This is a genomic window from Janthinobacterium sp. SUN026 (assembly GCF_030397625.1).
Taxonomy (GTDB): domain Bacteria; phylum Pseudomonadota; class Gammaproteobacteria; order Burkholderiales; family Burkholderiaceae_D; genus Janthinobacterium; species Janthinobacterium kumbetense.
Genome location: NZ_JAPQNU010000003.1, coordinates 625,792 through 683,462 on the forward strand (window position 1 = coordinate 625,792; position 57,671 = coordinate 683,462).

Below are 57,671 nucleotides of genomic sequence, written 5' to 3' on the forward strand. Positions count from 1 at the left end.
GATCGTTACACACGGAGAAAACAATGGACAATAAACTGACAGCGGGAACGGCGGCAGGCGCGCCAGCGGCCGCACCGCAAGCGAAAAGCTATGCCGGCTTTTTGAAGAACAATATGCGCGACTACGGCATGCTGCTCTCCCTGATCGTCATCATGGGCTTTTTCCAGTACATGACCGACGGCACCCTGATGCAGCCGCTGAACCTGACCAACCTGGTGCTGCAAAACAGCTACATCGTCATCATGGCACTGGGCATGCTGATGGTCATCGTGGCCGGCCATATCGATTTGTCCGTCGGCTCGGTGGTCGGCTTCGTCGGTGCGTTGGCGGCCGTCCTGATCGTCAACTACAACATGAACTTTGTCGCCGCCAGCATCATCTGCCTGCTGGCCGGCGCCGTCATCGGCGGCGCGCAAGGCTATTTTGTCGCCTTCTTCAAAATCCCCTCCTTCATCGTCACCCTGGCCGGCATGCTGGTATTCAAGGGCCTGACCCTGGCACTGCTGGCTGGCCAGTCGGTCGGCCCCTTCCCGGAAGGCTTCCAGATGCTCAGCTCGGGCTTCCTGCCCGACCCGTTCGGTGGCGAAAACCTGCGCGGCTTTTCCCTGCTGCTGGGCGTGATCGCCGCAGCGGCGCTGATCATCACCTCGCTGCGCAGCCGCGCCAAGCAACTGAAACACGGCATGGAAAACGAGCCGCGCGCCTTCTTCCTGCTGAAAAACGCCATCTTCGCCGCCGTGATGGTGTATTTCAGCTACCTGCTGGCGTCGTACCGCGGCTTTCCCAACGTGCTGGCCGTGATGTCGCTGCTCATCGTCGCCTACACCTTCATTACCAACCGCACCGTGCTGGGCCGCCGCGTGTATGCGGTGGGCGGCAATGAGAAGGCGGCGCGCCTGTCCGGCATCAAGACGGAACGGGTCAGCTTCTACACCTTCGTCAACATGGGCATGCTGGCCGCGCTGGCCGGTTTGATCTTCGCGGCGCGCCTGAACACGGCCACGCCGAAAGCGGGAACAGGTTTCGAGCTGGACGTGATCGCCGCCTGCTTCATCGGCGGCGCCTCGGCTTCGGGCGGCGTGGGCAAGGTGATGGGCGCCGTCATCGGCGCCTTCATCATGGGCGTGATGAACAACGGCATGTCCATCATGGGCATCGGGATCGACTACCAGCAGGTGATCAAGGGCCTGGTGCTGCTGGCGGCCGTGTTCATCGACGTCATCAACAAGAACAAGTAGACCGGTTCGAGCCTTAGGGGGCTCTGGCCGGCGTTCGCGCCGGCCTTTTTATTTAGCCGCCAGGCGCGCCGCGCGGTCCCCCCACCACGCCGCTTCCTCGAACACGGAAAAGCCCGACAAATCCGCATGCGCAAACAGAATTGCGCCATCGTGCTCGCGCAGCGCCTTCAAGCCCGCATTGCTGCGAAATCCTGGCAACGGTGCCGCCATGGCGTGGCCACGCACGGTGATGTCGACCCGCTCGACGCAGCTGGCAAAGTCGCGCCCATACGCCGTCTTCAAATCGACGCTGGCCAGCGCCAGCAATTGCTCGGGCGTGGCCATATCTAACCACTTGCGCGCTTCCTGCGGCGTGCGGTCGGACAGGGCCACATAGGCGCTGAAGACGGTTTTCTCGGGCGGGCGTACGCGGATGTCCTGGTGCGTGGCGACGACATAGCCGAGGCCCGGCTCCTGGTACACCACGTTGTCCCAGCACAGCGGCGCATGCGGCAATTCGTCGGGAAAGCGTTTCAGTAAAAAATTCGCCACCAGCCACGGCGCATACGCGGGCGTATCGCGTTTGAGGTCGAAGCCATAGCTGGCGATGTCGTTGACCACGCGCGCCGCCACATACAAGGGCATGGCGCAGATGGCCTTGCGCGCCTTGACCAGGTAGATGCGCGGCTGGCCGTCGACCAGTTCCAGGCACAGCGCCTCCACGCCCTGCTCCGTCGTCTGCACGGAAACCACCGTGCCTGCATGACGTTGGACACCCGACGCCTGCTCCATGGCCGTGGCGACCGGTTGCATGCCGCCCGGCCAGGTCAGCCAGGCGCCGTTGCCCGCATTGGCTGCCTGTCCCCAGCGGCTGCAGTAGTAATGCAGGCCGGCCCAGGCCGAGACCTGGTCGTAGCGCGTGCCGTAATCGTCGCGGCAGCAGTAATTCAAATACCAGTGCAGGGTGGGCGAGGTATAGCCTTCGCGCTCCATCCACTGCTTCAAGGTGATGGTGTCGAGCGCCTGCCAGGCCGGGTCTTGCGACGACTCCACGGTAGGGAAAACGAAGACGCGTTTGCCGTCGTTGCCATGCGCCTGGCGCAGGCGCCGCACCTCGGCAAAGAAGCGCTCGTGTTGCGCCAGTTCTTCGGCAGAAACGCCTTCGGTGGGAATGAAGCCATCCTGCCAGTGGCCGTTGAACAGCAGGCGCTCCTCGGGCGCGTGCAGGATGTAACGCTCGTCGTAAGTCGGCTTTTCCGCCATGGGGTCGCGCTGGATGATACCCAGGTCGAACAGGATCTCGCGCACATGGGTCGATTCGGGCGAAGGCAGCGGCAGATAGTGGCCGCCTGTCGGATAGGCCAGGTCGCCGAACTGCCCACCGGCCGCGTTGCCGTACGGCTGGGGACCATCGATCATGAGGAAGTCCTGGTGACCCAGTTTATTCAAGCGCCAGGCGGCTGTCAGGCCGGCGATACCGGAGCCGAGAATCGCCACGTCGGTGGTGACGGTTGCCGAGGGCGCCGGCAGCGCCGTGCGCTCGCGCAGCAGCTTGCGCAAATAATGCCCCTCGCTGCGGCCCGGATACAGCACCTTGGGCGTGATTTCCTGCCAGCGCAGATACGCGGCGATGCTGCCGATGCCAGCGGCGGCCGCTGCCGTGCCGCCGGCGGCCCACAGCATGAAGGAACGGCGCTGCATCAGCGGATCACCCGGTTCCAGTCCTGCTCGAATTCATGCACGAGCGACTGGGTATTCAGGCGATTCGGCGCCATGGGCAACGGCTGCATGTCGGGCGGGAAGATGAACATTTCGCGCGTGGTGTCCGCATTCAGGTAGCGCATGGGCAGGCGATAGCTGGTGGGCGGTTTGTAGTCGAGCTGGGGTGAAGCGAGGATAAATCCCCATTCGCCGAACGAGGGCACGTAGGCGTGATAGGGCCAGGTGCGCATGCCCACTTCGCGCAGGGTCGAATTGATGGTCCAGTAGGCGTGCGGCGCAAAGAACGGCGACGTCGATTGCACCACCATCAAGCCCTTGGCGGCCAGGTGTTTTTTCACCAGGTCGTAGAACGGCACCGAATACAGTTTTCCGAGCGCGAAGCTGGACGGATCGGGGAAATCGACGATTGCCGCGTCGAACATGTCGCCGTTGTTGCGCAGCCAGACGGCGGCATCGGCATTAACGACGGTAACCCGCTTGTCCGAGAACGAATTGTTGTTCAGCTTTGCCAGTTCCGGGCGCGTGGTAAACGCGGCCGTCATGGCGGGGTCGAGGTCGACCACGGTGACGTGTTCGATGTGGGGATAACGCAGAATTTCGCGCAGCGCCAGGCCGTCGCCGCCGCCCAGCACCAGCACGCGGCGCGCCCAGGGCAACGCTTCCAGCACGGGGTGCACCAGCGCTTCGTGATAGCGGTACTCGTCGCGCGAAGAAAACTGCAGGTTGCCGTTGATGTACAGCCGCGTATCGTCCTTCCAGCGCGTGATCACCAGGCGCTGGTAGGGCGTGGTGGTCGAGTACACGATCTGGTCGCCGAACAGGCCGTGCTCGCCCCAGGCCACCATGCGGTCCGACATGGCAAAGCCGGCCACCAGCACCAGCATCACGGCGCAAGCGCGCAGGAAGCGCCCCGTGAGGTTCTTCAGTTCCGCGCGGAACACCCAGATCGTCCACAGGCCCACGCCCACATTGAGCATGCCGAACAGGAAACCCGTGCGCACAAGTCCCAGGTACGGCGACAGCACCAGCGGAAACAGCAGGGAAACGGCCAGCGCGCCCAGGTAATCGAAGGTCAGCACGCGGCTGACCAGCTCAGAAAACTCCGTCTGGCGCGAGTTCAGGGCGCGCATCACCAGCGGCACTTCCATGCCGACCAGTGCGCCGATCAGGAACACCATCACATACAATAAGGTGCGAAATGGCGCGGCCATCCACGAAAAGGTCATGAACAGGATGGCGGCCGACAGGCCGCCGATCAAGCCCACGGCCAGTTCGATGTCGACGAAACGCGAGAGCACGTCGTCGTCGCGTACATATTTTGAAAAGTGAGCACCCACACCCATGGCGAACAAGTAGCAGCCAATGATGGTGGAAAACTGCAGGATGGAGTCGCCGAGCAGGTAGCTGGACATGGCTCCGGCGATCAGCTCATACGCAAGGCCGCAGGAGGCGACCACGAAGACGGACAAAATCAGAATCTTTTTGTTCATAGGGCTTTTTTTTGTTCTAATATGCGTTGACGTTATCAAATACTCATTGTGAGGAATGCCGTGCCCGCCATCCTAAACTATCTGATCCATCTTTTACTGGCCGCCGGGCTGTTGATTGTATTTTTTATCATCTACACGCGCGTCACGCCATATAACGAAGTGCTGCTGATCCGCCAGGGCAATCAGGCCGCGGCCCTGTCGCTGGGCGGCGCCATGCTGGGCTTTTCCGCCACTATCGCCTCGTCCCTGATGCACACGGCCGACTATCAGCAGTTCTTCGCCTGGGCCTTCGGCGCCATGGTGGTGCAATTGCTGGCGTACGTGGTCACCACGCGCCTGCTGCGCATGTCGAAAGACCAGATCGAATCGAACAACAGCGCCTTCGGCGGCCTGCTGGCCGCCATTTCCCTGTCGATCGGCACCATCAACGCCGCTTGCATTTCCTGACGTTTTACCTCATTCAAGGACCCCATCATGAGCCTCGGCAGCTTTATCAAGAAGCAGTTTATCGACGTACTGCAGTGGAACGAAGAGACGGAAGGCGTACTGGCCTGGCGTTTTCCCATGCAGGATTTCGAGATTCAGAACGGCGCCATCCTGAATGTGCGCGAATCGCAAGTGGCCGTCTTCGTCAATGAAGGCAAGATCGCCGACGTCTTCGGTCCCGGCACGCACAAGCTGACGACGCAAACCCTACCGCTGCTGACCAACCTGAAAAACTGGGACAAGCTGTTCGATTCGCCCTTCAAGTCGGACGTATATTACTTCAGCACCCGCGTGCAAACGGGCCGCAAATGGGGCACGCCGCAGCCGATCACCATCCGCGACAAGGATTTCGACATGATCCGCGTGCGCGCCTTCGGCATGTACTCGTACCGCATCGCCGACGCCCGCACCTTCTTCACCGAAATCAGCGGCACGCGCGAAGTGTATACGCGCGACGAAGTAGAAGATCAATTGCGCGGCATTCTGATGTCGAGCATGGCCAGCTCGCTGGGCGGCGCGAATGTCCCCTTCCTCGACATGGCGGCCAACCAGGCGCTGATGGCGCAGGAAGTCAAGGATGGCCTGGCGCAGGCGTTTTCCCGCTACGGCGTGGGCCTCGATGAATTCAACGTGGCCAGCATCAGCCTGCCCGAGGAATTGCAGGCGGCACTCGACGAACGCATCTCGGCCGGCATGAAAGGTGGCCTGGGCGCCGACAAGATGAGCGGCTACACGAAATTCCAGGTGGCCAATGCGATCCCGCTGGCGGCGCAAAACGAAGGCGGCATGGCCGGCATCGGCGCGGGACTGGGCGCCGGGCTGTCGATCGGCCAGGTGATGGCGCAAAGCATGGGCGGTGCGCTACAGCAGCCAGCACCTGCCCCGGCCGCACCGCCTGCGGCGCCACCGGCCCCCGCGGAAGAACCGATCGAGGCGCGCCTGGAAAAGCTCAAAGGCTTGCTCGACAAGGGACTCATCTCGCCGGCCGACTACGACGGCGCCAAGGCTGAACTGCTGAAAAAACTGATCGGCTAAGCGCGACTGCATGCAAACTGTTTCCTGTCCCAGCTGCGGTGCGGAAGTCCGCTTCCGCTCGCACGCTTCCGTGCTCGCCGTATGCGAGTACTGCCACAGCACCATCCTCAAGGACGCCGACTCGGTCAAGGATCTCGGCAAGATGTCAGCCGTCCTCGAGGATTACTCGCCGATCCAGGTCGGCACGGCCGGCGTGCACGATGGCGTGCACTTCACCGTCGTCGGGCGCATCCAGCAGCGCTACAGCGCCGGCACGTGGAACGAGTGGTATCTGCTGTTCGACGACGCCAGCACGGCGTGGCTGGGCGACTCGTCCGGCCTGTACACCCTGACGCGTGAACGCAAGACGCAGGATGCCCTGCCCGCCTTTGCCGAGCTGGCGCCCGGCAAACGCTACACGATCTGCGGCGAGCCGTACACGGCGGCCGAGATCCGCAGCGCCGAATGCATCGCCGGCCAGGGGGAGTTGCCGTTCAAGGTGGGCGCCGGCTGGCGCATCCAGGTGGCGGACTTCCGCAACTACGCCAGCTTTGTCACGCTCGACTACACGGATGGCCCGCAACCCATCGTCTACCAGGGCGTGGCCGTCACCCTGGACAGTTTGAAGTGCCAGCTGCTGCGCGACGACGATACCATCGCCAGGAGCGCTGGCAAGTACCGCGGCAAGCTCGATGCGCTCGACTGCCCGTCCTGCGGCAGCGGCATCCAATATGTGCCCGGCGCTGCAGCGCAGCTGGTGTGTCCCGCCTGCCATGCGCAACTCGACGCCAGCGGTCCGGAAGCGCAGGTGCTGGCCATCGGCAAGCAGGTGCACGACAACGCCGACCTCACCCTGGAGCTGGGCGCCAGCGCGAAGATCAGCAATGTGGATTTCAAGGTGATCGGCATGATGCGCCGCGCCGACGACGAAGGCAGCGAGTGGAACGAATACCTGCTGTATGGCGCGCGCGCCGGCTTCTTCTGGCTGGTGGAAACCGACGATGGCTGGTCGCGCTCGAACGTGCTGCCGAACTGGCCCAACTGGGCCTCATTGGACGCCGATACCTGCACGCTCGATGGCGCCACCTACCGCAAACTGTATGACTACGGCTCGCAGGTCGTGTATGCGGCGGGTGCCTTCAACTGGAAGGTGGCCATCGGCGACAGCACGCGCGTGTTTGAATTCGAGCAGGGACAGACCAAACTGGCGGCGGAGCTCACCGGCGAGGAAATGACCTGGTCGCGCTCCGCGCCCGTCGCCCATGACCAGATCGCCGCCTGGTTCGGCGCCGCCTTCCATGGCGGCGCCAACGTGCAGAATATCCAGCTCAGTCATCGCGGCATCGCCAAGGTCTTCATCGTCATCGTGCTGGTCTTGAATGCGATCCCCATGTTTGTCTCATTCTCCAGCACCCTGATGTGGAGTTTGCTGGGCTGCCTGGCGCTGTTCCTGCCGGCCGCTTTTCTCGACAAGAATGCAAAGAATCCCCCATGAGTAAATACGTGATCTACGCCCTGATGGTGACCTTCAGTGTTACCGCCGCCAACTGGGTGCGCATGTTCAAGGTGGCCGGCAGTAGCAGCGGCAGCAGCTGGAGTTCGCGCACGGGCAGCGGCGGCGGCAGCTATGGCGGCGGCTCCAGCGGCGGCAGCCACAAATAAGCATGGCTGCCACACCGCATCTGCCCTTGGGCACCCATTTGCTGGCCGATCTGTCGGGCATCGCGCCGGAACGCCTGCGCGATGGCGCCGCGCTCGAGCGCCTGCTGCGCGACGCTGCCGTCACGGCCGGTGCCCAGGTGCTGCACAGCCATTTCCACAGCTTTGGCGCCGGCCAGGGCGTCACGGGCGTGGTGCTGCTGGCCGAATCGCACATCTCCATCCACACCTGGCCGGAGTGCGGCTTTGCCGCCGTCGATATCTTCATGTGCGGCGCGGCCCGGCCGCAACTGGCGCTCGACGCCATCAAGGATGCGCTGCAGGCGGCGCACTGCCAGCTGCAATCGGTGCGGCGCGCGCCACCCGGGCATTCCTAGCGCCGCTGGTGGATCGCGGGGGGATCGCTTACACTGTCGGCTCATATCCCAACCGTGACTCCCATGCGCCGTTCCGCCCTCCTTGCCCTGCCCCTGCTGCTGCTGGTTTCAGCCTGCAACGACTACACGGCGCCCAGCCTGTACCAGGCCACCACGCCCGAGTGCAAGACGTGGACGGAGGGTTCACGCTTCGAGCTGCCGCGCGGTATCAGCGTGTATGCCACACCGCCTGTCACCCTGAAGGATGGCGGCACCGAGCTGGCGCTGATTTTTACTCTTCCCATCGGCACGCAAGCCAGCTTCACGCGCCTGTCCTTCCTGCTGGAAGAACCAAAACAGCAGCCCTTCGCCGAAGCCAAGGTGCTGACCATCTACCAGCGCGGCATGAACCGCAAGGCGGAAATCGTCGACGTCATCGAGCAGCTGCCCATCATGTTTTCCGCCGTCGGTTCGAGCGCCGAAACCCAGTGGCGCCTGCGCCTGCAACTGCCGCGCCAGCTGCCGCAGCGCTTTGATTTATCCATGCCCGACATGCTCGTCGCCGGCAAGCGCTACCCGGTGCGCACGTTTACGTACCGCTATTTCCCCGAGCGCAGCGCTTACGGCATGTGCAGCTAATGTTGACGGCGGCGCGCGCCGCTGGCACACTGGCGTTTTCCCTCACACAACAGGAGTAGACAACATGCGCCATTCGGATACTGCCGTGCTGTCGGCTGCCTGATCACGGTCTTTCCCCGCTAAGACTCTTAGCCCGCCATTGCCCATACGCGTGATCGCGTAGCCGACTTCCCTTTCTTTCGTGCCAGTCATAACGACTGGCGGTGCCTGCACGCGCAGGCTTCACGTCCGCACGCGGACGACAGAATTTGGAATCACGCTACCATGATCGCATTCGATTTTGCGCAACTACGCCTTATCGGGCTGCAGCAGGCCATCGCCGGCGCAGCCACCCAACTCGACTTATCGTCCCCTGCCGCACAACTGCTGCGCGTGAGCGCCGTCCACCGCGACAGCCTTCTCGTGCACGACGGCACCCGGGAACACCCGGCACAGGTCCTGCCGCGCCTGTTGCACGAGCTGCTGGCGCAAGACACCGTCCTCACGGTCGGCGACTGGGTCGCCGCCGAACACGATGCTCACGGCGCGCTGTGGATAACGGCGCACTTATCCCCAGTCACGCAAATCGCCCGGCGCGGCAATGACGGCCGGAGGCAAGTGCTCGCCAGCAATGTCGATACCGCCCTGCTGGTGATGGGACTGGACGGGGATTTCAACCCACGCCGGCTGGAACGCTATCTGGCCATCGTGCTGGCGGCCCAGGTCAGCCCCGTGGTGGTGCTGAGCAAGGCCGACGTGGCCGACGACGTGCCGGGCAAGCTGGCGCAGCTCAAACAGCGCCTGCCGTCCCACGTGCCCCTGTTTGCCATCGATACGCGCCATGCGTATGACGTGGCCATCCTGGAACCGTGGCTGGGTGCCGGCCAGACCCTGGTGCTGCTCGGTTCATCGGGCGCCGGCAAGTCCAGTCTGACCAATACCTTGTCTGCGGCGCAGCAGGCCACCAACGGCGTGCGCCATGGCGATGGGCGCGGACGGCATACGACGACGGCGCGCTCGCTGCACCTGTGCCCCAGCGGCGCCTGCATCATCGATACGCCGGGCTTGCGCAGCTGGCAGGCCGACGCCGATGCGCAGACCCTGGCGGCCACATTTGACGACATCGCGGCGCTCGCCTCGACATGCCAGTTCCGCGATTGCCAGCACGCCAGCGAACCAGGCTGCCAGGTGCGCGGCGCCGTCGATGCGGATCGGCTGCGCAATTATCACAAGCTGCTGCGCGACGCCCGGCGCGGCGAGGAGACGCCGCTCGAGCGCATCGCCGCGCGCGCCATGTGGAAGACGATCTTGAAGGCGGGGCAGGAAAGGAGCAGGCAGAAGCGCCAGGAATAGCCGTCAAAGCATAAAAAAAGGCAGCCCGAAGGCTGCCTTTCTTGTTGCTGGCTCGCTGATTACAGCTTGCGCAGCTTCTGGATCGCTGCCAGCTGCGCAATCGCGCTGGCCAGCTCGGCTTGCGCTTGCGCGTAGTCGATGCCCGAATCCTTGTTGTGGATATTTTCTTCCGCCAACTTCTTCGCTTCCAGCGCTTTCGCTTCGTCGAGGTCGTGACCGCGGATCGCGGTATCGGCCAGGACGGTCACGGTGTCCGGTTGCACTTCCAGCAGGCCGCCGGCAACGAAGACGAACTCTTCTTCAGCCTGGCCGACTACCTTGATGCGGACCGCGCCCGGACGGATGCGGGTAATCAAAGGCGTGTGGCGTGGGTAGATACCCAGCTCGCCCTGTTCACCCGGCAACGCGACGAATTCTGCTTCGCCTGAAAAAATCAGTTCTTCAGCGGAAACCACGTCAACGTGAATTGTGTGTGCCATGTGTGTCCTATCGGGTTGAAGAACCCCGCCTTCTAAGGGGCGGGGTTAGGCCCAGACTTAACTTAGTTAAGTTTCTTGGCTTTTTCGATTGCTTCTTCGATCGTGCCGACCATGTAGAACGCTTGTTCCGGCAGGTGATCGAGTTCGCCCGAAGCGATCATTTTGAAGCCCTTGATCGTGTCTTTGAGCGAAACGTATTTACCAGGCGCGCCGGTAAAGACTTCAGCGACGTGGAAAGGCTGCGACAGGAAACGCTGCATCTTACGTGCGCGGGCGACCAGCAGTTTGTCTTCCGGTGCCAGCTCGTCCATACCCAGAATCGCGATAATGTCGCGCAATTCCTTGTAGCGTTGCAGGGTCGTTTGCACGGCACGCGCGGTGTCGTAGTGCTCTTGACCAACGATCAACGGATCCAGCTGACGCGAGGTCGAATCCAGTGGGTCCACGGCTGGGTAGATACCCAGGGAAGCGATGTCACGCGACAGCGCAACGGTCGAATCCAAGTGAGCAAACGTGGTAGCAGGCGACGGATCGGTGTAATCATCGGCTGGAACGTAGACGGCCTGGATCGAGGTGATCGAACCGGTCTTGGTCGACGTGATACGCTCTTGCAGACGGCCCATTTCTTCCGCCAGGGTCGGTTGGTAACCCACAGCCGATGGCATACGGCCCAGCAGTGCCGATACTTCGGTACCGGCCAGCGTGAAGCGGTAGATGTTGTCGACGAAGAACAGAACGTCCTTGCCTTCATCACGGAACGATTCAGCGATCGTCAGGCCGGTCAGCGCAACGCGCAGACGGTTACCTGGCGGTTCATTCATCTGACCGTAGACCATCGCCACTTTGGAGTTCTCTGGGTTTTCCAGATCGACCACTTTCGCGTCAGCCATCTCGTGGTAGAAGTCGTTACCTTCACGGGTACGCTCACCAACGCCGGCAAACACGGACACGCCGCTGTGTGCCTTGGCGATGTTGTTAATCAGTTCCATCATGTTCACGGTCTTGCCTACGCCAGCGCCGCCGAACAGACCCACTTTACCGCCTTTTGCAAACGGGCACACCAGGTCGATCACCTTGATGCCGGTTTCCAGCAGTTCTTGCGATGGCGACAGTTCGTCGTATGCAGGAGCGGTGCGGTGGATCGACGCGATCTGCTCGTGCGACACAGGGCCGCATTCGTCGATCGGGTTGCCCAGCACGTCCATGATGCGACCCAGGGTTGCTTTACCGACTGGCACCATGATTGGTTTGCCGGTGTTCTGGATCATCATGCCGCGACGCAGGCCATCGGACGAGCCGAGTGCAATGGTACGGACAATGCCGTCGCCCAACTGCTGTTGTACTTCCAGGGTCAGTTCCGAGCCTGCCATCTTCAAGGCATCAAATACCTTAGGCATCGCGTTGCGGGGAAACTCAACGTCCACCACAGCGCCGATACACTGAACGATTTTGCCATCAGCCATGTTCGTTCCTTCAATATAGTTAAATTCGTTTAAACCGCAGCCGCACCGGCGACGATTTCGGAGAGTTCTTTGGTAATCGCAGCTTGACGGGTCTTGTTGTAGATCAGCTTCAATTCGCCGATCACACTACCCGCGTTGTCGCTTGCAGCTTTCATCGCGACCATCCGTGCCGATTGCTCGGACGCCAGATTCTCCGCGACTGCCTGGTACACCAGCGCTTCTACATAGCGCTCCAGCAATTCGTCGATCACGCTTTGCGCATCCGGCTCGTAGATGTAATCCCACGAGTGGGCACCCTTGTCGGCGACCATCTTGTCGGCCGTCAGGGGCAGCAATTGCTCCACGACTGGTTCCTGCTTCATCGTGTTGATGAATTTGGTGTAGCACAGGTACACTGCATCGATCTTGCCTGCCTGGAACTCTTCGAGCATGACCTTGACAGGTCCGATCAGTTTGTCCAGGTGGGGCGTATCACCGGTTTGAATGGCGTGCGCAATGATCTTGACGCCGATGCGATTCAAAAAACCCAAACCCTTGTTACCGATGGCAACTGCTTCAATCCGGTTGCCAGCTGCTTCCAGCTCGCGCGACTTCGACGTCACCTGGCGCAGGATATTGGTGTTCATGCCGCCGCACAGACCCTTGTCGGTCGTGACAACGATGAAACCCACTGCCTTCGCTTGCGTACCCTGGGCAGCTGCCAGGAACGGGTGCGTGTATTCCGGATTGGCGGTCGCCAGATTGGCGGCGATATTCCGAATCTTGTCACTGTAGGGACGGGCGGCCCGCATCCGGTCTTGCGCCTTGCGCATTTTGGACGCGGCGACCATTTCCATCGCCTTGGTGATCTTCTTCGTATTCTCTACGCTCTTGATCTTGCCTCGTATCTCTTTGCTTGATGCCATGAGTCCTTACTCCTTCTGCGCGTAGGGCGGCGCCTCACTCGAGGTGGGCGCCGCCTGGCCGCTTAATATGCGCCGGATTTCTTGAAATCAGCAATGGCCGCCGACAGAGTTGCTTCGCTGTCTTTGTCGAGTTGCTTGGTTTCTTCGATCTTGGCCAGCAGAGCAGCTTGCTTGGTCTTCATGTAAGCGTGGACACCAGCTTCGAACGACAGCACTTGCTTGACTGGCACGTCGTCCATGAAGCCTTTGTTCACCGAGAACAGCGATACGGCCATCAGCGAGATCGACAGTGGCGAGTATTGGGCTTGCTTGAGCAATTCCGTTACGCGCGCGCCGCGGTCCAGCTGCTTGCGGGTCGATTCATCCAGATCCGAAGCGAACTGCGCAAACGCGGCCAGTTCACGGTATTGCGCCAAGTCGGTACGGATACCGCCGGACAGGTTTTTGATGACCTTGGTCTGGGCGGCGCCACCGACGCGCGATACGGAAATACCGGCGTTAATTGCAGGACGGATACCGGCGTTGAACAGCGAGGTTTCCAGGAAGATCTGACCGTCGGTAATCGAAATCACGTTGGTTGGAACGAATGCGGACACGTCGCCAGCTTGCGTTTCAATGATCGGCAGTGCCGTCAGGGAACCGGTCTTGCCTTTGACGGCGCCGTCGGTGAACTTCTCGACGTAGTCGGCGTTCACGCGTGCTGCGCGTTCCAGCAGGCGGCTGTGCAGGTAGAACACGTCGCCTGGGTACGCTTCGCGACCTGGTGGACGGCGCAGCAGCAGCGAGATTTGACGGTATGCAACAGCTTGTTTGGACAGATCATCGTAAACGATCAGTGCATCTTCACCGCGGTCACGGAAGTATTCGCCCATGGCGCAACCGGAGTACGGCGAGATGTATTGCATGGCAGCCGATTCCGAAGCGGAAGCGGCGACAACGATGGTGTATTCCATCGCGCCGTGCTGTTCCAGCGAGCGCACGATGTTCTTGATCGACGAGGCTTTTTGGCCAATCGCGACGTAGATACACTTCATGCCCTGGCCTTTTTGATTGATGATCGCATCAATCGCCACAGCCGACTTGCCGGTTTGACGGTCGCCGATGATCAGTTCGCGCTGGCCGCGGCCAACTGGAACCATCGCATCGATCGACTTCAGGCCGGTTTGCATTGGTTGCGACACGGACTCGCGGGCGATCACGCCCGGGGCAATTTTTTCAATCGCGGCCGTCAGTTTGGTGTCGATGGCGCCTTTGCCGTCGATCGGCTGACCCAGCGCGTTGACAACGCGGCCGAGCAGCTCAGGACCGACTGGCACTTCCAGAATGCGGCCGGTGCATTTCACCGTGTCGCCTTCGGAGATGTGCTCGTAGGCACCCAGAATCACGGAACCGACGGAGTCGCGTTCCAGATTCATGGCCAGGCCAAACGTGTTGCCTGGGAATTCCAGCATCTCGCCTTGCATCACGTCCGACAAACCGTGGATGCGGCAGATACCGTCGGCGACGGAAATAACCGTGCCTTGATTACGCACTTCAGCGCCGCCGTCAAGACCTTGGATCCGGCTCTTGATCAACTCGCTGATTTCAGATGGGTTGAGTTGCATACTAACTCCTAAAAGTGTTTCTCTCAGCTTGCGCGAGGGGTAAGGGTCTGTCTAAGCTGGCCTGCCGAAGCGCGTGTCTTACGACACCAGTGCAGCGTGCAGTTGCTGCAGCTTGGCGCGCACCGAGGTGTCGAGCACTTGGTCGCCAACAACCACGCGCACGCCGCCGAGCAGCGATGGATCCACTGTGACGGCAGGGTTGAGCTTACGACTGAATTTCTTTTCCAGCGTTGCGACCAGCTCGGCCGTTTGGCCTTCGCTCAGATCGAAAGCGCTCGTGATCTCGGCGTCAGCCGCACCTTCCAGGCCATTTTTCAAGGCATGGAATTGCGCGCCGATTTCCGGCAGCAGGCTGATGCGGCCATTTTCGATCAACATCGTGACGAAGTTTTTCACTTCCTCATTGAGCGGCGATTTCAACAACGACAGGATGGTGGCGGCGACGTCGCTTTCCGAAACTTTCGGATTGCGCGCGTACGCCTGTACCTCGGGGTGGCTACCGATCTGTGCCAGTTCGGACACCAGTTCGGACCACGCCGCGAGGTTGCTTGACTCCTTACCAGCTTGGGCTACGCGGAACAAAGCTTCCGCGTAGGGACGGGCGACGGTTGCGAGTTCTGCCATGATTACAGCTCGACAGCAAGACGCTGCAACATTTCGGCGTGAGCCGTAGCGTTTACTTCACGCTTCAAGATCTGCTCGGCACCCTTGACAGCCAGGTCAGCCACCTGAGCGCGCAATTGTTCGCGTGCTTTCGACAGTTGCTGTTCGGCGTCCGACTGGGCTTGCGCAATGATACGCGCAGCTTCAGCTTGTGCATTTTGCTTGATCTCTTCAGCAACCAGCTGCGCGCGCTTTTCAGCGTCCGCAACGCGTTGCGACGCTTCTTCACGTGCACTGTTCAATGCCTCTTGCGCACGCTTTTCAGCGACTGCCATCGAAGCCTGACCTTGATCGGCCGCAGCCAATCCATCCGCGATTCGTTTGGCACGCTCATCCAGCGCGTTGTTCAGCGCTGGAAATACGAACTTCATCGAGAACCAGACCAACACCGCGAAGGTGATCATCTGGCCGATGAGCGACATATTGATGTCCATACCTTTGCTCCTAACTAAAAGTTTCTCCTAGGGTTGGAGCGAATTACTGAGCAACAGCCGTCAGAGCGGACAGGAACGGGTTAGCGAACGTGTACAGCAGAGCAACACCAACGCCGATCATCGAGATAGCATCCAGCAGACCAGCGATAACGAACAGTTTGGTTTGCAGTTGTGGCATCAGTTCTGGTTGACGTGCCGAAGCTTCCAGGAATTTGCCACCCAAGATAGCGAAGCCCAGAGCGGTGCCGATTGCGGCCAGGCCGATGATGATTGCTGCTGCCAGAACGGTCATGCTTTGTACTTGTGCGATCAGAGCTTGCATAAAATTCTCCTAAATTTAAAAACGAAAGATACTAAAAAAACAAAATATAAAGTTAATGATTAATGTTTCTCAACCGCAAGGCTCAGATACACAACCGTCAACGCCATAAACACAAAAGCTTGCAAAGTTACAATCAAGATATGGAAAATTGCCCATGGACCACCCAACGCCCACTGTGCCCACCAAGGCAACAACGCGATCAAGATGAAAATCAGTTCGCCGGCATACATATTGCCGAACAGTCGCAGCGACAGGGAGATCAGTTTTGCAACCAGCTCAACCATTTGCAGCAGGAAATTGACAGGTGCCAGGGCGATCGTGCCGATCAGGCCGCTCGCATGGAACGGTGCCGTGAACAGTTCCTTGATCCAGCCGCCCAGGCCCTTGGCCTTGATCGAGAAAGCGATCACGCACAGCACGACCGACAGCGACATGGCGAAGGTGTGGTTGACGTCGGCGGTCGGCACGGCGCGCAGTTTATGCACGCCAAACCAGCTCAGGATCTTCGGCAACAGGTCAACCGGCAGGAAGTCCATCGCGTTGAGCAACCAGACCCACACAAAAATAGTGATGGCCAGCGGCGCGATGACCTTGCTTTTCGCGTGGAAGGCCCCATTAATAGTGTCATTGACGATTTCCATGACCATTTCGACGAAGTTTTGCAACTTGCCAGGGACACCAGCCGTCGCGCGGCGCGACGCCATATAGAAAACAGCCAGGAAAACAAAGCCCAGAATGGCCGAAATCCAGAACGTATCCAGATTGATCATGCCGTCGGCACTTCTCAGGTGGGCCAGATGGTGACTGATGTATTCTGTGGCGTTGGCCGGGGCAGCATGGCCCGCTTCAATAGCGTGTTCTGTGGTCATAATGAATTTAGATTTGTCGTTTCAGAGCTCAACAGGCCCCAAAACCAATGATTAAACAGCGAGCAATGAAAACCAGTATGCTAAGGTTGCCACCGCGAAACCCAAGATCAGCCATAACCAGGCGGCCGACTGAAACAACACCAGTGCCAATATAAACAGCACCGCTGTGATAAATATTTTCACCACTTCTGCGCGCAAATGCGCCCGGAATGCCTTATTGGCGTCGCTAGAACCGCGAACCACCAACAGGGCATACACCAGGCTACCGATGACTGCGATAGCGCCGCCGTATGCGGCGGACCAGCCTCTGACATTGCCACCGAAAAACAGGGTGACCGTGGCAAAGCTGATAGCGATTGCTAGCTGCAATGCAACTACTTTGTAGACTGGCTTGGCAATACTTTGTTGTGAATCACTCAATTGCCAAGTTCCCAGAAAAATCTACACACGCAAAGACACGGGATTATAGTTGGCTTTGATCTATAGAGTCAAACGTTGCTGCACCGCAGCAGGGCAATTGCTGCGTGAAACTGACGCTTTACCGACTATTCGCCGCCTTTTGCACCACTATATGGCAAAGTCGCTTGTCTGGCCGCTTCCAGCCGTGTTATCAAGGAATCACGTGGTGCATCTGGAAAGCATGGCCGGATCGTCCACATCCGCATGGCCCCTGTCTTTGCAGCTTGCTATTTAACCACGCAAGCGGGTCAACAAACCATCGAGCACGTCAAGATCGGCAAAATCGATCACCAATTGGCCACGGCCTTTATTCCCCATCTTGAACACCACGGGCGTGGCCAGCGCATCGGACAACTCTTCTTCCAGGCGCGCGATGTCGCCGGACTTTTCCTTCTGCCGCGGCTCGACCGGGTTGGCCGCTTCCTCGACCGTGCGTGTGACGAGCTTTTCCGTTTCACGCACGGACAGGCGCTTGGCCACGACCTGGTTCGCCAGAGTGATCTGGCTGGCCGCATCGACGGCCAGCAGCGCGCGCGCATGGCCCATGTCGATATCGCCGGCCATCAGCATGGTCTGCACTGGATTGGCCAGGTTCATCAAACGCAACAGGTTCGACACGGCGCTGCGCGAGCGTCCCAGCGCAGTGGCCGCTTGCTCATGCGTAAAACTGAAGTCGGCGATCAGGCGGTGGATGCCCTGCGCCTCTTCCAGCGGATTCAAGTCTTCGCGCTGGATATTCTCGATCAGCGCCATGGCGGCGGCGGCCAGATCGTCCACGTCGCGCACCAGCACCGGCACTTCCGTCAGGCCCGCCAGCTGCGAGGCGCGGAAACGGCGTTCTCCAGCGATGATTTCATATTTGATAACGCCGCTTAAGGTGTCTTGCCCGATCGGCCGCACCAGGATCGGCTGCATCAGCCCCTGCGCCTTGATCGAGGCGGCCAGTTCATTCAGGGCCCCCTCGTCCATGCGCGTGCGCGGCTGGTATTTGCCCGCTTGCATTTGCGACACGGGCAAGTTCGACGGTTGATTCGTGTCCGGACTGGCAAAGTCGCCGCCGCCGCCCAACAGGGCGTCGAGTCCGCGACCCAGTCCTTTTAATTTTTTCGTAGCCATGCTGTCCTAATCGTGTTTTCAGAGTAAGCGCTTACATCACAATATGCAGGCGCTCGCCCCTTGTTTACATATGTTTGATGCGTTCGACCATCTCGGCGCCGAAGGCGATATACGCCTGCGCACCTTTCGAGCTGGGGTCGAAGGTCACGCCGGGCAAGCCGTACGATGGCGCTTCGGCCAGGCGGACATTGCGCGGGATGATGGTATTGAATACCTTGTCGCCGAAGTGCTGTTCCAGCTGCGCCGACACTTGTTGCGATAATGTCATGCGTGGATCGAACATCACGCGCAGCAAGCCGATGATCTTCAAATCCGGGTTCAGGTTGGCGTGCACCTTCTTGATGGTGTTGACCAGGTCGGACAAACCTTCCAGCGCGTAGTACTCGCACTGCATCGGGATGATCACGCCATGCGCGGCGCACAGGCCGTTCAAGGTCAGCATCGATAATGCCGGTGGGCAATCTACTAATATGAAGTCGTATTCGCCGTCCACTTCGGCCAGCGCATCCTTCAGGCGGCGTTCGCGGTTGTCCAGTTCGACCATCTCCACTTCCGCGCCGGCCAGCTCGCGGTTCGACGGCAAGACATCGAAGCGCCCCGCTTCCGAACGCTGGCGTGCCGTCTTGACATCGGACTCGCCCAGCATCACTTCATAGGTCGACGCCTTCAGGCCGGCCTTGTTGATGCCGGCGCCCATGGTTGCATTGCCCTGTGGGTCGAGGTCGACCAGCAGCACGCGCTGGTTCAACTTGGCCAGACCGGCGGAGAGGTTGACACTTGTTGTGGTTTTACCAACACCACCCTTTTGATTTGCTACACAAAAAATTTTGGCCATGTATCTTCTAGTTGTAAAGAGATGCAAACTTCATCGTGCGCCCCGGCATCCGGCCGAAACGATTTATATTATTTATTTCGTTTATACGATATAAATCATTTATATCGTTTATACCGTATAAACTATTTATATGATTTATACCGTTTAATTTCCGGCTTTTAAATTCTTGCTATAAAGACCAGATGACGCTCTGCATTTAGCCCTGGCACCTGGATAGGCCGCAATTCCGTCACTTGCCAGTCTGCCGGCAGTCTCTCGCGCTCGTCTGGTGGTGCCACTCCTTTCAAGGCGATGAATTGCCCGCCCTCGGCCAGCACGTGGTTCGACCAGTTGACGAAGTCGGACAGGTCGGCAAAGGCGCGCGAGGTGATCACGTCGAATTTCTGCTGCACTTCCAGCTGCTCCACGCGTTTCGTGTACACGGTCACGTTGGCGAGGCCCAGTTCGGCCTTCACTTGCGTCAGGAATGCCGTCTTTTTATGCACCGTGTCGATCATCGACACCTTCACATCGGGCCGCGCGATGGCCAGCACCATACCCGGCAAGCCGCCGCCGGCGCCCACGTCGAGCACGTTTTTCGCCTGCGCGAACGCCGGCACGGCGGCCAGCGAATCGAGCACGTGCAGGGTCAGCATCTGCAGCGGATCGCGCACCGACGTCAGGTTGTACACGCTGTTCCATTTGGCCAGCAAGGCCAGGTAATCGAGCAGTTTTTCCGTCTGATCCGCGCTCAGGTCCAGCCCCAGCGCGGCGATGCCTTCATTCAAAATCTGGGCCAATGCGGCCCGGTCAAACTGCTTCATTCAACAACCTCGTCCTTTAAAGTGGTGGTCTGCGCGGCACCGAAGCCGCGCTTTTTCAGGTGAACCAGCAGCAGCGAAATCGCCGCCGGCGTCACGCCAGAAATGCGCGAAGCCTGGCCCAGGGTTTCCGGGCGCTGCTTGTCGAGTTTTTGCCGCACTTCGACGGACAGCGCGCCGATGTCCAGGTAATTGAAACCCTCTGGCAAAGCCAGGTTTTCATAGTGTTCGTGACGCTCGATTTCCTTGCTCTGGCGCTCGATGTAGCCCGCATATTTGAGCTGGATTTCCACCTGCTCGCGCACGGCCGCGTCTTCCACGCCGGGGCCGGCCAGGGCCTGGCCTTCGATGCCCGTCATGCTCATCAAGGTGTCGTAGGCGACGTTCGGGCGGCGCAGCAAGTCCGCCAGCGAGTATTCGCGCTCGATGGCCTGGCCGACGATGCGTTCCGATTCGGCGGCTGCCAGGATGCGCGGGTTGACCCACGTGGAACGCAGGCGCTCGAGTTCGCGCGCCACCGCTTCGCGCTTCGTTTCAAACGCCTGCCACTGGGCGTCGCCCACGCAGCCCAGGGCGCGCCCGATTTCCGTCAGGCGCATGTCGGCATTGTCTTCGCGCAGGCTCAAACGGTACTCGGCGCGGCTGGTGAACATGCGGTACGGTTCCTGCACGCCCTGCGTGATCAGATCGTCGACCAGCACGCCCAGATAGGCCTCGGAGCGGCCCGGTACCCAGGCTTCCTTGTCCTGCGTCAGCAAGGCCGCATTCAGGCCCGCCAGCATGCCTTGCGCGGCAGCTTCCTCGTAGCCCGTGGTGCCGTTGATCTGGCCGGCAAAGAACAGGCCGGCGACGGCCTTCGTTTCCAGCGAGGCCTTCAAGCCGCGCGGGTCGAAATAATCGTATTCGATGGCATAGCCGGGACGCAGGATGTGCGCGTTTTCCATGCCCTTCATCGATTGCACCAGGGCGATCTGCACGTCGAACGGCAAGCTCGTCGAGATGCCGTTCGGATAGAACTCATGCGTCGTCAAGCCTTCCGGCTCAAGGAAGATCTGGTGCGATTCCTTGCCCGAGAAACGGTGGATCTTGTCTTCGATCGAGGGGCAATAGCGGGGCCCCACGCCTTCGATCACGCCCGTATACATGGGGCTGCGGTCCAGGCCGGCGCGGATGATGTCGTGCGTCTGGCTATTCGTGTGCGTGACCCAGCACGGCACCTGGCGCGGGTGCATGGCCGTATTGCCCATGACGGAAAAGACGGGCACGGGATCGAGGTCGCCCGGCTGCTCTTGCATCACGGAGAAGTCGATCGTGCGGCCATCGATGCGCGGCGGCGTGCCCGTTTTCAGGCGCCCCTGCGGCAGTTTCAGCTCTTTCAGGCGGGCGGACAGCGAGATGGCGGGCGGGTCGCCGGCGCGGCCGGCCGAGTAGTTATTCAAGCCCACGTGGATCTTGCCATCGAGGAAGGTTCCAGCCGTCAGCACGACGGCGCGCGCGAGAAACTTCAAGCCGATCTGCGTCACGGCGCCGACGACGCGGTCGCCTTCGACGATCAAATCATCGACGGCTTGCTGGAACAGCCACAGGTTAGTCTGGTTTTCCAGGCGCGTACGGATGGCGGCCTTGTAGAGAATACGGTCGGCCTGGGCGCGCGTGGCGCGGACTGCCGGGCCTTTCGAGGAATTCAGGATGCGGAATTGGATGCCGGACTCGTCGGTGGCGATCGCCATCGCGCCGCCCATGGCGTCGACTTCCTTGACCAGGTGGCCCTTGCCGATGCCACCGATGGAAGGGTTGCACGACATCTGGCCCAGTGTCTCAATATTATGCGTGAGCAATAGCGTCTTCTGCCCCATGCGGGCGGAAGCGAGGGCCGCCTCGGTACCGGCGTGACCACCACCGACAACGATGACGTCGAATTCTGTAGGAAATAACATGATAAATAGGTAACAGTGCAAGTAAAAATGCGGGATGAGAGCTCCGATTATAGAGTCTTTTTGCAAGCGCAACCTTGCGCAGCGCATTTTTTGCTTAATTTTTACTCAGCAGGGGCAAGCCAACGACGATTTCTGTTTCACGTGGAACACGCAACGTGGTCAGGCAGAGGGCTGCGGTGCCGTGAAATGTTTGCTACAATTGCCGCATCGTCCGTCAACGTGACCACGCCAGTGGCCAGCGGGACGATCATCCAGGAGGACGGCCTCCCCCATCATGGGAACACACCGGGACGGCCCGCTCTGTATAAGGAGCCGCCATGGCCTGGATACTATTACTCATTGCCGGCATGTTTGAAGTCGTGTGGGCATACTCGATGAAACTCTCCGAGGGTTTCACCAAACTCACCCCCTCCGTCATTACCATCGTCATGATGATCGCCAGCTTCGGCTTGCTGTCGCTGGCCATGCGCACCCTGCCCCTGGGCACGGCCTACACGATCTGGACCGGTATCGGCGCCGTCGGCGCCTTCATCGTCGGCATCGTCTTTCTGGACGAGCAAGTCAACACCATGCGCGTATGCGCCGCCGTCCTCATCGTGTGCGGCATCGTGCTGATGAAACTGTCGTCCAGCCACTGAGAGAGGAATTCCCATGCTCCTCGAAAACTATTTTCCCGTCCTGCTGTTCATTCTGATCGGCATCCTAGTCGGCATCGTGCCCATGCTGCTGGGCCGCGCGCTGGGGCCGCACAAGCCGGACCCGCAAAAACTGTCGCCGTACGAATGCGGCTTCGAAGCGTTCGGCGACGCGCGCATGAAATTCGACATCCGCTTCTATCTGGTGGCCATCCTGTTCATCCTGTTCGATATCGAGGTGATCTTCCTGATGCCATGGGCGGCCAACGTCAATGAACTGGGCTTGCATGGTTTCTGGGCCGTCATGGGTTTCCTGGGCGTACTGACCATCGGCCTGGCCTATGAATGGAAACGCGGTGCGCTGGAGTGGGAATGAGCAAGCTGCTGTTGCTCAACCTGCTGATGGGCGCAGGCCTGGCCTATGCGGCCGTGCGCGAGTATCGGCAAGACGCCCGCACGTTCCGCGTGCTGGCGGCCGTTTCCAGCCTGTCGCTGCTCGTGAGCCTGGGGCTGGCCAGCCAGCTGCAACACTAAACGGTTCCACGTGAAACATACGCGGAGCGGGAAAGCGGAGTAAGCTTGGCTTCTGTCCTTGCCGCCAGGAGTCTGCATGCCCGCCTTCCAGTTCCGCACCGTGCCGCATCTGATCGTTCAACCGGGCGCCGCCGCCCAACTGGGCGCGCATATCGCCCACCACTTCCCCACCGTCCGCCGCACCCTGCTCGTCACCGATGCAGGGTTTCTGCGCACGGGACTGGCCGATGCCCCTCTGCACAGCTTGCGCACGGCAGGCATCGACACCCATGTTTTTTCCGACGTGCAAGCCGATCCGCCTGAAGCCATCGTGCTGGCAGGCGTGGCCCAGGCCCGGATGCTTCACGTGGAACTGATTATCGGCCTCGGTGGCGGCAGCTCGCTGGACGTGGCCAAGCTGATCGCCGTGCTGGTCCCCGGCCACCAGGAACTGGCCCAACTGTATGGCATCGGCAATGTCCACGGCCAGCGCCTGCCCCTGGTGCAATTGCCGACCACGGCGGGCACGGGCTCGGAAGTGACGCATATCGCCATCGTCACCACGGGCGCCACCAGCAAGATGGGCGTGGTAGCGCCGCAACTGTATGCAGACCTGGCCATCCTCGACGCCAGCCTGACCCTGGGCTTGCCATCCGCCGTGACGGCCGCCACCGGCATCGATGCCATGGTGCATGCGATCGAAGCGTACACCAGCCGCCTGCTGAAAAATCCCTTGTCCGACATGCTGGCCAGCCAGGCGCTGTCGCTGCTGTCTGCCAATCTGCTCACGGCCTGCCGCGATGGCAGCCACTTGCCGGCGCGCCAAGCCATGCTGCTGGGCGCCATGCTGGCCGGCCAGGCGTTTGCCAACGCCCCCGTGGCCGCTGTGCATGCGCTCGCCTATCCCATCGGTGGACTGTTCCATGTGCCACATGGCCTGTCGAATGCGCTGGTGCTGCCGCATGTGCTGCGCTTTAATCTGTCCCACGCGGCGCCCCTGTATGCGCAACTGGCAGCCATCGTGCAGCCCGGCATTACGGGCAGCGACGAGGCGCGGGCGAACGCCCTGATCGACGCCATGCAGGCAATTGCCTCGGCCACGGGCATCGCCCGCACCCTGCGCGAGGTGGGCATCGCGGCCAGCGACCTGGACCGGCTGGCCGATGAAGCCATGCTGCAGACGCGCTTGCTGGGCAACAATCCCCGTCCCGTCACGCGCGACGATGCGCGCGCCATCTATGCGGCCGCGCTGTAAAAACATACAAGACATAAAAAAAGCCACGCATGGCGCGTGGCTAGCCTTGCGACCACAAGCAGCCGCTAGTTGGGAATATCCACCACCGTGCCCGTCACGCTGATGACATTACCGGCCGCCGGCGTTGCCGCAATGGCCGGCACGTTGACATTCGTGATCAGGGTCGACGCATCGGCGCGCGTCACCGTGCGCACCACCTGCGATGGCGGCAAGGCTTGCTTGGCGTTCAAGTGCGCATACATGGCGTCCAGCGCGCGGTTCAGGTACACGTGCAGCGGTACGATCAGGGTCGGCAAGGCGCTGCTGAAGGAATCGAAGTGGTTCGCGTTGGTCACCTCGATATAGCGCAGGCGGCTATTCGTCCCTTCCACCGCTGCGTTCAGCCCCAGATAGGCGCGCGAGGCGTGATTGACGGGAATCAAGGTGTCGCTGCGGCCATGCACGATGAGGGCCGGCTTGCCATTGAGTTTGCCCGTCGCCTGCACCTCGGCCATGCCTGCCCGCACGCGCACGCTTTGCGCGGCCAGCGTACCCTGCAAGTTGGCGTTGCTGACGGCATCGCGTCCCGTCGCCAGGCTGCGCAGGCACAGGAAGCCGTCGAGCGACTGGTCCGCCAGGCTGCTCGACGGCGAGACGCCGGCCGTGTACACCCTGGCGCCGCCCACGCTGTTCTCGTACACGACATTGCCCACGATGCCGCTCTGCGCGGCAAAGCTGACAGCCTTTTGCGCCGAAGTGAACGCGACCGGATTGCCGCTGAGATCCGTCTGCGCAAACGTGAAACCGCACACTTTATCGGTCACGGAGAATTTGCCGTAGGCATACGCATACGTGACGGCCACGAGGATATTCGTGCCCGCGTGCGCCGCCTGCAGTGGATCGGAGTCAAGCAGCCATCCATACGCGCGCAAGCGCTGCTTCGCGTCCGCCTGCTGCGCCGCCAGGTCGGCGCCGTTCAGCAAGCCCTTGTTCACCAGCGCCGTGCAGCGTCCCGCATTGCCCGCCACGGAAGCGATGCACGGCTGATACAGGGCGGCATAGGTGGCGTAATCGAACAGCGCGCGGCCGGGATTGGCGACCACCGCCCCGCCCTGGCGCACGCTGTAGGCGCTCGATGGCGCCGGCTGGACTTGCGGCTCGCTGGCCGCCACGCCGCCGATCAAGCCCTTGCTATCCTGTTCCGCCGCCAGCAAGGCCGAGCCGGCGCCGTTGGAAATGCTGGACGCAATCGTGATCGTGTTCTTCGGCGTCAGCCGCACGACGCGCGAACTGCCGTCGCGGGCCAGCACGCCATAGCGTTCGTTCAACACGTAATACGCCATCTCGATGGCCTGCAGCGTGACCTTGCCCCAATCCTTCTCGGGATTCTGTTGCGAGTGCGCATGCTTGAAGGCGATGCGGTTCGGGTTGGCGCCAGCCCAGGCCAGCCGGTCGGCATCGCTCAAGTCGGGCGCGAAGAGCGCGTTCTTGCCGGCAGCCACCCTGCCCGCGCGCACGCCGTTCTGCAGGTTGACGCTGTCATCTTCAAACACATACAGGCCCGTGCCGGAGCCCTTGTCGGCATACGCCACGGCGCAGCCCTTTTTCAGCCCCCATTCGCCCGAGCTGCCGATGGCGCCGTAAATGCCGCGCGAGCCGCTGGACGTGCCCGTGACGATGCAGGCATGGTCCGGGTCGAAGCTGGCCGGCACCTGCACCATCAAGGTGACATTCTTCTTGCCCGTGCCATCGTCGGCATACGCGATGTATTCGCTGCCGGCGATCAGGCCCTCGCCCGTGCCCACGTTCCCGGACGCATCCACGTTCGGTCCGTACAAGGTGCCGTAGCCGCTGTTGGCGGCAATGTCGAGCACGGCGCGGTAATTGGCGTAGATCGCATTGCGGCGCAATTCGACCGGCGTCGGCTGTTCCGCGTTCGCGTACGCGGGAGTCGCTCCCGCCAGCCCCGTCTTGCCCAGGCCGGCCGTGAGCAAATCGTTCGTCTTGCCGTCGTAGTCGGTCCGCGTGATGGTGCCCAGGTAGCCCGGTATCTGGTTCCGTTCTTCCGGTGCATGATTGCTGCCGCAGGCTGCCAACGCCAGCAAGGTGCACAGGCTGCTCCCCGCGCGCGTGATCGTCGTTTGCATGGTGGTTCTCTCCGTTAAGGTAACAGTGGACGCACAATGAAAAACGCCGGACGATCCGTCCGGCGTTGCTTGAAAATCAGACAGCGGCTTTGGCTGGCCTGCCGCCAAAGCGCGCGATGGCTTCGCCGACGATGCCGCGCCGGAACATCAGCACGCAGATGACGAAGATCACGCCGGTCACCATGCCCACCGATTCGCCCAGGGTGCCGAACCATTCGATGCCCGTGTGCGTGGCCAGGTAGGTGCCGACATCGCCCAGCTTGTTTTCCAGCGCGATGATCAACACGGCGCCGAGGATGGGGCCGGACAAGGTGCCCATGCCGCCCACCAGTGTCATCAGCACAACCAGGCCCGACATGCCCCAGTACACGTCGGTGAGGGTTTCAAAGCCCAGCACCAGCGTCTTGGTGGCGCCGGCCAGTGCGGCCAGCGAAGCGGACAGCACGATGGCCATCAGCTTGTACTTGTTGACGTCGTAACCCAGCGAGATGGCGCGCGGTTCGTTTTCCTTGATCGCCTTGAGCACCTGTCCGAACGGCGAATGGATGGTGCGCACGATCAGGGCGAAGCCGGCGACAAAAATGGCCAGCACGACGTAGTACAAGACGGTGTCATTGCCCAGGTCTATCGTGCCCAGCAAGGTTCCACGTGGAACACCCTGCAAGCCATCCTCGCCCCCCGTGAACGGCAGGCGCAAGGCCAGGAAGTACACCATCTGCGCCAGCGCCAGGGTGATCATCGTAAAGTAGATGCCCTGGCGGCGGATCGCCAGGCCGCCGATCACCAGGCCCAGCAAGGCGCCCGTGACGACGCCGGCCAGCAAGCCCAGTTCCGTTGGCCAACCCCAGGTGCGCAGCACATAGCCGGTGACATAGCCGGCGCCGCCGAAGAAGGCCGCATGGCCGAACGACAGCAAGCCCGTGTAGCCGATCAGCAAGTTGAAAGCGCAGGCAAACAGGGCAAAGCACAGCAACTTCATCAGGAAGACGGGATAACCGTAAAACGGGGCCGCCAACGCCAGCAGCAAGGCAATGGCGTAGCCTACATTCTTATTCATCGTGGTAGCTCCAATACATGACTGATGAGGATTACTTTTCTTTGCCGAACAGGCCGGCGGGACGCAACAGCAGCACGATGACCATCACCACAAACACCACGGTGGCCGAGCCTTCCGGGTAGAACACGCGGGTCAGGCCCTCGATCACGCCCAGGCCCAGGCCCGTCAGGATGGAGCCCATGATGGAACCCATGCCGCCAATCACCACCACGGCAAACACGACGATGATCAGGTTCGAGCCCATCAGCGGCGAGACCTGGATGATGGGCGCCGCCAGCACGCCGGCGAAACCGGCCAGGGCCACGCCGAAGCCGAACGTCAACGTCACCATCAGCGGCACGTTGATGCCGAACGCTTCCACCAGTTTCGGGTTTTCCGTGCCGGCCCGCAGGTAGGCGCCCAGCTTGGTTTTTTCGATGACGAACCAGGTCGCCAGGCAGACGGAGAGCGAGGCGATGACCACCCAGGCGCGGTAGTTCGGCAGGATCATGAAACCGAGATCCGTCGCGCCGGCCAGTGCTTCGGGCACGGCATACGGCTGGCCCGAGACGCCGTAGAAGGAGCGGAACACGCCTTCCATGATCAGGGTGATGCCGAAGGTCAGCAGCAAGCCATACAGGTGGTCGAGTTTATACAGCCAGCGCAGCATGGTCTTTTCGATCAGGATGCCGACCAGGCCGACGAGGATAGGGGCGATGACCAGCATGGCCCAGTAATTGATGTCGAAATAGCTCAGGCCCATCCAGGCCAGGAAGGCGCCCATCATGTACATGGCGCCGTGCGAGAAATTAATCACATTAAGCAAGCCGAAGATGACGGCCAGACCGAGGGACAACATGGCATAGAACGAGCCGTTGACGAGACCCAGCAGCAGCTGGCTCATCATCGCTTGTATTGGAACGCCGAAAATTTCCATGGCATCACAGTATAAAAAGCACCGCCGGGTAGCGGTGTGGTATCAAGGGAAACGCGCCACCGCAAACGGGAGCGGCGGCGCAAGGCGAACCCTGCGGGCGAAGCGTGCAGGACAGAGCACCCGCGCAGCGGCGGACACTCTGTAGAGATTGCTACAGCATTACTTCCACAGCGAACACTTCGACTCGGCCTTGGTCACATACGCTTGCGCGCCGGGCACGGTGGCGATCACCTTGTAGTAATCCCATGGGTACTTCGACTCGGACGGTTTCTTGACTTCCATTAAATACATATCGTGCACCATGCGGCCATCGGGGCGCACTTCGCCATTCTGGGTAAACATGTCGTTGATCTTGGTCTTTTTCAGATAAGCCATGACCTTCTCGGTGTCGTCCGTGCCCAGCGCCTTGACGGCTTTCAGGTAGTTCGCCGCGGCCGAATAGTCGGCCGCCTGCAGCATCGACGGTTCCTTCTTCATCTTGGCGAAATAGCGTTTCGACCAGGCGCGCGTCTCCGCATTCAAGTCCCAGTACCAGCCGTCCGTCAGGTACATGCCCTGCGTCAAGTTCAAGCCCAGCGAATGGATGTCATTGATGAAGATCAGCAAGCCGGCCAGCTTCATCGATTTCGTCAAGCCGAACTCGTTGGCGGCCTTGATGCTGTTGATGGCGTCACCGCCGGCATTGGCCAGGCCGAGGATTTGCGGTTTTGCCGCTTGCGCCTGCAGCAGGAAGGAAGAGAAATCGGAAGCGCCGAGCGGATGCTTGACGCTGCCCAGCACCTTGCCGCCGGCCGCCTTGACGACCTCGGCCGTGTCTTTTTCCAGCGAATGGCCAAACGCATAGTCGGCCGTCATGAAATACCAGTTCTTGCCGCCCTGCTTGACGATGGTGCCGCCCGTGCCGCGCGCCAGCGCCACCGTGTCATACGCGTAATGCACGGTGTACGGCGTGCATTCCTCATTCGTCAGACGCGACGAACCGGCGCCGATGGCAATGAAAATTTTCTTCTTTTCCGCCGCCACCTTGGCCATGGCCAGGCTGGCGCCGGAATTGGTGCCGCCGATCAGCATGTCGACGCCCTGCTGGTCGAACCATTCGCGCGCCTTCGAGGCGGCGATGTCGGCCTTGTTTTGATGGTCGGCGGAAATGAATTCCACCTTTTTACCGGCCAGCACCACGCCGGCATCGGCGATCGCCATCTTGATGGCTTCCGCGCCACCGAGGCCGTCGACGTCGGAATACACGCCCGACATGTCGGAAATAAAACCGATCTTGATGGTGTCGCCCGATACCTGGGCGTGCGCGGCGCTGGACAAGCCCAGGGCGCAAAGAGTGGCGGTGGCAATGGCGATAGCGTTACGTTTCATAGTGTCTCCGTTGGGATTATTGTTTGCTATTCAGTCGATTGCTGGACGATGACGAGTACAACAGACTACATGGGGACTACACGCCAAGCAGCTCGGTCAATACCGGCATCTTGGCCTCCAGTTCGGATGCAGCAAAAGTCTCGACGATCTGACCGTGCTCCATCACATAAAACCGGTCCGCCAGCGGCGCGGCAAACCGGAAATTCTGTTCCACCATGACGATGGTGTAACCCTTCGCTTTCAGGGTGGTGATCATGCGCGCCAAGCCTTGCACGATGACGGGCGCCAGGCCTTCGGAAATTTCATCGAGCAGCAGCAAACGCGCGCCCGTGCGCAGGATGCGCGCCACGGCCAGCATCTGCTGTTCCCCGCCCGACAGGCGCGTGCCCTGGCTGTGGCGGCGTTCCTGCAAGTTCGGGAACATGGCGTAGATTTCCTCCACCGACATGCCCTTCTCGCCGCTGGCCAGGGTCGGCGGCAGCAACAGGTTTTCCTCCGTCGACAGCGAGGAAAAAATGCCGCGCTCTTCAGGACAATACCCGATGCCCAGGTGGGCGATTTTGTGCGTGGCCAAACCTATCGCTTCGACGCCGTTGACCTTGATGGAGCCCGTGCGCGCGCCCGTCAGCCCCATGATGGCGCGCAAGGTGGTGGTGCGGCCGGCGCCGTTGCGGCCCAGCAAAGTCACCACCTCGCCCTGCTCCACTTTCAGGTTTACGTCGTGCAGGATGTGCGATTCGCCATACCAGGTGTGCAGTTGTGCAATTTCCAGCGCGGGTGCGCTGCCATTCGCTCGTGTCGCCATCAATGCGCCCCTTCCAGTTCCGCGTGGGTGGTGCCCATGTACGCTTCCATCACTTGCGGATTGCGCGACACTTCCGCGTAACTGCCTTCGGCCAGCATGGCGCCGCGCTGCAGGACGGAAATCTTGTCGCAGATGCCGGAAACCACGCTCATATTGTGTTCCACCATCAAAATCGTGCGGCCAGCCGACACTTTTTTGATCAGTTCCGTCACGCGGTGCACGTCTTCGTGGCCCATGCCTTGCGTCGGTTCGTCGAGCAGCATCATTTCCGGCTCCATCGCCAGGGTGGTGGCAATTTCCAGCGCCCGCTTGCGGCCGTAAGGCATGTCGACCGTGATGGTGTCGGCGAACTCCGTCAGGTCGACTTCGGCCAGCAAGGCCATGGCGCGGTCGTTGAGCTGGTTCAATGCCCGTTCGCTTTGCCAGAAGTGAAACGAGGTGCCGAGCTGGCGCTGCAAGCCGATGCGGACATTTTGCAACACGGATAAATGCGGGAAGACGGCGGAAATCTGGAAGGAACGGATCACGCCCATGCGCGCGATCTGGGCCGGTTTGGCGGCCGTGATATCTTTCCCATTGAACAGGATCTGTCCGGAAGTGGGGACCAGGAATTTGGTGAGCAAGTTGAAACACGTGGTCTTGCCGGCGCCGTTCGGACCGATCAAGGCGTGGATATGGCCCCGCTCTACCTTCAGGTTCACCTCGCTCACAGCGGTGAATCCCTTGAATTCCTTGGTCAAATTTCTTGTTTCCAAGATTACGTTTGACATCGTGTCTCCTAGTTGTACTTTTTGTACTACTTAGTCATTTTTATAATACACAACTTAAATTTAACGCACAATACAGTATAACTACGGGGATTTTTCGCCGGCCCGAATGGCGCAAACTCGCACGCTTGCCCAGCTATTTCCAGGCCGCGTGTATCATTTGCGCCGCTTTTTCCGCGATCATCACGGTGGGCGAGTTCGTATTACCAGAAGTAATGTACGGCATGATCGAGGCATCGACGACGCGCAAACCAGCCACGCCGAGCACGCGCAGCTGGCTGTCGACCACGCTCAAGGGATCGCTGGCCAGGCCCATGCGGCAGGTACCGACGGGGTGAAAGATGGTGGTGCCGATCTGGCTGGCCGCCTGCGCCAATTCTTCCTGGCTCTGGAATTGCACGCCGGGCTTGTATTCCTGCGGCGCAAACTTACTTAACGCCGGCGCGGCGGCGATGGCCCGCGTCAGGCGCAAGGCGTCGGCCGCCACGGCGCGGTCCTGCTCGGTACTCAGGTAATTGGGCACGATCTTCGGCGCCGCATAACTGTCGCCCGACGCGATATGCACGTGGCCGCGCGAGGTGGGGCGCAGATTGCACACGCTGGCCGTAAACGCGGGAAAAGAGTGCAACGGTTCGCCGAATTTATCCAGCGACAAGGGTTGCACATGGTATTGCAGGTTCGGCGTGGCTTGCTGCGGGTCGGACTTGGCAAACGCTCCCAGCTGCGACGGCGCCATCGACATGGGCCCGCTCTGGAACAGCGCATATTGCAAGCCGATCTGCATTTTTCCCACGATATTGCTGGCCATCACATTCAAGGTTTTCACGCCCTGCACCTTGTAAACCATGCGCAGCTGCAAATGATCCTGCAAATTGCCGCCCACGCCGGCCGCATCGAGCACCGGCACAATCCCATGCTGCTGCAGCAAGGCAGCCGGGCCGATGCCGGACAATTGCAGCAATTGCGGCGAACCGATGGCGCCCGCCGTCAGCAGGGTTTCCCGCCGGGCCGTCGCCTGCCACTGCGTGCCGCCGCCCGTAAACACGATGCCGGCGCTGCGCGGCCCCGCGTCCGTCGTCTCCAGCAACAGACGTTCCACGTGGCAGCCCGTCATGATGGTCAGGTTCGGGCGGCGCGACGCCGGTTTCAAGAACGCTTTCGAGGTATTCCAGCGGATGCCGCGGCGCTGGTTGACGTCGAAATATGCGCTGCCGCTATTGTCGCCGCCATTGAAATCGCTGGTTTTCGGGATGCCGACCTGCTGCGCCGCATCGCGGAATGCATTCAGGATATCCCAGGACAGGCGCTGTTTTTCCACGCGCCACTCGCCGCCCACACCGTGGTTTTCCGAGGCGCCGCCGTAATAATCCTCGCTTTGTTTAAAGAGCGGCAAGACTTTGTCCCAGCGCCAGGAAGCGTCGTCCGTCAGGTCGGCCCAGTGGTCGTAATCGCCAGCCTGGCCGCGCATGTAGATCATGCCGTTGATGGAAGAGCTGCCGCCCAGCACTTTTCCGCGTGGATAGATCAGGCTGCGCCCGCCCAGGCCCGCATCCGCCTGCGTGGAATACAGCCAATCCGTGCGGGGATTGCCGATGCAATGCAGATAGCCGACGGGGATGTGGATCCACACGTAATCGTCCTTGCCGCCCGCTTCCACGAGCAAAACGTTGGCATCCTTGTCGCGCGTGAGCCGGTTGGCCAGCACGCAACCTGCCGTGCCGCCGCCCACGATGATGTAGTCGTATTCGCCTGCCGATTCCAATGAAGCTCCTTTCGGTATGCCATCAAGCTGTCGCGCGGCGTGTCTCCCCACCGCGTCCCTGTACCAGAGTCTGTCTTTCTTCATGCATGCATGGCTGCTGAGCCGCCTTGAGATTACCACCAGTGCCGGGCCAGGGCGACATTAATCGTGGCCCGCGATACGGCCGAACGTCACGGCAAGCTCAAAAACAGGGTCGCCAAGTTGTGGATAACCGTATGGATATCCACAGGTACGATATGTGAGTAAACGAAAATTTTTTTGGCCCCCTTTTTTTTATCCCAAAACCATCCCCGGCAGATACAACCCTTACTCAGCGTTTATCCGTACGCCAAGCGATTGTTTACAAGGATAAATCCGGACTTATCCACAGAAGATACCGCCGTTAACTACTATTACTATTCTTGTATACGAACTTGTTAAGGTAAACCCGACAACGCACGCTTTGCCTGCCCTTCATCTTCAAGAAGCTACGCCAGCCTGTCTGCAAAAAAAACCGGCGAGCTGCTTTGAGTGACAAAAAAAAAAGGGAGCCAACAACTGCGCGACGAAAACCGGCACGGCCGGCATCACGCGCACAGCACTGCCAAACCGTTTTGCAAAATGGAAACGTCAACAGGCTTGAGCAGGCACAGTGCCAGCAAGCCATTCGATGTGAAAAAGAGGGGGGATTTGAGACGATTGTGGATAAATCACTTGATATCCACAGGATGACTTGTGAGTAAACACGAACTTTTGCGCAGGCCCGCATTTTATACAATTTTGCTCCTCGCGTGATACAGCGATTATGCACGCTTTATTTTGCGCGTAAACGATTGATCCTGTTGAAAAAAAGCGACTTATCCACAGAAAAAAACGCGTTTACTATTACTACTATTTTTATATATAGATCTATTGTAAACCAACAAAAAAAGCGGAAGTCCGGGGATATTTCCAAAAAGCATGCAAAAACCGCCAAAAAAAAAGCCAACGGCGACATCGCGATCCACTCCCAAACCGTCTTCCAGGAATCACCTGGATGCCAAGGTCCGTGAAAGAACAACGCGCGTGGTTGCTCAACCAGGATTGCCAGGCAAGGATCAAGGCAAACGAAACACGTCAAACATGCCACTACAGCAAGAAAATCCGTGATTTCTGCTTGCTGCTGTGGATAAGTGCCTGTATATCCACAGGATGAGATGTGGGAAAAGTCGATCTTTGTCCACAGCCCGATTTTTATCCCAAACAAGTCCTCCGTCGATACAATGCTTGTGCGCCTACTTTTTTGTGCGCCAAGTCGATGATTTTTATACGGTATACCGACTTATCCACAAAAAAATGGCCGTTTACTATCACTACTATTTTTATGTATACATCTTTATTTAAAACACAGAGACAAACGCGAACGGTGGAAAAGTCACCGAAATAGCTGTTTTCACCCTGTAAACCGTTTGGCAATCCCAAAAACCTGTAAAAGCAGCATGAATTCACACAAAAAAATGCGTTTAGGCATCATCAGTGCCTTGCATGAAGAACAGCAGGGGCTGGTAGAAGCCATGCAAGGCCCCCAGAGGTGTTCGCACGGCATGCGCGACTACACCCTGGGGACCCTGTGGAATATCGACGCTGTGTGCGTCCTGTCGCGTCTGGGCAAGGTTGCCGCTGCCATGACAGCTTCTATCCTTGTGGAAAAGTACGGAGTTACCCACATCGTCTTCACCGGCGTGGCCGGCAGTGGGGATAAACACGTGAAAGTCGGCGATATCGTCGTGGCCGAAGCGCTGTTGCAGCACGATATGGACGCCCGTCCCCTGTTTCCCCGCTTCGAAGTGCCGCTGACGGGACTGCAGCGCTTTGCCACGGACTTGCAACTGAGCACGCAACTGGCTGCCGCCGCGGAAGATTTCCTGCGTGACGATGTTTCCAGCGTGCTCAAGGCGGCGGATATTGCGCAATTCAGCCTGCAGCACGCGCAAGTGCACCGCGGCCTGATCGCCAGCGGCGACCAGTTCATCAGCAGCGCCGCGCATATGAACCAGCTCAAAGTTGATATCCCCGACCTGCTGGCCGTCGAAATGGAAGGCGCGGCCGTGGCGCAAGTGTGTTTTGAACTGGGCGTGCCGTTTACCGTCATGCGCACCATTTCCGACAATGCCAACGAAGAGGCGGCCGTCGACTTCATGCGCTTCGTGCAAACCGTCGCCTCGCCGTACGCGTTGACGGTGATCCAGCAGCTGTGCCAGCGCCTGGCTAACTGATTTTTCAGCTAGCGTGCATAAAAAAAGGGCAGAACCACTGGTTCTGCCCTTCTTATTTCAAAACAAAAGAATCTGAAAAATGTTCAGGGCTAGGCGCCTTCGCAGGCAGTACGAATGTACGGCCAGGCAAGGCAACAACGCCCTGGACTTTTTCTCAGGTTCCTTTAGACGCTGAGCATCATCAGACTGGCGTTACCGCCGGCCGCCGTCGTATTCACGCACAGCGCCCGCTCAGCGACCAGGCGCCACAGGGGGATGGCACCCTCTTGCGTGGTGGCGATGGTGCCCACCAGGGCCCCTTCCCGTGCCGCCAGCAGCGGTTTGAGCTGGCCATCGAGGCAAGGCTCGATCATGGCGATCTGGAAATCATGCTTGACGGACTCCAGGCTGCTGACGACCTGGATGCGGTCCTTCAGCGCGGCCGGCAAGTCGCCGGGGATCAGATCCGGCGCTTGCGCCAGCACGAGGGCCTGGTTACCGGTGGCCAGCACGGCTGCCAGCTGGTTCATCAGCGTGCCGGACGTGGCTGCCGCGCACAGAATCGTGCCGCGCGCGGCAAAACTCAGGGTATTGCGCTCGCCCGTCGGGCCTGGCAAGACGGTGGTGCTGCCCAGCAAGGTGGTGCGCGCATAGTCCTGCGCCAGTTGCTGCACCTGGTCGTGGCCATGCATCTTCGCCCACACGGTGAGCGCATCGAGGGCCGGTGGCGCCTGGCGCTGGTGCTGCGCGCCGGCTGGCGCATTGCGCTGCAAGCGTTTCAGGTACAGGGGGCCGCCCGCCTTGGGGCCAGTGCCGGACTTGCCTTCGCCGCCGAACGGTTGCACGCCGACGACGGCGCCGACGATGTTGCGGTTCACATAAATATTGCCCACGTGCGCGCGCTTGGTGATGAAATCGATGGTTTCATCGATGCGCGTATGGATGCCCAGGGTCAAGCCGTAACCGCTGTCATTGATCGATTGCACCAGTTGCGGCAGTTCGGCCCGCTTGTAGCGGATCACGTGCAGCACGGGGCCGAAGACTTCCTGCGTCAATTGCGCCAGCGACTTGATTTCCAGCACGGTCGGGGCGACAAACGTGCCTTTGACGGTCGGCAAATCGAGCGAATAATGGTCGATGGCCATGGTCTTCATCTTGTTGATGTGCGCCAGCAAGTTACCTTGCGCTTCCGCATCGATGACGGGACCGATATCCGTGGCCAGGCGGTCAGGGTTGCCAACGCGCAATTCCTGCATGGCGCCCTTGAGCATGTGGATGGTCTTGTCGGCGATTTCCGTTTGCAGGAACAGCACGCGCAAGGCCGAGCAGCGCTGGCCGGCGCTGTCGAAAGCGGACGACATCACGTCCTGCACCACTTGCTCTGGCAAGGCGGACGAATCGACGATCAGGGCATTCTGGCCACCCGTTTCGGCGATCAGGGGAATGTCGATGCCTTCGGCCACGGCACGCGCGGTCAGGTTGCGGTTGATCAATTGCGCCACTTCCGTCGAGCCCGTGAAAATCACGCCTTTGACGCGCGTGTCATTGCACAGGCCGGCACCGACAATCTCGCCGCTGCCGGGCAAGAATTGCAGCGCGCCGCGCGGCACGCCCGCCGCATGCAGCAATTGCACGGCACGGTGGGCGATCAGCGGCGTTTGCTCGGCCGGCTTGGCCAGCACCACGTTGCCCGCCGCCAGGGCGGCGGCCAGCTGGCCCGTAAAGATGGCCAACGGGAAATTCCATGGGCTGATGCAGGTGACGGGCCCCAGCGCCAGGGTATTCGGCGCGTGTTCCACCTGCGCCGCGTAGTAGCGCAGGAAGTCGACGGCTTCGCGGATTTCCGCGATCGCGTTCGGCAGGGACTTGCCCGCTTCGCGCACGGCCAGGGCCATCAGCTCGATATGGTGTTCCTCGAACAGGTCGGCCGCGCGCAATAACGCTTGCGCGCGGAGCGGCGGTTCCGTCGTTTGCCAATCCATGGCGAAGGCGCTGGCGCTGGCCAGGGCCGTTTCCACGTCGGCTTGACCGGCTTCCATGACCTTGCCCACGACGTCGTCGTGCTGGGCCGGGTTGTGCAGCATGTGCGCGGGGCCGTTCAGGCTGACGGCGCCATCGATCAGCGGCGCCGCCTGCCACGTCTGCTGCTGCGCCAGGCCCGTGGCCAGGGTGCGCAAGGTGTCTTCATTCGACAAGTCCAGGCCGGCCGAGTTCCTGCGTTCGCTGCCAAACATGTCCAGCGGCAACGGAATCGACGGGTGCGGCAAGCCGCCCTGCAGGCGCGCCTGTTCCAGCGGATCGCGGATCAGGCTATCGATGGCGACGCTTTCGTCGACGATCTGGTTCACGAAGGACGAGTTGGCGCCGTTTTCCAGCAGGCGGCGCACCAGGTAGGCCAGCAGGGTTTCATGCGAGCCGACGGGGGCGTAGATGCGGCACGGCTTGTCGAGGTTGTCGGGGCCGACGACCTGGTCGTACAAGGTCTCGCCCATGCCGTGCAGGCACTGGAATTCGTAGTCGGTAATGCCGTCGCGTTTCGCCCAGGTATAGATGGTCGACAGGGTTTGCGCGTTGTGCGTGGCAAACTGTGGATAGATCAGGCTGCTGGCTGCCAGCAGTTTTTGCGCGCACACGAGGTAAGAGACGTCCGTGTAGACCTTGCGCGTGTAGACGGGATAGCCTTCCTGGCCGTCGACTTGCGCGCGCTTGACTTCCGCATCCCAATACGCGCCCTTCACCAGGCGCACCATGAACTTGCGGCCGCTGCGGCGCGCCAGGTCGATCAGGAAATCGATGGCGAACGGGCAACGCTTCTGGTACGCCTGCACCACGTAGCCGATGCCGTCGAAGCCGGCCAAATCTGTATCAAAGGCAAGTGCTTCCATCAGGTCGAGCGACAGTTCCAGGCGGTCCGTCTCTTCCGCATCGATGTTGAAGCCGATGTTGTACTGTTTGGCCAGCAACAGCAGCGCTTTGACTTTCGGCAACAATTCTTCCAGGACGCGGGCGCGCTGGGCGCGGTTGTAGCGCGCGTGCAGGGCCGACAGTTTCACGGAAATGCCGGGGCCGTTGCGGATGCCGCGGCCGTTCGAGGCCTTGCCGATGGCATGGATCGCCGTTTCGTACGAGGCGTAGTAGTTGGCCGCGTCCTGCTGCGTCAGGGCCGCCTCGCCCAGCATGTCGTACGAGTAGCGGTAGCCGCGCGTTTCGTTGTCGCGGCTGTTCTTCAACGCTTCCTCGATGGTCTGGCCCGTCACGAACTGGTTGCCCAGCATGCGCATGGCCAGGTCGACGCCCTTGCGGATCAGCGGTTCGCCGCCTTTGGCGATGAGCTTGGTCATGGCCGAACCGAGGCCCGATTCGCTGCTGGTACTGACCAGTTTGCCCGTGATCAGCAAGCCCCAGGTGGCCGCGTTGACGAACAGCGACGGCGATTCGCCCAGATGTTTCTTCCAGTCGCCCTTGCTGATTTTGTCGGCGATCAGACGGTCGGCCGTTTGACTGTCGGGTATACGCAACAGCGCTTCAGCCAGACACATCAATGCAACACCCTCTTCCGACGATAGCGAGAACTCGTGCATCAGTGCATCGACGCCGGAGGCGCGTGTGCGTTTTTGGCGCACGTTCGAGACCAGGCGGTGCGCCAGGGCTTGCCCTTCGGCCGTCGTTTCGGTGCTGCTGGGGCGGATTTGTTGCAACAGCCACTGTACGGCGGAAACCTCATCGCGCCTATAGGCGGCGGTGACGGCGGCGCGTTGTGGTGTCGCTTCGGGCAGGATTTCTGCCTGGAACGCAGCAAAAGGAATCGGGGTAAAAGCCGAGGGGCCTGCAGGGTGCATAAGTGCTCTTTACAAGGAAAAGGGGACGAAAACTGACGTAATTCTTGCTCTTTTTTGGTGCAAAAAAATACAGAAAGTCGGACGTTAAGATGATTCGATTGTAAAGGGGATTCTTATGGATTAATTCTGGTAATACAGGGGACTAGCAATAGATAGTTTTTGATGCGACAATTTAACCAAATAATATTAATTTGGGGGTGATGGTAATGCTGGACAAGATCAGTAAGAAAATCTTGATGGAATTGCAGAGCGATGGACGCATCAGCAATGTGGAGCTGGCCGCGCGCGTGAACCTGTCGCCGGCCGCCTGCCTGGAGCGCGTGCGCAAGTTGCACGAATCCGGTTACATCATGGGCTATACGGCCCAGTTGAACCCGCAGCTGCTCGACGTGTCGCTGCTGGTGTTCATCGAAGTGGTGCTCGATCGCACGACACCGGAAGTGTTCGACGCCTTCAAGCATAGCGTACAAATCATTCCAGAGGTACTGGAATGTCACATGGTGGCCGGCGGTTTCGATTACCTGGTCAAGGCGCGCGTCAAGGACATGGCCGCCTACCGCGAATTCCTGGGCAAGACGCTGTTGCAGAAAGGTGTGCGGGAAACCCACACTTATGCCGTCATGGAAGAGGTCAAAAACACGACCAAATTGCCAATTAAGTGACCCTGGTGTAGCCGCCCCACTTTTCTGATTGAGCTATCGGAACAAATGTTGTAGGGTAGAACTACAATTCTGCTATCCGGTAGCCGCCTGAAACGCCGCGCAGACGGTCACTTCAGGGTGCAAAGTGGGCAATCGTGCCCACCCGCATACGGTTACGGCACGTCCCTTTCGCGGGACGTGACGGGTTCGCGCAGCGGGGGACAAATGAAGCAGTTGCAGCATCAGCTGGTGCGTTTCTTTGTATTCACGATCCTGGCCATGGCCGTCGCCTGTTGCCTGGCCTATCTGTTGTTGCTCTCGGGCGGCGACCATCCCTATCTGATTGCCTGCGTGGCCGCCGCCATCGGCGCCGCGCTGCTGGCGTTTGCCGGCCGTCCGCGCGGCGAGCCGGGCTTGCACCAGTTCGCCGACACGGTGGGCAACGCCATCGATGCCATCATGATCGGCGCGGCGGAAACCTCGTATTTTGTCGATTCCGTCAAACAGAAGGTGGAACTCGATGTCCGCACGGCCAGCGATATCGCCGACAGCTCCGTACAAAATGCCGCGATGACGGAAAAGATCGCCGCCAATGCGGAACGGGCCGCCAAGGTGGCCGCCGGCGTGCGCGTGGAAAGCGTGGCGGCGCGCGCCGAAGTGGACCAGGGCTTGCAGCGCATCAATAACGCACGCGAGGAAGCGCAAGGCGCTTCCAGCAACATGCTGAGCTTGCAGGAAAAATCCAAACGCATCACGGGCTTTACGGAAGCCATTTCCGATATTTCCGCGCGCACCAACTTGCTGGCGCTGAACGCCGCCATCGAGGCGGCGCGCGCCGGCGAACACGGGCGCGGTTTTGCCGTGGTGGCCGGGGAAGTGCGGCAATTGGCGCAGCGCACCAAGGAAGCTTCCGATGAAATCAGCGTGATGGTGCGCGAAATCAATGAACAGTCGGAAAAAGCCGCACGCGGCATGAGTTCGCTGGCGGCCGGCGTCACGGAAGCGGCGCGCAATGTGCAAAGCGTGCACGCCTCGCTCAGCCATATCGAGCAGTCATCGGGCGAGTCCGAGGACGAGATCGGGCAAATCGCCCGCGCCTCGCGCGAACACGTCGAGACGACGCAAGTGATCGCCGACGCCATCGGGCAAATCCGCGACAGCATGCTGTCGACGAATGCCGAATTGCCGCGCGCCACGCAATCGGCCATGGCCCTGGCCGAGCGGGCCGAAGTGATCGCCGGCGCCCTGGGCGAATCGAGCGTGGCCACGCCGCACGACGAGATCCGCGAGGCGGCCCAGCGCGCCGCGCGCGACGTGGGCAAACTCTTCGAGCAAGCGATCGCCTCGGGGCGCATCACGCGCGACGCCCTGTTCGACCGCCATTACCGCCCCATCCCGAATACCGATCCGCCCAAGCACAACACGAAATTCGACGCGTTCACGGACAAGGTGCTGCCCGACTTGCAGGAAGGCGTGCTGGCGGCATTGCCCCACCTGGCGTATGCGGGCGCCGTCGACAACAATGGATATTTTCCTACGCACAACAAGAAGTTTTCCCAGCCGCTGACGGGCGATTACGCCACCGATATCGTGAATAACCGCACCAAGCGCATCTTCAGCGACCGCACGGGCAAGCGCTGCGGCAGCAATACCAAGGCGTTCCTGTTGCAGACCTATAAACGCGACACGGGCGAGGTCATGCACGATTTGTCCGTGCCCATCCACGTCGAGGGCAAGCACTGGGGCGGTTTCCGGATCGGTTACAGGTCCAGCAGCCACGCATAAAAAAAACGCCTGATGAGATATCAGGCGTTTTTTTTGTCCTGTCGCAAGTCTTACTCGACGTGCGGCTTGGGCGCCACGCCGCCGCCGGCCGCCGTGGCCGTGCGCAGGGTGGGCGTGTTCATGCTTTCCAGGTGGTTGCGCAGCCATTTGTGGGCGGGGCTGCGGGCGTCGCGCTCGTGCCACAGCATGTCCAGGTGGACGGCTGGCAAGGTCAACGGCAAATCCTTGTACAGCAGCGATTCCGTCATGCCCGTCGAGGCGATCAAATGGCGCGGCAAGACCGTGATCAGGTCGGAATTGGCGACGACTCTTCCGGCCGTGAAGAACTGGTTGACCGTCAACAAGATGCGCCGTTCGCGGTGGATCTGCGACAGCGCCTCGTCGATCAAGCCATGCGCGCGGCCGGAAAAGCTCACCAATAAATGGTTCGCCGCGCAGTAGTTATCCAGGGTCAATTCCTTGTCGGCCAGCGGATGGCCGCGCCGCATCACGCACACATACTTGCCGGAATACAGGCGCTCGTGGCGGATGGGCGAACCCGTTTCGCTGGACAATTGCGCCGCCACGCCGGGAAAGAAGCCCACGGCCAGGTCGATGTCGCCGCGCAGCAGCATCGGGCGCGGTTCGCGCGTGGTCAGCGGCATCATGCGCACGTTGACGCCGGGCGCTTCCCGTTCGATCGAGCGCATCAGCGAAGGCAGCCAGAACGCGGCCGTCGCATCGGCCATGGCCATGCGGAAAGTGGCATGCGTTTTTGATACGTCGAAGGTTTCCGGCGTGACAGCCGCTTCCAGGCTGGCCAGGGCCGAGCGCACGGACGGCCACAGCGCTTCGGCGCGGGGCGTGGGTTTCACGCCATAGGCCGTGCGGATCAGCAATTCGTCACCGAGGCTCTCGCGCAGGCGTTTGATGGCGTTCGATACCGCCGGCTGCGTCATCGCCAGGTGGCCGGCTGCGCGCGTCAGGTTTTGTTCCGTCATGACGGCGTCGAAAACACGCAGCAAGTTCAGATCCAGCGTCAGAAAACTCATGGAAAGCCCAAGATAAAAGTTGAATTGATTACTTAAGAGTGTAAACCGCGCCGGGCACGAATATTTTCACTCGTAAAAAAATATTACAGTTTTCCATTCACGATTCATATAATTGGTATCAAGAAATGGAATTAGATTTATATGTTGCACTGCACTATAGTACTGGCAAATTCTATAATGCACTGGAACACTATGTCTACCTTCGCCTCCGCCCTGTACGCAGTATCCGCACCCGTGCTGGAGATTTCCCTGCTGAACGCCCTGCAACTCGTGCTGGTGATCGTCGCCGTGGGCGCCTTCACCCTGCTGTTCAAGCCTTTGCTGGTGGGCATCGCCCGCGCCATGATGCTGGTGGTGCGTCCCAAGCTGAGCCGCGAAGAGCGCCTGGCGCGCCAGCAGATGCGCGAAGCGCAAGCCTTGAAACGCACGCTTGGCAAGATGGATGGCGTATCGCCAAGCAATGCCGCCGAATTGCGCGCCCTGTCGACGCGTGCCTGAGCGAGCAACTGTTGCAGAATGACAAGCCGGCCTGCGCCGGCTTTTTTTACGCCTGCCGCCAGCCGATTACGCCATGTCGCCCAGCAAATGCGCGCGCAACATGGTGTCGGCCGGATGGGCACCTATCCAGATTTTCAGCAGCGCATTATAGAAAGCCAGGTCCGGCACCGTGTCGCCCACCTGCTTGCCGTTCAGTTTGCACAACGTTCCCTCTTCCGGCAGCCAGTCCACGGTGAGAATGTCGCCCTTTTTCAGGCCGGGCACCATTTCGAACATGGCGCCGAACTGCATCGTTTGGCTCAGCAGGCGCGTGCGGTCGGCCTGGTCGGAACTGCGCTTCAAGCCCTGCATGAAGGCTTGCCCCAGCTCGTCGGAAGTGATGTCGCGTAGCATGACGATTTCCAGGCGGCGCGGTCCGGGCAGCGCCAGGATGTCGGCCAGCTGGGTTTTCTTTTCCGGCAGGTACAGCGCGATCGTGTACACCTTGAAGATGACCTTGTAGCGCACGCCGGCGCCGTTGAGTTTTAATTCGCGGCTGGCCAGCTGCACCGTGTCGTCCAGCTTGACGCCGCCCACCTCAACGGCGAGCGCTGGTCGTGCCACGGCGGCGCACAGGCTGGCGCACAGGCAGGCGGTGGCCAGGGAGCGGCCCAAACGGGATGTGCTTATTTGCATCTTCTACCTCCGTGGAAACCATGGGCTGTGGATAAGTCAGCACACAGTGTAGAACAGTTGGCAGAAGCTGGCGCCACGCAGACGTGGCCCGGAAGTGGCGCGGAAGAAAAGCTCAGGCTTTGGCGGCGGGCAGTTCCGCCTGCAGGCGTTCGTACTTGGCCATCAATTGCTCCGGGCTTTCGCGCCAGGCGGGATTGAAGGGGATGCAGCTGACGGGGCACACTTGCTGGCATTGCGGCTCGTCAAAGTGGCCCACGCATTCGGTGCACTTGTTGGGATCGATTTCGTAGATTTCCGCGCCCATGTAGATCGCGTCATTCGGGCACTCGGGCTCGCAAATGTCGCAATTGATGCATTCGTCGGTGATCAGTAATGCCATGATTTCACTCTTACTTATTGCGATGAGGCAGCGTTGGCGGCGATCTTGTTTTGCAGCCAGCGGTTCACCGAGGGGAAGACAAACTTGGAGACGTCGCCGCCCAGCGCCGCGATTTCGCGCACGATGGTGCCCGAAATAAACTGGTACTGGTCGGACGGCGTCAGGAACATGGTTTCGACATCGGGCAGCAGGTAGCGGTTCATGCCCGCCATCTGGAATTCGTATTCGAAGTCGGAGACGGCGCGCAAGCCGCGCACGATGACCCGCGCTTCATGCTTGCGCACGAAATCCTTGAGCAGGCCGGAAAAGCTTTCCACTTGCACATTCGGATAGTGGCCGAGCACTTCGTTGGCGATTTCCAGGCGTTCGTCGAGCGAGAAAAACGGTTGCTTGTTCTTGCTGTCGGCCACACCGACGATCAGCTTGTCAAACAGACCCGATGCGCGGCGCACCAAATCTTCATGACCGCGCGTGAGCGGATCGAATGTTCCTGGATAAACGGCTACAACCATTGCGGCTCCCTGACGATGCACCAATATAGACGCGCATTATGCCTGAAATTGGTGACCACCTTGGTGTTGCGCCTCGGGCCAGGGAGCCTTTTTGCCTCATTTATAGGCAGATTCAGGCAGTAGCCGGCACTTTGTTGTAAGTTAGCAAATGATAATAAACGGTGCCCGCCTTGTCGGCGCGGATGACTTCCCACGGCGCCATCCACTCCGGTTTTTCCAGGGCGCTGGTTGCATCGAAGACGAGCGGCAAGCCCGATTCCGCATACACCATGCCGCCTTCCTTGAGCAGGTTGGCGCACAGCGGCAACACTTTCGCCAGGAAATCCTGCTGGTAGGGCGGATCGAGGAAGATCAGGTCGAAACGCTGGCCGCGCGATGCCAGGCCTTGCGCCGTCAGCAAGGCGTCGCCGCGCAGCAGCTGGACATTGTCGGCGCGCAATTTCGTCTTGTTTTCTTCCAGCTGGCGGATCACGGGCGTATGGGTGTCGACCATGGTGACGGCGGCGGCGCCGCGGCTGGCCGCCTCGAAGCCGAGCGCGCCGCTGCCGGCGAACAGGTCCAGCACCTGGGCATCGGTCCAGTCGCCGTCGCGCAAGTGGTTGATCCAGTTAAACACGGTTTCGCGCACGCGGTCCGGTGTCGGGCGCAAGCCCAGTGCCTGCAAAACAGGCAGCACGGAGCGCTTCCACTGGCCGCCGATGATGCGCACCTGGTTCGGTGGCGGCGCGTGGTGGACGGGGACTTTGGCGGGTTTCTTAATTTTCTTTTGCATGGGTATTTCTTCAATTCGATGGCGGCCACTATAGCATATGGCCCCCTCCCCCCTGCTGGCGCTGCCTGGCTATTTGGCTTGCGTGGCGAGGGAATTGAAATCGTCGATCCAGCCCTGCATGCGCTTGACGGCATGGGCTTTTTGCGTGGGCGTGGCGATCTTGATCACCGTCATGACCATCTGCGCCGTGCTGCTTTCGTAGGCATCGAAGAAGGCCTTGCGCTCGGAATGCTCGAGGCGCTCGAAACTGTCCTTGATCAGGGTGTTGATCAAGGTCACGGTGGCTTCCTTGCCGAGTTTTTCCTGGTGAACTTTCTTGACCAGGCTCAACACGTTCTGCTGGCGCCGCATGCGTTCGTCGAGCCAGATCTCGTTGTTCAGCGGACGCGCGTCGGACGCCTTGCGGATGAGGGCTTCCTGCTCGCTGCTGAAGCTGCCGAACCACAGTTCGAATTGCTCCATGGCTTTCTTGTAGCGCAGTTTCTGGCGCTTCTCGTGGTCGCCGCTCAGGTATTTCTTGCGGTAATCCTCATTGTTCGACTTGAACTTCTTTTCCATCTGCGCGATCTGCTCGGGCTTGAGCGAGCGCGCCAGGTCGGCCAGCTCGGGCGCCGCCTTCAGCAACAGCGCCTGGGTGCGCTGCTTGATCTCGCTGTAATCCGCCAGCAGGTCCGCCTGCGTGGCATTGCCTTGCAACTGCTTCTGGCCCGTGCGCAGGATTTCCACGTAATCCTTCAATTGCGTCTTGCGGTGCCAGTCGAACAGCTTGTCGATATCGTCGCGCACCCAGCCCTTCTGGTCGCGGTCCAGGTCGACATACGCGTTCAGCCACCAGTACAGCACGGTATCGCCATTGTTGTAGGCCAGGCGCAAGCCGCTGCAACCGGCCATGACGACGAGCAGGATGGCCAGTAAGGCATACATCAAGCGGCTGGAAGACGTGGAAGACGGGGCCTGCGTGTTAAACTTTTTCATATTCTTAACTTATAAAAGACGGTCTATGAACGTTGTCATTCTCGCTGCCGGTATGGGCAAACGCATGCAGTCGGCACTGCCCAAGGTATTGCACCCGTTGGCGGGCAAGCCGCTGTTGTCGCACGTCATCGACACGGCGCGCGGCCTGGCGCCGTCCCGATTATGCGTGATTTACGGGCATGGGGGCGCATCGGTGCTGAAGTTGCTCGACGGCTACAAGGTGAACCATGGCGTGCAGATCGACGCCGCCGAGCAGGCGCAGCAGCTGGGCACGGGCCATGCCGTGCAGCAAGCGCTGCCTTTGCTGGATGACAGCGTGCCGACCCTGATCCTGTACGGCGACGTGCCGCTGACCAGCGCCGCTTCCCTGCAGCAACTGGTGCAGGCGGCCGGCAAGGACAAGCTGGCCATCCTGACCGTGGAACAGGACGACCCGTTTGGCCTGGGCCGCATCGTGCGCGAGCACGGCGCCATTGTGCGCATCGTCGAGGAAAAGGATGCCACGCCAGAAGAGCGCGCCATCCGCGAGATCAACAGCGGCATCATGGTCGCGCCCACCGTGCAGCTCAAGCAATGGCTGTTGGCCTTGTCGAATGACAATGCCCAAGGGGAATACTATCTGACCGATATCGTCGCCCAGGCCGTCGCCGATGGCGTGGCCGTCACCTCGGCGCACCCGGCTGCCGTGTGGGAAGTGGCGGGCGTCAACAGCAAGGTGCAGCTGGCGCAATTGGAACGCATCCACCAGAACAATATCGCGCAAGCGCTGCTGGAACGGGGCGTGACCCTGCTCGATCCGGCCCGCATCGACGTGCGCGGCGAACTCATTTGCGGCCGCGATGTCACCATCGACGTCGGCTGCGTGTTTGAAGGCCGGGTGGAACTGGGCGACGGCGTGCGCGTGGGCGCCAACAACGTCGTCATCAACGCCACGGTGGCCGCTGGCGCGCACATCAAGCCCTTCTGCCATATCGAGGACGCCGTCGTCGGCGCCGCTTCCATCATCGGCCCCTACGCGCGCCTGCGCCCGGGCACGGTCCTGGCGGAAGACGTGCACATCGGCAACTTTGTCGAAGTGAAAAACAGCCAGATCGCCGCGCACAGCAAGGCCAATCACCTGGCCTATATCGGCGACGCCACCATCGGCTCGAAGGTCAACATCGGCGCCGGCACGATCACCTGCAACTACGATGGCGTGAACAAGTTCCGCACGGTCATCGAAGACGACGCCTTCATCGGCAGCGACAGCCAGCTGATCGCGCCCGTCACCGTCGGCAAGGGCGCCACCCTGGGCGCCGGCACGACCTTGTCGAAAGATGCGCCGGCCGGCAAGCTGACCGTGTCGCGCGCGCGCCAGGTGACCATCGACGGCTGGACGCGTCCCGTGAAAATCAAGAAGTAAGCGGCGCAGTCAGCCCTTGCACACAGGCAGGCCGCATGGCCTGCCTTTTTTGTATGTGGATAACTCTGTGGGCAAGCCACTGCACAAGTGGCGCATAAGCCTGTGTGCAAGCCTGCGCATAAGCTGTTGGCAAGTTTTATAATCTGGCCCACCATGCGCTTGTCGCTGCCTTTTCCGCTGATTCCAGCGGCTTGCCAGCGATGCAATCGCCTTTTCCTGCGGATTGTGGATAACTCTGTGTGTAAGCCTGCGGATAAGCGCTGGATAGCGTAGGTACAAGTGGGGATAACTGCAGTTTTGCACCCGCTTCCCGGATGTTGCTGTGGGTAAGCCTGTGGAAAAGCCGTGCACAGACGGTGGATAGCTGGTGGGTAAGTCTTGCGTTGGATCAAGCAACAGCCGAAAGTCGGGCTTCCGGCTGTTGCCGCCGCATCAGAAGCGGCGATTGAGTTCGACCCACAGGCGGGCCGAACTGCGCGACGTCAGCAGGACGGGCATGCCGCCGATGGGCTTGGCGACGTACGCGCGGGCATTCCACTGCTGCCCGTCCGCCCAGTTCACGCCCAGTCCGGCGCCGTGCAGGCGCGCGCTGTTCGGACCCGGCGTCCAGCGCTGCTGGTTCACCGTCACGCGCGCGCTGTCGACGAAGGCCACGGCTTGCCATTGTCCCGCGTCGCCGGCGCTCAGTTCATGCCGCCATTCGGCGCTGCCGAAATAGCCGAGGTCGCCAGCTGCCGCGCCCACGTCATACGCGCGAACCGTGTACGGGCCTCCCACGCTCATCTTTTCAGAGGAATCGAGGTTGCTGTCCGCCCACTGTCCCGCGAAGGCGAGGTACACGGCGTTGCGCTGGTCCAGGTTTTGCAGGCGCGACAGGTTGACGTTCCATTTCGCAAAATTGCCATGGCTGCGGGCGCTGAAGGCGTCGTTCAGGCGCGTCAGCGGGTCGCTGATGTCGAGCTTGCCAGCCGTCGCGGCCACGCTCCAGCTGGTGATGGCGCCAGCGAAGGCGGCATCGCGCACGTCGCCACCGAGGGTGGCGCTCAGGTTATCCAGGCGGCGGTCGCTGCGCATGGCGCTGGCGTCGATGCGGTCGCGCAAGTGCACCTGGTCATACTGCAGCTGGATCGACATGTTCGCATCGCGGCTGCGCAGCAGCGGATGGCGCAGCCAGGCACTGGCGACCTGAGCCGTGCCATGTGCGTGCAGCGGGCGCATGGCGCCTTCCAGGCGGTAGCGCAGGGCGGACATGGCCACCCCGGCGCGCGTGCCGGCGCCGTTCAGCAGCAGGTCATAGCCGAGACGCGCATACGACATGCCCGTGCCCGAGCTGAGCACGCTGGCGCTGGCCACGTCGCCCTGGTGCAGCGGGTTGTACAGGTACACGGTGGCGCCAAGGCGGGCGCGGCCCGTGTAGCGGTTGCCATTGTTGTCGAGGAAGGCAGCGCCAGCCATGCGCGGGCCGGACCAGGCATCGACCAGCAGGTCGGAGCCGCCCACTTCGGCGCCGGGCGTGAGCGTGGCCGTGATGGCAACATTCGGTATGTCGGACAGCAACAGCAAACTGCGGTCGAGTTCCGCCTGGCTGATGGTCTGGCCCGTTTGCAGCGGCGCCAGGGTGGCGTTCAGCAAGGCGTCGCTGACGTCGCTGCGGTTGTCGATGCCCACCTTGCCGTAGCGCGCCTCGAGCACGTCGATGCGCACGATGCCCTGGCGGATGGTTTGGGCGGGCACGATGGCGCGCGCCAGCGGATAGCCATGGGCGCGGTAGTAACTGGTGATGCGGGCCGCCAGTTCTCCCAGTTGCTCCAGGGACAAAGTCGTGCCATGGGCGCTGGCGACGAGCGCTTGCAAGGTGGCCGTATCGAACGCGCTGTTGCCGGCGATATCGATCTGCGTGACGAGAAATGGCGCGCTGGCGGGCAGCGGCGCGCCCTCTTTCTGTTCGATGCGCAGCGCCGGCGCGCCGGGAGCAACATTGGCGGGCGTGGCCGGCTGCAACTGGCGCAGGATGGCGCCCGCATCGGGCACGACCGGCGTGGTTTGTGCTACGGCGCATGGCGCAAAGGCCAGCAGCAGCAGGGACAGCAACGGTTGTTGCATCAGGTGTCGCGGAGTCAAGGAATGAGTCATGGTGTTATTGATTTACGTTAAGCATGTTGGCGGGCAGCTTGACGCCGCCCAGGACGACTTGCAGGGCCGGGCCGCGGCTGCCGATCTGCATGCTGGTGTTTGGCAAGGCATTGCTGGCGGCGGCAGTGCCGGCCGGGGCATCCGTCTGCGTGACGGTGATGGTGGGTGCGGCGGCCAGCGTGCCGGGACGCGTGTCGGCAAAGCTGCCCAGCACTTGCGCCTGCAGTTGCACCACGGCTGCCTGGGCCGGCGGTGGCAGGCTGGCCGACTTCAAGGTCAGGGCGCCGGCATTGCCCTCGGCTTGCACGAAGGCATAGTCGTTTGAAGCCAGGCCGCTGCCCATGATGGCGTAGCTGCCGGCCGGACTGCTGGCCGTGGCCGGGCTGCTCCAGGCCAGGGTGCCGCTGGTGGCGTCCGCCAGGGTGTCGCTGCCCAGCAGGCCGCTGACCTTGCCGCTTAACTGTTCTGGCGTGCGGCCACCCGTCAGGCTGGTGGCCGTGGCCGTCAACAGCAAGCTGGCCTTGGCGATATCGGCTTTCACGTTGCCCGGCTGCACGAGCTGATAGTTGGCCGCGTCCGCACCTTGCAAGGCGTAGCCGTCGACGATGACGGCCTTGCCTGTTCCGGCGTGCTTGTCGGCAAAGCGGGCGGTGCCGCCGGCCACGCGCAGTTCATCGCCGCCCAGCGCCAGCACGGTGGCCGTGCCCGTCAAGGTGGCGGCCGTGGTGGCGTCATAGATTTTATTTGCCGCACCCACGCCGCTCACGGTGACGCTGGCCTTGCCGATGTCGGCCGTGACCTTGCCTGGTTGCACGAGCACATAGTTGCCCGCATCGGCGCCGTGCAAGGCAAAGCCGTCGAGGGTGACGGTCTTGGCGCTGCCGGCGTTCTTGTCGGCAAAGGATGCGCTGCCGCCGGCGACGCTCAATTGGTCGTCGCCCAGCGCCAGCACGCTGGCCGTGCCTGTCAAAGTGGCGGCCGTGGTGGCGTCATACACTTTGTTTGCCGCGCCCACGCCGCTGACGGTGACGCTGGCCTTGCCGATGTCGGCCGTGACCCTACCCGGTTGCACGAGCACATAGTTGGCCGCATCGGCGCCTTGTAAGGCAAAGCCGCTCAGGGTGACGGTCTTGCCCATGCCCGCGTTCTTGTCGGCAAAAGATGCGCTGCCGCCGGCGACGCGCAGTTCGTCGTCTCCCAGCGCCTGCACGCTGGCCTTGCCCGTCAGGGTGGCGGCCGTGGTGGCGTCATACACTTTATTTGCCGCACCCACGCCGCTCACGCTGACAGTAGCTTTACTGATGTCGGCCGTGACCTTGCCCGGTTGCACGAGGTCATAGTTGGCCGCATCCGCGCCTTGCAGGGCAAAGCCGTCGAGGGTAACGGTCCTGTCCATGCCCGCGTTCTTGTCGGCAAAACGGGCGGTGCCTCCGCTTACGTTCAGCTGGTCATCGCCCAGCGCTTGCACGCTGGCTTTGCCTGTCAAAGTGGCGCCGGTGGTGGCGTCATACACTTTATTTGCCGCACCCACGCCGGCGACGACCACGCTGGCCTTGCCGATGTCGGCCGTGATGTTGTTCGGCTGCACCAGCACATAGTTGCCCGCATCCGCACCTTGCAGGCTGTAGCCATCGACGATGACGGCCTTGCCTTTGCCTGCGTTCTTGTCGGCAAAGCGGGCCACGCCGCCGGTCACGTTCAACTGGTCGCCGCCCAGCGCCTGCACCTTGGCCTTGCCCGTCAGGATGACGCCGGTGGTGGCGTCATAGACTTTGCTTGCCGCACCCACGCCGGCCACGAGCACGCTGGCCTTGCCGATGTCGGCCGTGATGTTGTTCGGCTGCACCAGCACATAGTTGGCCGCATCCGCGCCCTGCAAGGTAAATCCGTCGAGAGTGACGGCCTTGCCCATGCCGGCGTTCTTGTCGGCAAAACGGGCGGTGCCTCCGCTTACGTTCAGCTGGTCGTCGCCCAGCGCCTGCACGCTGGCCTTGCCCGTCAAGGTGGCGCCCGTGCTGGCGTCATAGACTTTATTGGCCGCCCCCACGCCCTGCACATTCAGCGTGGCGCGGTTGACGGTGGCGCTGTGCCTGCCGCCTTCCAAGGTGTAGTTGCTGGCCTGGCCCGTGCTGCCGTCAGCCAGCGTCAGCGTGCCGTTGGCCATGGTCCTTTTTCCACCCGCGTTTTTGTTGTCGAGGATACCGTTACCCGACAGCAACAGGCTCTCGCCTTGCACCAAGCCGTTCAGTGTCAGCAGACCGGCCGCCATGCTGGCGCTGCCGTCATAGGTGCGCGTGCCGTTCAGACTGATGACGGCCCGGTTGATCGTCAGGGCGCCCGCCTGCAGGTCGATGTCATACCCTTGTTGGCCGGAATACAGGTAGGTGCCGGCGGCGTTGTAGAGACCGGCATCGCGGATGGCGCCGTACACGCTATTGCTTGAGGAAAAGACTTGCCCGGAGCCGGCAGCGCCAGCGACCGAATAACGGGCATTGGACAGGCCCCCCGCATAGCTTTGGCCATCGTAAGTCTTGCTGACCGCATCCGAGGTGACGGTCAGGGCGGTCAGGAAACTGCGCAGCAACGGCGCCGTCTGGCCTTCATAGATGCGCCAGATGGCGCCGCTGCCGGCGTTCGTGGCCATGTCCCAGCCACCGAAACTCGATTTCGAGTGCAGTTGCGCATCGCTCAAGGCGTGCACGTTCGACTGTGAGCCGCCACCGCTGCCGATGCCCGAGACGCCGTCAGTACTGGTCCAGAAGCTGTTGTTTACCTGGCTGAAGTTGGTGCCGATCAACGCGCCCTTGCTGGTCTCGCCCTTGACCATGCCCGTCGCGTACGTGTTCTCGACGGTACCGCTCATGTTGAGGCCGATCAAGCCGCCCACGGACGTGCTGCCGCTGACGGCGCCGCTGGCGTAGCTGTTGTTGATATTGCCGTCGTTCGTGCCGAGCAAGCCGCCAACGGACTCGCGGCCATTGACCGTTGCGTTACTGTAGCTGTTGGAAATGATGCCCCTGCTGTAGCCTGCCAGGGCGCCGACGTGGTTGACGCCGCTGATGTTGCTGCCCAGTAAGCCGATATTGCTGATGACCGAAGTGCTGTCCGCATAGCCGAACAAGCCGACGATATCGTAGTCGGACGCGATGGTCAGTGCGCTGATGGTATGGCTCTGGCCGTTCAAGCTGCCGGTGAAGGTATTTTCTATGCCGCCGCCCAGGCCGTTTGCCATGCCGACAGGAATGAATCCATTCTTGCCCCAGACGCCCTTGCCGCCCGCCGTGGCGCTGGCATCGATGTTGGCGCCCAGCACATAGCTGCCATTGAGTGCCATGGACATCAATTGCAGCTGGTGCGCATTGTAGATCGTTGTGGAATACTCGGATGCCAGCATGGGATAGGTCCCGCCTTCGCCATGGCCGGCATTATTCAAGTTGCCGTCCACGTTGACCAGCACCCAGTTATTGCCCTGTGCGCCAGGCGTGGTGGTGAAATTGAATCCCGTAAAACTGCTGGCCGTGCGCATCTGCGTGTCCGTCAGGCCGGTGCCGCCCTTGGAGGTCGCCTGGCCCGTACCGTCGATGGACCAGAAACTGTTGCGGATTTGCTGGGGCGCGCTGTTGCTGCCGATCAAACCGCCGAAGTTGGTGCCGCCGTCGGCGATGAGCAGGCGCCCCGCCGCGTAGCTGGTATTGACGGATCCCGCTCCCCAGTTGGTGCCCACCAGGCCGCCGATCTCGGTCTTGCCCGCCACGCTGCCCGTGGCATAGCTGTTGCTGATCGTTCCCTGGTTGATGCCGACCAGGCCGCCGCTCTGGGTATTGCTGCTGACGGCCCCCGAGGCGTAGCTGTTGACGATGGTGCCGCTGTTGCGCGCCACCAGGCCGCCGCTGATGAAGCCGTCGGCGATGACGTCGAGCGCCGCATAGCTATTCTTGATCGTGCCCTTGTTATCGCCCACCAGCCCACCGGCGTAATAGTGGGTCTTGATGCGGCCGCCATTCAAGCCCACATTCTGGATCAGGGCATCCTTGGTGGTAATGGAAAACAAGCCGCTGCCGCCGCCGGACCCGGACATCATGCTGAGCTGATTGATGGAATGGCCGAGGCCGTCGAAGATGCCGCCAAAGGCCGCATCCCTGCCCAGCGGCACGAAGCCCGCATCCCACCAATTGGGGTTCCAGGCGGCCGAGGCGGTGGCCGAGGCGTCGATGTCGGCGCCGAGCACAAAATTGCCGTTCAGTTTGCCATTGATCCCTTGCAAGTCGGTGCCCGTGACACTGCGGTAAGCGCCCAGCTGGGTAATCACCGTGTAGCCGGTGCGCACGCCGTCCGCACCCAGTTTGGTGCTGAAGTTTTGCCCGGTGGGCAAACTCACCTGCGCGCCGTTGCCCAGCTGATACACGGCCGTGTTGCCGGCAGCGGCGGCGCCCTGGCCGTATTCCAGCGCCAGGCTGGCCGTGCCGGAACCGTTCAGGTTGGCGTTGATATTGATGTTGCGCTGCGCATTCAAGGTCAGTTCATTGGCCGACCAGCTGACCTGGTCGTTGACGTGCACGTCGCCGGCCGTGCCGTGGCTGCCTTGCGTGCTCTGGATCACGACATTGCCGTTGCGCAAATTGGCCGTCAGGGCGCCGCCGCTGATGTCGCCGCCGCTGGCGGCGATGGTGAAGTCGACGGGGTCGATCAGCCAGGTACCGGCGCGGCCCTGGGCAGCGGCCGTGCTGATGCGGGCGTCGTTGCCGATCTTCACGTGGGCGGCGCTCGTTTCGATGAAGCCGCCATTGCCGCCCGCGGGGGCGCTGGCGTCCAGGGTGCCGCTCACATGGGTGGTGCCGGCGGTCATGCCGCCGAGCAAGACGATGCTGCCATCGCGCTGTTCCACGCTGCGCGCCTCGATGACGCCGGTGTGGTTGACGACGCTGGCCAGCAGTGAATCGCGGGCGCCTGCGCTCATCAGCACCTGGCCGCCATCGGCGCGGATCAGGCCGCCGTTCTCGGCCAGGTTGTTCAGGGTGCTTTGTTCGATGCGCAGTTGCAGCAGGCGCGCGCCGTCAAAGCTCAGGGTGGCGGCGCTGCCGGCGCCCAGGGCGACCGTGCCCAGGCGGGCCGAGATGGCGCCCTGGTTGCTCACTTGCCGGCCCAGCAGGGCGACATAGCCGCCGTCGGCCGCGCGCAGCGTGCCTTCATTGACGACCTTGCCAATGCCCTGGCCGCCGAACGCGTGTTTCGAACCGCCCAGGCTGGCGCTGTCGACGTCGAGCGTCGAAGCCACCAGGCCGCCCACGTTGACTTGCGCGCCGCGGCCGAACAGCACGCCGTTCGGATTGATCAGGTACACCTGGCCATTCGCGTTGACTTTGCCGAGGATCTGCGTGCCGTTGCTGTCGAAGATGCGGTTGACGGCCAGCGCGCTGGCCGAAGGCTGGACGAAGTTGACGGTTTCCTTGGCGCCCACGTTAAAACTGTTCCAGTTCAGCGCGGCCTGCGCGCTGCCCTGATGGATTGTGGTGGTGCCCCCCTGCTGGCTGATGCTGGCCGTGCCGCTCACCACCTGTCCGCCCGTGGGTGCGGCCTGCGCCGGTCCTCCCAGCGCCAGCGCCGTCATGGCGGCCGCTGCCGCGGCCAGTTTGCGGCGGCTGCCCTTGCCGCGCCCGCGCGACGTTTCCGCGACGGCGACCCAGGCGTTCAAGACGTGGCTCCAGACGAGGCGGTAGATGTGGTTCAACGATCCGTGACGATGCATGCGATGTCCTTGTTGATTTGAATAGGGAGACGCCCGCGCGCCTGCGGACCTGGCCGGGCTGGCGCGAGCGGGAAATGGGGGAAGAACGGGTCAGGAAAGCGGCGCGAACAAGGAGGGGCCGGTGAGGTGGCTGGCGAGTTGGTTGCGGTGCATGTTTTCCCTGTGCTGTGCGTGGACGGCGTCCGTTGCGGCTTTTGTTGCTTTTTTAAATATAAACGTTATAAAAAGCTACAAAGATTTCTGAACGGAAAGATATCAGAACGGGGAAATTTAAAATTGAGCAAACCTGAGCGATTCCCGACTGATTTAGTCGGGAATGCGCGCGGTCGTCAGACGGGCAGGCGCAGGGCGAAGCTGATGGTGCCGTTGTTGCCGGCGCTGGCCAGTATCACCTGGCCGCCGTGCAATTCGGCGATGCGCTGCACCAGGTACAGGCCCAGCCCGGCGCCAGGCTTGTGCTGGGCGATGCGGCCACGGAAGTATTTCTGGAACAGGCGCGGGATTTCATCGGCGGGCAGCGGCTCGCCTTCGTTGCTGACGGCGATCTGCACGCGGCCGTCCTCGAGCGTGCCGGCCTGCACGCGGATCGCCAGGGCTTGCGGCGCGTGCCGGTCTGCATTGCTGAGCAAGTTGCGCAGCGCCACGCGCAGCAGGCTGGCGTCCACCACGGCGCTGGCGGGCAGCGCCTGCACGCTGGCCTCGATGCGGCCCGGTGGCCATTCGGCCAGCACGGCCGTCAGCAGCGCGGGCAAGTCGCATGGCAGGGGCCGGAAGGTCGCCGCGCTCGTTTCCATGCGGTCGGCGCTCAGGTATTCATCCACCAGCGCCGTCATGCGGCCGCTCGCTTCGCGCAGGTTCTGGCAGCGCTGCAGGGTTTTTTCCCGCGGCGCGTCCGTGTTGCGGGCAATTTGCTGGGCCGTGGTATTGATGATCGCCAAAGGCGTGTGGAATTCATGCGACACCATGGCAACGAAATCCTGCTGCTCTTCGCGGGTGCGGGTTTCCACTTCCAGCGCGGCGCGCAATTCGCCTTCCAGCACGGCGCGCCGGCCGATTTCCTGCCGCAGCGCCACGGTGCGCAGTGCCACCTGCTCTTCCAGCCGTTCATTCAGGGCGCGCACGGCACTGACGGCCTCCGCCTGTGCCCGGTCCTTGGCGCGGCGCAATTCGGCGTAGCGGCGGTTGAGGCGCAGGCTCATCAGCATCATGTGCACGAAGGCGCCCAGGGTGGCCGCATGGTTGGTCCAGAAGTTCGGCGGCACGATGGCCATATTGCGCAGGAAACTGATCACCACGCCCGCGTAAAAGATGCCGAAGATAAACAGGAAGGCGTGCGCCGGACGATGCCCGCGCAGCGCCAGCCAGCTGGCCAGGGCGATGAACAGCACGATCAATGGCAAGGCCGTCATTTGCACGACGAGCACGCCGGCGGCATAGTCGCCGTGCAGCACCAGCAGCGCCCCGCACAGCGCGGCAGCGGCCGTCAAGCCCACCACGACGCGGCTGAAACGGGGATACAGGGCGGGCAGTTCCAGTTGCAATGTGGAAAAACGCGCGCCGACGGCGATGGACATCGCCATCGACACGCCCAGCATGGGATCGGACAGCCAGTTCGGTATGGTGAAGATTTGCTGGGGAATGGCGATCGTCAGCGCTTCCGTCGTGGCATTCGTCAGCACGTACAGCAGATACCAGCCGCTGTGGGCTTCGCGCGTCATGCGCCAGAAAAAGATATGGAACAGGATCAAGAGCAAATAACTGCCGAACTGCAAGCCGTAGTACAGGTATTCGCGACGCGAGGCGTTGTCGAAGGCATCGCTGGGCAGCAAGGTCAGCTCCGTCGACATGGCCTTTTTGCTGTGCAGGCGCACCAGCCAGCGCTGCGGCGTATCGGCTTGCAGGCGCAGCGGAAACACCACCTGGCGCGCATCGATGGGCCAGTTGCCGCGCGCCACGTCGGCGCCCGCTTCCTGCAAGACCCAGTGGCCTGCCGCGTCCCAGCGGTACAGCCGCACGTCGTCGAGCACGGCGTTGCTGAAACGCACGACCCATTCATCGGGGGAGC

At 61.3% G+C, this 57,671-nt stretch carries 50 protein-coding genes (2 of these 50 only partly in view); 18 read left to right on the forward strand and 32 right to left on the reverse strand.

Annotated elements, in window-relative coordinates; translation table 11 throughout:
• Positions 1-34, forward strand: partial view of a multiple monosaccharide ABC transporter ATP-binding protein gene (gene mmsA, locus OX459_RS17575; RefSeq protein WP_289905976.1) — the end only. It extends 1,508 nt beyond the left edge of the window; 34 of the gene's 1,542 nt are visible here — the last part of the coding sequence; its start codon lies off the left edge, out of view; it ends in the stop codon at positions 32-34.
• Complete coding sequence (gene mmsB, locus OX459_RS17580; RefSeq protein ID WP_289905977.1) at positions 24-1,238, forward strand: multiple monosaccharide ABC transporter permease; 1,215 nt, start codon at positions 24-26, stop codon at positions 1,236-1,238. The genes mmsA and mmsB overlap by 11 nt, the downstream gene beginning before the upstream one ends.
• Positions 1,239-1,286: 48 nt before the next feature.
• Here mmsB and OX459_RS17585 read toward each other — a convergent pair whose 3' ends face one another.
• Positions 1,287-2,918, reverse strand: a complete 1,632-nt coding sequence (locus OX459_RS17585) for an NAD(P)/FAD-dependent oxidoreductase (RefSeq protein ID WP_289905978.1) — start codon at positions 2,916-2,918, stop codon at positions 1,287-1,289.
• Positions 2,918-4,429, reverse strand: coding sequence for a polyamine aminopropyltransferase (locus OX459_RS17590; RefSeq protein WP_289905979.1), 1,512 nt, complete (start codon positions 4,427-4,429; stop codon positions 2,918-2,920). Before OX459_RS17590 ends, OX459_RS17585 begins: the two co-directional genes overlap by 1 nt.
• Positions 4,430-4,489: 60 nt before the next feature.
• Here OX459_RS17590 and OX459_RS17595 point away from each other — a divergent pair, with 60 nt between their 5' ends.
• The 7 genes from OX459_RS17595 (at position 4,490) to rsgA (ending at position 9,915) form a co-directional block, all read left to right on the forward strand.
• The gene (locus tag OX459_RS17595; protein WP_289905980.1) at positions 4,490-4,876 is read left to right on the forward strand and encodes a DUF350 domain-containing protein; all 387 of its coding nucleotides are present in this window, start codon (positions 4,490-4,492) and stop codon (positions 4,874-4,876) included.
• A gap of 27 nt (positions 4,877-4,903) precedes the next feature.
• Positions 4,904-5,950 carry an SPFH domain-containing protein gene (locus OX459_RS17600; protein ID WP_289905981.1) on the forward strand — a complete coding sequence of 349 codons (1,047 nt, stop codon included), beginning with the start codon at positions 4,904-4,906 and terminating at the stop codon, positions 5,948-5,950.
• A 10-nt stretch (positions 5,951-5,960) separates the two neighbouring features.
• Positions 5,961-7,424, forward strand: coding sequence for a DUF4178 domain-containing protein (locus OX459_RS17605; protein ID WP_289905982.1), 1,464 nt, complete (start codon positions 5,961-5,963; stop codon positions 7,422-7,424).
• Positions 7,421-7,591, forward strand: a complete 171-nt coding sequence (locus OX459_RS17610) for a hypothetical protein (RefSeq protein ID WP_157814714.1) — start codon at positions 7,421-7,423, stop codon at positions 7,589-7,591. The genes OX459_RS17605 and OX459_RS17610 overlap by 4 nt, the downstream gene beginning before the upstream one ends.
• Positions 7,592-7,593: 2 nt before the next feature.
• Positions 7,594-7,965: an adenosylmethionine decarboxylase gene (speD, locus tag OX459_RS17615; protein WP_289905983.1), complete on the forward strand. Its 372-nt coding sequence runs from the start codon at positions 7,594-7,596 to the stop codon at positions 7,963-7,965.
• 63 nt (positions 7,966-8,028) lie between these two features.
• Complete coding sequence (locus OX459_RS17620) at positions 8,029-8,583, forward strand: hypothetical protein (protein WP_289905984.1); 555 nt, start codon at positions 8,029-8,031, stop codon at positions 8,581-8,583.
• A gap of 264 nt (positions 8,584-8,847) precedes the next feature.
• Positions 8,848-9,915 (forward strand): ribosome small subunit-dependent GTPase A, encoded by a 1,068-nt coding sequence (rsgA, locus tag OX459_RS17625; protein WP_289905985.1) that lies wholly within the window; start codon positions 8,848-8,850, stop codon positions 9,913-9,915.
• 59 nt (positions 9,916-9,974) lie between these two features.
• Here the strand turns inward: rsgA and OX459_RS17630 are convergent, their stop codons facing one another.
• The 13 genes from OX459_RS17630 to mnmG form a co-directional block, all read right to left on the reverse strand.
• On the reverse strand, positions 9,975-10,394 hold the full coding sequence (locus OX459_RS17630; RefSeq protein ID WP_077398374.1) for a F0F1 ATP synthase subunit epsilon: 420 nt from the start codon (positions 10,392-10,394) through the stop codon (positions 9,975-9,977).
• A 62-nt stretch (positions 10,395-10,456) separates the two neighbouring features.
• Positions 10,457-11,857 carry a F0F1 ATP synthase subunit beta gene (gene atpD / locus OX459_RS17635; RefSeq protein ID WP_034752705.1) on the reverse strand — a complete coding sequence of 467 codons (1,401 nt, stop codon included), beginning with the start codon at positions 11,855-11,857 and terminating at the stop codon, positions 10,457-10,459.
• Positions 11,858-11,886: 29 nt separating this feature from the next.
• Positions 11,887-12,762: a F0F1 ATP synthase subunit gamma gene (gene atpG, locus OX459_RS17640; RefSeq protein ID WP_230540116.1), complete on the reverse strand. Its 876-nt coding sequence runs from the start codon at positions 12,760-12,762 to the stop codon at positions 11,887-11,889.
• A 62-nt stretch (positions 12,763-12,824) separates the two neighbouring features.
• Positions 12,825-14,366, reverse strand: a complete 1,542-nt coding sequence (gene atpA / locus OX459_RS17645) for a F0F1 ATP synthase subunit alpha (protein WP_077398373.1) — start codon at positions 14,364-14,366, stop codon at positions 12,825-12,827.
• Positions 14,367-14,444: 78 nt separating this feature from the next.
• Positions 14,445-14,990 (reverse strand): F0F1 ATP synthase subunit delta, encoded by a 546-nt coding sequence (locus OX459_RS17650; RefSeq protein ID WP_034752699.1) that lies wholly within the window; start codon positions 14,988-14,990, stop codon positions 14,445-14,447.
• A 2-nt stretch (positions 14,991-14,992) separates the two neighbouring features.
• Positions 14,993-15,463 (reverse strand): F0F1 ATP synthase subunit B, encoded by a 471-nt coding sequence (locus OX459_RS17655; RefSeq protein ID WP_034752697.1) that lies wholly within the window; start codon positions 15,461-15,463, stop codon positions 14,993-14,995.
• Between the two features lie 43 nt (positions 15,464-15,506).
• Complete coding sequence (gene atpE, locus OX459_RS17660; RefSeq protein WP_034752695.1) at positions 15,507-15,785, reverse strand: F0F1 ATP synthase subunit C; 279 nt, start codon at positions 15,783-15,785, stop codon at positions 15,507-15,509.
• A 59-nt stretch (positions 15,786-15,844) separates the two neighbouring features.
• Positions 15,845-16,654, reverse strand: a complete 810-nt coding sequence (gene atpB, locus OX459_RS17665) for a F0F1 ATP synthase subunit A (protein ID WP_046681851.1) — start codon at positions 16,652-16,654, stop codon at positions 15,845-15,847.
• A gap of 51 nt (positions 16,655-16,705) precedes the next feature.
• Positions 16,706-17,074: an ATP synthase subunit I gene (locus OX459_RS17670; protein WP_035823464.1), complete on the reverse strand. Its 369-nt coding sequence runs from the start codon at positions 17,072-17,074 to the stop codon at positions 16,706-16,708.
• 270 nt (positions 17,075-17,344) lie between these two features.
• On the reverse strand, positions 17,345-18,229 hold the full coding sequence (locus tag OX459_RS17675) for a ParB/RepB/Spo0J family partition protein (protein ID WP_289905986.1): 885 nt from the start codon (positions 18,227-18,229) through the stop codon (positions 17,345-17,347).
• A gap of 64 nt (positions 18,230-18,293) precedes the next feature.
• A complete protein-coding gene (locus OX459_RS17680) occupies positions 18,294-19,064 on the reverse strand; it encodes an AAA family ATPase (RefSeq protein WP_034752687.1) in 771 nt (256 codons plus the stop codon).
• A gap of 158 nt (positions 19,065-19,222) precedes the next feature.
• Entirely contained in the window at positions 19,223-19,867 is a 645-nt protein-coding gene (rsmG, locus tag OX459_RS17685; RefSeq protein WP_289899681.1) for a 16S rRNA (guanine(527)-N(7))-methyltransferase RsmG, read from the reverse strand.
• Positions 19,864-21,801: a tRNA uridine-5-carboxymethylaminomethyl(34) synthesis enzyme MnmG gene (gene mnmG / locus OX459_RS17690; RefSeq protein ID WP_251349586.1), complete on the reverse strand. Its 1,938-nt coding sequence runs from the start codon at positions 21,799-21,801 to the stop codon at positions 19,864-19,866. Before mnmG ends, rsmG begins: the two co-directional genes overlap by 4 nt.
• A 317-nt stretch (positions 21,802-22,118) precedes the next feature.
• Here mnmG and sugE point away from each other — a divergent pair, with 317 nt between their 5' ends.
• From sugE to OX459_RS17710, 4 genes are all read left to right on the forward strand, one after another.
• The gene (sugE, locus tag OX459_RS17695) at positions 22,119-22,439 is read left to right on the forward strand and encodes a quaternary ammonium compound efflux SMR transporter SugE (RefSeq protein WP_289905987.1); all 321 of its coding nucleotides are present in this window, start codon (positions 22,119-22,121) and stop codon (positions 22,437-22,439) included.
• 13 nt (positions 22,440-22,452) lie between these two features.
• Positions 22,453-22,812, forward strand: coding sequence for an NADH-quinone oxidoreductase subunit A (locus OX459_RS17700; protein WP_289905988.1), 360 nt, complete (start codon positions 22,453-22,455; stop codon positions 22,810-22,812).
• Entirely contained in the window at positions 22,809-22,970 is a 162-nt protein-coding gene (locus tag OX459_RS17705) for a hypothetical protein (protein ID WP_289905989.1), read from the forward strand. Before OX459_RS17700 ends, OX459_RS17705 begins: the two co-directional genes overlap by 4 nt.
• Positions 22,971-23,046: 76 nt before the next feature.
• Entirely contained in the window at positions 23,047-24,204 is a 1,158-nt protein-coding gene (locus tag OX459_RS17710; protein ID WP_289905990.1) for an iron-containing alcohol dehydrogenase, read from the forward strand.
• Between the two features lie 65 nt (positions 24,205-24,269).
• On the opposite strand, the gene OX459_RS17715 is transcribed toward OX459_RS17710, so the two are convergent.
• From OX459_RS17715 to OX459_RS17745, 7 genes are all read right to left on the reverse strand, one after another.
• Positions 24,270-26,330, reverse strand: coding sequence for a 3-hydroxybutyrate oligomer hydrolase family protein (locus tag OX459_RS17715; RefSeq protein ID WP_289905991.1), 2,061 nt, complete (start codon positions 26,328-26,330; stop codon positions 24,270-24,272).
• Between the two features lie 76 nt (positions 26,331-26,406).
• Positions 26,407-27,387, reverse strand: a complete 981-nt coding sequence (locus OX459_RS17720) for a branched-chain amino acid ABC transporter permease (protein ID WP_289905992.1) — start codon at positions 27,385-27,387, stop codon at positions 26,407-26,409.
• Between the two features lie 31 nt (positions 27,388-27,418).
• Positions 27,419-28,303 carry a branched-chain amino acid ABC transporter permease gene (locus tag OX459_RS17725; RefSeq protein ID WP_034752662.1) on the reverse strand — a complete coding sequence of 295 codons (885 nt, stop codon included), beginning with the start codon at positions 28,301-28,303 and terminating at the stop codon, positions 27,419-27,421.
• A 159-nt stretch (positions 28,304-28,462) separates the two neighbouring features.
• On the reverse strand, positions 28,463-29,671 hold the full coding sequence (locus OX459_RS17730; RefSeq protein ID WP_289905993.1) for an ABC transporter substrate-binding protein: 1,209 nt from the start codon (positions 29,669-29,671) through the stop codon (positions 28,463-28,465).
• A 76-nt stretch (positions 29,672-29,747) separates the two neighbouring features.
• Positions 29,748-30,476, reverse strand: a complete 729-nt coding sequence (locus OX459_RS17735) for an ABC transporter ATP-binding protein (protein WP_077398364.1) — start codon at positions 30,474-30,476, stop codon at positions 29,748-29,750.
• Positions 30,476-31,246 carry an ABC transporter ATP-binding protein gene (locus OX459_RS17740; protein WP_035823437.1) on the reverse strand — a complete coding sequence of 257 codons (771 nt, stop codon included), beginning with the start codon at positions 31,244-31,246 and terminating at the stop codon, positions 30,476-30,478. The genes OX459_RS17735 and OX459_RS17740 overlap by 1 nt, the downstream gene beginning before the upstream one ends.
• 133 nt (positions 31,247-31,379) lie before the next feature.
• Positions 31,380-33,005, reverse strand: coding sequence for a GMC family oxidoreductase N-terminal domain-containing protein (locus OX459_RS17745; protein ID WP_289905994.1), 1,626 nt, complete (start codon positions 33,003-33,005; stop codon positions 31,380-31,382).
• 1,457 nt (positions 33,006-34,462) lie between these two features.
• Here OX459_RS17745 and OX459_RS17750 point away from each other — a divergent pair.
• Positions 34,463-35,239, forward strand: coding sequence for a 5'-methylthioadenosine/adenosylhomocysteine nucleosidase (locus tag OX459_RS17750; RefSeq protein ID WP_289905996.1), 777 nt, complete (start codon positions 34,463-34,465; stop codon positions 35,237-35,239).
• A 164-nt stretch (positions 35,240-35,403) separates the two neighbouring features.
• Here the strand turns inward: OX459_RS17750 and putA are convergent, their stop codons facing one another.
• Positions 35,404-39,057, reverse strand: coding sequence for a trifunctional transcriptional regulator/proline dehydrogenase/L-glutamate gamma-semialdehyde dehydrogenase (gene putA / locus OX459_RS17755; protein WP_289905998.1), 3,654 nt, complete (start codon positions 39,055-39,057; stop codon positions 35,404-35,406).
• 206 nt (positions 39,058-39,263) lie between these two features.
• Between putA and OX459_RS17760 the strand changes: the two genes are divergently transcribed.
• Both OX459_RS17760 and OX459_RS17765 read left to right on the forward strand, forming a co-directional pair.
• Positions 39,264-39,719, forward strand: a complete 456-nt coding sequence (locus OX459_RS17760; RefSeq protein WP_010393827.1) for an Lrp/AsnC ligand binding domain-containing protein — start codon at positions 39,264-39,266, stop codon at positions 39,717-39,719.
• Between the two features lie 204 nt (positions 39,720-39,923).
• Positions 39,924-41,483 (forward strand): methyl-accepting chemotaxis protein, encoded by a 1,560-nt coding sequence (locus OX459_RS17765; RefSeq protein WP_289905999.1) that lies wholly within the window; start codon positions 39,924-39,926, stop codon positions 41,481-41,483.
• Between the two features lie 50 nt (positions 41,484-41,533).
• On the opposite strand, the gene OX459_RS17770 is transcribed toward OX459_RS17765, so the two are convergent.
• Positions 41,534-42,514, reverse strand: a complete 981-nt coding sequence (locus OX459_RS17770; RefSeq protein WP_034783859.1) for a LysR family transcriptional regulator — start codon at positions 42,512-42,514, stop codon at positions 41,534-41,536.
• A 192-nt stretch (positions 42,515-42,706) separates the two neighbouring features.
• Between OX459_RS17770 and OX459_RS17775 the strand changes: the two genes are divergently transcribed.
• Complete coding sequence (locus tag OX459_RS17775; RefSeq protein ID WP_139092066.1) at positions 42,707-43,012, forward strand: hypothetical protein; 306 nt, start codon at positions 42,707-42,709, stop codon at positions 43,010-43,012.
• 66 nt (positions 43,013-43,078) lie between these two features.
• Here the strand turns inward: OX459_RS17775 and OX459_RS17780 are convergent, their stop codons facing one another.
• The 5 genes from OX459_RS17780 to OX459_RS17800 all read right to left on the reverse strand — a co-directional run bounded on the left by OX459_RS17780 (position 43,079) and on the right by OX459_RS17800 (position 46,325).
• Positions 43,079-43,687 carry a chalcone isomerase family protein gene (locus tag OX459_RS17780; RefSeq protein WP_251349599.1) on the reverse strand — a complete coding sequence of 203 codons (609 nt, stop codon included), beginning with the start codon at positions 43,685-43,687 and terminating at the stop codon, positions 43,079-43,081.
• A gap of 112 nt (positions 43,688-43,799) precedes the next feature.
• Complete coding sequence (locus tag OX459_RS17785; RefSeq protein WP_077398358.1) at positions 43,800-44,066, reverse strand: YfhL family 4Fe-4S dicluster ferredoxin; 267 nt, start codon at positions 44,064-44,066, stop codon at positions 43,800-43,802.
• Between the two features lie 14 nt (positions 44,067-44,080).
• Entirely contained in the window at positions 44,081-44,578 is a 498-nt protein-coding gene (coaD, locus tag OX459_RS17790; RefSeq protein WP_034752633.1) for a pantetheine-phosphate adenylyltransferase, read from the reverse strand.
• Between the two features lie 112 nt (positions 44,579-44,690).
• A complete protein-coding gene (rsmD, locus tag OX459_RS17795; RefSeq protein WP_289906005.1) occupies positions 44,691-45,350 on the reverse strand; it encodes a 16S rRNA (guanine(966)-N(2))-methyltransferase RsmD in 660 nt (219 codons plus the stop codon).
• 69 nt (positions 45,351-45,419) lie between these two features.
• On the reverse strand, positions 45,420-46,325 hold the full coding sequence (locus tag OX459_RS17800; protein WP_289906006.1) for a DUF6279 family lipoprotein: 906 nt from the start codon (positions 46,323-46,325) through the stop codon (positions 45,420-45,422).
• 25 nt (positions 46,326-46,350) lie between these two features.
• On the opposite strand from OX459_RS17800, the gene glmU reads away from it, so the two are divergent.
• Complete coding sequence (glmU, locus tag OX459_RS17805) at positions 46,351-47,727, forward strand: bifunctional UDP-N-acetylglucosamine diphosphorylase/glucosamine-1-phosphate N-acetyltransferase GlmU (RefSeq protein WP_289906007.1); 1,377 nt, start codon at positions 46,351-46,353, stop codon at positions 47,725-47,727.
• Positions 47,728-48,159: 432 nt separating this feature from the next.
• Here glmU and OX459_RS17810 read toward each other — a convergent pair whose 3' ends face one another.
• The 3 genes from OX459_RS17810 to OX459_RS17820 form a co-directional block, all read right to left on the reverse strand.
• Positions 48,160-49,830 carry a ShlB/FhaC/HecB family hemolysin secretion/activation protein gene (locus OX459_RS17810; protein ID WP_289906009.1) on the reverse strand — a complete coding sequence of 557 codons (1,671 nt, stop codon included), beginning with the start codon at positions 49,828-49,830 and terminating at the stop codon, positions 48,160-48,162.
• Positions 49,831-49,864: 34 nt separating this feature from the next.
• Positions 49,865-55,606: a YDG domain-containing protein gene (locus OX459_RS17815; protein WP_289906010.1), complete on the reverse strand. Its 5,742-nt coding sequence runs from the start codon at positions 55,604-55,606 to the stop codon at positions 49,865-49,867.
• Positions 55,607-55,935: 329 nt separating this feature from the next.
• A protein-coding gene (locus OX459_RS17820; protein WP_289906011.1) for a sensor histidine kinase crosses the window boundary here: on the reverse strand, positions 55,936-57,671 show its 3' portion. It continues 271 nt past the right edge of the window; 1,736 of the gene's 2,007 nt are visible here — the last part of the coding sequence; its start codon lies off the right edge, out of view — the gene reads right to left on this strand; it ends in the stop codon at positions 55,936-55,938.

Excerpts from the sequence above, each read along its gene's own strand:
- rsmG (WP_289899681.1), bottom strand. The coding sequence starts at position 19,867 with ATGAAGCAGTTTGACCGGGCCGCATTGGCCCAGATTTTGAATGAAGGC.
- OX459_RS17590 (WP_289905979.1), bottom strand. The coding sequence starts at position 4,429 with ATGAACAAAAAGATTCTGATTTTGTCCGTCTTCGTGGTCGCCTCCTGC.
- OX459_RS17815 (WP_289906010.1), bottom strand. The coding sequence starts at position 55,606 with ATGCATCGTCACGGATCGTTGAACCACATCTACCGCCTCGTCTGGAGC.
- OX459_RS17605 (WP_289905982.1), top strand. The coding sequence starts at position 5,961 with ATGCAAACTGTTTCCTGTCCCAGCTGCGGTGCGGAAGTCCGCTTCCGC.
- OX459_RS17735 (WP_077398364.1), bottom strand. The coding sequence starts at position 30,476 with ATGGCGACACGAGCGAATGGCAGCGCACCCGCGCTGGAAATTGCACAA.
- OX459_RS17610 (WP_157814714.1), top strand. The coding sequence starts at position 7,421 with ATGAGTAAATACGTGATCTACGCCCTGATGGTGACCTTCAGTGTTACC.
- rsgA (WP_289905985.1), top strand. The coding sequence starts at position 8,848 with ATGATCGCATTCGATTTTGCGCAACTACGCCTTATCGGGCTGCAGCAG.
- OX459_RS17680 (WP_034752687.1), bottom strand. The coding sequence starts at position 19,064 with ATGGCCAAAATTTTTTGTGTAGCAAATCAAAAGGGTGGTGTTGGTAAA.
- coaD (WP_034752633.1), bottom strand. The coding sequence starts at position 44,578 with ATGGTTGTAGCCGTTTATCCAGGAACATTCGATCCGCTCACGCGCGGT.
- OX459_RS17710 (WP_289905990.1), top strand. The coding sequence starts at position 23,047 with ATGCCCGCCTTCCAGTTCCGCACCGTGCCGCATCTGATCGTTCAACCG.
- OX459_RS17750 (WP_289905996.1), top strand. The coding sequence starts at position 34,463 with ATGAATTCACACAAAAAAATGCGTTTAGGCATCATCAGTGCCTTGCAT.
- OX459_RS17765 (WP_289905999.1), top strand. The coding sequence starts at position 39,924 with ATGAAGCAGTTGCAGCATCAGCTGGTGCGTTTCTTTGTATTCACGATC.
- OX459_RS17655 (WP_034752697.1), bottom strand. The coding sequence starts at position 15,463 with ATGGACATCAATATGTCGCTCATCGGCCAGATGATCACCTTCGCGGTG.
- atpB (WP_046681851.1), bottom strand. The coding sequence starts at position 16,654 with ATGACCACAGAACACGCTATTGAAGCGGGCCATGCTGCCCCGGCCAAC.
- atpA (WP_077398373.1), bottom strand. The coding sequence starts at position 14,366 with ATGCAACTCAACCCATCTGAAATCAGCGAGTTGATCAAGAGCCGGATC.
- glmU (WP_289906007.1), top strand. The coding sequence starts at position 46,351 with ATGAACGTTGTCATTCTCGCTGCCGGTATGGGCAAACGCATGCAGTCG.
- OX459_RS17760 (WP_010393827.1), top strand. The coding sequence starts at position 39,264 with ATGCTGGACAAGATCAGTAAGAAAATCTTGATGGAATTGCAGAGCGAT.
- atpE (WP_034752695.1), bottom strand. The coding sequence starts at position 15,785 with ATGCAAGCTCTGATCGCACAAGTACAAAGCATGACCGTTCTGGCAGCA.
- OX459_RS17585 (WP_289905978.1), bottom strand. The coding sequence starts at position 2,918 with ATGCAGCGCCGTTCCTTCATGCTGTGGGCCGCCGGCGGCACGGCAGCG.
- OX459_RS17600 (WP_289905981.1), top strand. The coding sequence starts at position 4,904 with ATGAGCCTCGGCAGCTTTATCAAGAAGCAGTTTATCGACGTACTGCAG.
- speD (WP_289905983.1), top strand. The coding sequence starts at position 7,594 with ATGGCTGCCACACCGCATCTGCCCTTGGGCACCCATTTGCTGGCCGAT.
- OX459_RS17650 (WP_034752699.1), bottom strand. The coding sequence starts at position 14,990 with ATGGCAGAACTCGCAACCGTCGCCCGTCCCTACGCGGAAGCTTTGTTC.
- putA (WP_289905998.1), bottom strand. The coding sequence starts at position 39,057 with ATGCACCCTGCAGGCCCCTCGGCTTTTACCCCGATTCCTTTTGCTGCG.
- OX459_RS17730 (WP_289905993.1), bottom strand. The coding sequence starts at position 29,671 with ATGAAACGTAACGCTATCGCCATTGCCACCGCCACTCTTTGCGCCCTG.
- OX459_RS17630 (WP_077398374.1), bottom strand. The coding sequence starts at position 10,394 with ATGGCACACACAATTCACGTTGACGTGGTTTCCGCTGAAGAACTGATT.
- OX459_RS17675 (WP_289905986.1), bottom strand. The coding sequence starts at position 18,229 with ATGGCTACGAAAAAATTAAAAGGACTGGGTCGCGGACTCGACGCCCTG.
- OX459_RS17810 (WP_289906009.1), bottom strand. The coding sequence starts at position 49,830 with ATGCAACAACCGTTGCTGTCCCTGCTGCTGCTGGCCTTTGCGCCATGC.
- OX459_RS17705 (WP_289905989.1), top strand. The coding sequence starts at position 22,809 with ATGAGCAAGCTGCTGTTGCTCAACCTGCTGATGGGCGCAGGCCTGGCC.
- OX459_RS17620 (WP_289905984.1), top strand. The coding sequence starts at position 8,029 with ATGCGCCGTTCCGCCCTCCTTGCCCTGCCCCTGCTGCTGCTGGTTTCA.
- OX459_RS17785 (WP_077398358.1), bottom strand. The coding sequence starts at position 44,066 with ATGGCATTACTGATCACCGACGAATGCATCAATTGCGACATTTGCGAG.
- OX459_RS17715 (WP_289905991.1), bottom strand. The coding sequence starts at position 26,330 with ATGCAAACGACGATCACGCGCGCGGGGAGCAGCCTGTGCACCTTGCTG.
- OX459_RS17700 (WP_289905988.1), top strand. The coding sequence starts at position 22,453 with ATGCTCCTCGAAAACTATTTTCCCGTCCTGCTGTTCATTCTGATCGGC.
- OX459_RS17775 (WP_139092066.1), top strand. The coding sequence starts at position 42,707 with ATGTCTACCTTCGCCTCCGCCCTGTACGCAGTATCCGCACCCGTGCTG.
- sugE (WP_289905987.1), top strand. The coding sequence starts at position 22,119 with ATGGCCTGGATACTATTACTCATTGCCGGCATGTTTGAAGTCGTGTGG.
- mmsB (WP_289905977.1), top strand. The coding sequence starts at position 24 with ATGGACAATAAACTGACAGCGGGAACGGCGGCAGGCGCGCCAGCGGCC.
- atpG (WP_230540116.1), bottom strand. The coding sequence starts at position 12,762 with ATGGCATCAAGCAAAGAGATACGAGGCAAGATCAAGAGCGTAGAGAAT.
- OX459_RS17770 (WP_034783859.1), bottom strand. The coding sequence starts at position 42,514 with ATGAGTTTTCTGACGCTGGATCTGAACTTGCTGCGTGTTTTCGACGCC.
- rsmD (WP_289906005.1), bottom strand. The coding sequence starts at position 45,350 with ATGCAAAAGAAAATTAAGAAACCCGCCAAAGTCCCCGTCCACCACGCG.
- OX459_RS17720 (WP_289905992.1), bottom strand. The coding sequence starts at position 27,387 with ATGAATAAGAATGTAGGCTACGCCATTGCCTTGCTGCTGGCGTTGGCG.
- mnmG (WP_251349586.1), bottom strand. The coding sequence starts at position 21,801 with ATGTTATTTCCTACAGAATTCGACGTCATCGTTGTCGGTGGTGGTCAC.
- OX459_RS17725 (WP_034752662.1), bottom strand. The coding sequence starts at position 28,303 with ATGGAAATTTTCGGCGTTCCAATACAAGCGATGATGAGCCAGCTGCTG.
- OX459_RS17740 (WP_035823437.1), bottom strand. The coding sequence starts at position 31,246 with ATGTCAAACGTAATCTTGGAAACAAGAAATTTGACCAAGGAATTCAAG.
- OX459_RS17800 (WP_289906006.1), bottom strand. The coding sequence starts at position 46,325 with ATGAAAAAGTTTAACACGCAGGCCCCGTCTTCCACGTCTTCCAGCCGC.
- OX459_RS17780 (WP_251349599.1), bottom strand. The coding sequence starts at position 43,687 with ATGCAAATAAGCACATCCCGTTTGGGCCGCTCCCTGGCCACCGCCTGC.
- atpD (WP_034752705.1), bottom strand. The coding sequence starts at position 11,857 with ATGGCTGATGGCAAAATCGTTCAGTGTATCGGCGCTGTGGTGGACGTT.